46 protein-coding genes and 1 tRNA gene (1 of these 47 running past the window's edge) are annotated in these 57,671 nt (G+C 44.3%); 35 read left to right on the forward strand and 12 right to left on the reverse strand.

Translation table 11 applies throughout. The features are described 5' to 3' along the window. The 8 genes from L4D09_RS13925 to wecA (L4D09_RS13960) form a co-directional block, all read left to right on the forward strand. A partial coding sequence (locus L4D09_RS13925; RefSeq protein WP_428458118.1) for a hypothetical protein occupies positions 1 to 252 on the forward strand: 252 nt, incomplete at its 5' end. Between the two features lie 64 nt (positions 253 to 316). Further along, positions 317 to 1,066, forward strand: a complete 750-nt coding sequence (locus tag L4D09_RS13930) for a glycosyltransferase family 2 protein (RefSeq protein ID WP_428458119.1) — start codon at positions 317 to 319, stop codon at positions 1,064 to 1,066. A gap of 1,200 nt (positions 1,067 to 2,266) precedes the next feature. After that, complete coding sequence (locus tag L4D09_RS13935; protein WP_428458120.1) at positions 2,267 to 3,433, forward strand: nucleotide sugar dehydrogenase; 1,167 nt, start codon at positions 2,267 to 2,269, stop codon at positions 3,431 to 3,433. A gap of 213 nt (positions 3,434 to 3,646) precedes the next feature. Beyond that, positions 3,647 to 4,567, forward strand: coding sequence for a UTP--glucose-1-phosphate uridylyltransferase GalU (galU, locus tag L4D09_RS13940; protein ID WP_428458121.1), 921 nt, complete (start codon positions 3,647 to 3,649; stop codon positions 4,565 to 4,567). An 89-nt stretch (positions 4,568 to 4,656) separates the two neighbouring features. Beyond that, the gene (gene wecA, locus L4D09_RS13945) at positions 4,657 to 5,769 is read left to right on the forward strand and encodes a UDP-N-acetylglucosamine--undecaprenyl-phosphate N-acetylglucosaminephosphotransferase (protein ID WP_428458122.1); all 1,113 of its coding nucleotides are present in this window, start codon (positions 4,657 to 4,659) and stop codon (positions 5,767 to 5,769) included. A 108-nt stretch (positions 5,770 to 5,877) separates the two neighbouring features. Continuing rightward, complete coding sequence (glmU, locus tag L4D09_RS13950; RefSeq protein ID WP_428458123.1) at positions 5,878 to 7,239, forward strand: bifunctional UDP-N-acetylglucosamine diphosphorylase/glucosamine-1-phosphate N-acetyltransferase GlmU; 1,362 nt, start codon at positions 5,878 to 5,880, stop codon at positions 7,237 to 7,239. 43 nt (positions 7,240 to 7,282) lie between these two features. Beyond that, the gene (glmM, locus tag L4D09_RS13955; RefSeq protein ID WP_428458124.1) at positions 7,283 to 8,629 is read left to right on the forward strand and encodes a phosphoglucosamine mutase; all 1,347 of its coding nucleotides are present in this window, start codon (positions 7,283 to 7,285) and stop codon (positions 8,627 to 8,629) included. A 222-nt stretch (positions 8,630 to 8,851) separates the two neighbouring features. Beyond that, positions 8,852 to 9,958, forward strand: a complete 1,107-nt coding sequence (wecA, locus tag L4D09_RS13960; RefSeq protein WP_428458125.1) for a UDP-N-acetylglucosamine--undecaprenyl-phosphate N-acetylglucosaminephosphotransferase — start codon at positions 8,852 to 8,854, stop codon at positions 9,956 to 9,958. 13 nt (positions 9,959 to 9,971) lie between these two features. On the opposite strand, the gene L4D09_RS13965 is transcribed toward wecA (L4D09_RS13960), so the two are convergent. Further along, positions 9,972 to 10,133, reverse strand: coding sequence for a hypothetical protein (locus L4D09_RS13965; protein ID WP_428458126.1), 162 nt, complete (start codon positions 10,131 to 10,133; stop codon positions 9,972 to 9,974). A gap of 269 nt (positions 10,134 to 10,402) precedes the next feature. Then, positions 10,403 to 11,503 carry a UDP-N-acetylglucosamine--undecaprenyl-phosphate N-acetylglucosaminephosphotransferase gene (gene wecA / locus L4D09_RS13970; protein ID WP_428458127.1) on the reverse strand — a complete coding sequence of 367 codons (1,101 nt, stop codon included), beginning with the start codon at positions 11,501 to 11,503 and terminating at the stop codon, positions 10,403 to 10,405. A 387-nt stretch (positions 11,504 to 11,890) separates the two neighbouring features. Between wecA (L4D09_RS13970) and L4D09_RS13975 the strand changes: the two genes are divergently transcribed. The 3 genes from L4D09_RS13975 (at position 11,891) to L4D09_RS13985 (ending at position 15,305) form a co-directional block, all read left to right on the forward strand. Beyond that, positions 11,891 to 13,303, forward strand: a complete 1,413-nt coding sequence (locus tag L4D09_RS13975; RefSeq protein WP_428458128.1) for an MBL fold metallo-hydrolase RNA specificity domain-containing protein — start codon at positions 11,891 to 11,893, stop codon at positions 13,301 to 13,303. 226 nt (positions 13,304 to 13,529) lie between these two features. Beyond that, the gene (locus L4D09_RS13980; protein WP_428458129.1) at positions 13,530 to 14,696 is read left to right on the forward strand and encodes a nucleotide sugar dehydrogenase; all 1,167 of its coding nucleotides are present in this window, start codon (positions 13,530 to 13,532) and stop codon (positions 14,694 to 14,696) included. 282 nt (positions 14,697 to 14,978) lie between these two features. Then, a complete protein-coding gene (locus L4D09_RS13985; RefSeq protein ID WP_428458130.1) occupies positions 14,979 to 15,305 on the forward strand; it encodes a hypothetical protein in 327 nt (108 codons plus the stop codon). A 119-nt stretch (positions 15,306 to 15,424) separates the two neighbouring features. Here the strand turns inward: L4D09_RS13985 and mnmC are convergent, their stop codons facing one another. Continuing rightward, a complete protein-coding gene (gene mnmC / locus L4D09_RS13990; RefSeq protein ID WP_428458131.1) occupies positions 15,425 to 17,530 on the reverse strand; it encodes a bifunctional tRNA (5-methylaminomethyl-2-thiouridine)(34)-methyltransferase MnmC2/FAD-dependent 5-carboxymethylaminomethyl-2-thiouridine(34) oxidoreductase MnmC1 in 2,106 nt (701 codons plus the stop codon). Between the two features lie 192 nt (positions 17,531 to 17,722). Between mnmC and fabB the strand changes: the two genes are divergently transcribed. From fabB to purF, 10 genes are all read left to right on the forward strand, one after another. Beyond that, complete coding sequence (gene fabB / locus L4D09_RS13995; protein WP_428458132.1) at positions 17,723 to 18,937, forward strand: beta-ketoacyl-ACP synthase I; 1,215 nt, start codon at positions 17,723 to 17,725, stop codon at positions 18,935 to 18,937. A gap of 431 nt (positions 18,938 to 19,368) precedes the next feature. Then, positions 19,369 to 20,541 carry a 4-phosphoerythronate dehydrogenase gene (locus tag L4D09_RS14000; protein WP_428458133.1) on the forward strand — a complete coding sequence of 391 codons (1,173 nt, stop codon included), beginning with the start codon at positions 19,369 to 19,371 and terminating at the stop codon, positions 20,539 to 20,541. Then, positions 20,538 to 21,551, forward strand: a complete 1,014-nt coding sequence (locus L4D09_RS14005; protein ID WP_428458134.1) for an aspartate-semialdehyde dehydrogenase — start codon at positions 20,538 to 20,540, stop codon at positions 21,549 to 21,551. Before L4D09_RS14000 ends, L4D09_RS14005 begins: the two co-directional genes overlap by 4 nt. Positions 21,552 to 21,888: 337 nt before the next feature. After that, positions 21,889 to 26,022 carry a FimV/HubP family polar landmark protein gene (locus L4D09_RS14010; protein WP_428458135.1) on the forward strand — a complete coding sequence of 1,378 codons (4,134 nt, stop codon included), beginning with the start codon at positions 21,889 to 21,891 and terminating at the stop codon, positions 26,020 to 26,022. Positions 26,023 to 26,235: 213 nt separating this feature from the next. Further along, the gene (gene truA / locus L4D09_RS14015; protein ID WP_428458136.1) at positions 26,236 to 27,021 is read left to right on the forward strand and encodes a tRNA pseudouridine(38-40) synthase TruA; all 786 of its coding nucleotides are present in this window, start codon (positions 26,236 to 26,238) and stop codon (positions 27,019 to 27,021) included. A 146-nt stretch (positions 27,022 to 27,167) separates the two neighbouring features. After that, positions 27,168 to 28,094: an acetyl-CoA carboxylase, carboxyltransferase subunit beta gene (accD, locus tag L4D09_RS14020; RefSeq protein ID WP_428458137.1), complete on the forward strand. Its 927-nt coding sequence runs from the start codon at positions 27,168 to 27,170 to the stop codon at positions 28,092 to 28,094. A gap of 163 nt (positions 28,095 to 28,257) precedes the next feature. Then, positions 28,258 to 29,526, forward strand: a complete 1,269-nt coding sequence (gene folC, locus L4D09_RS14025; RefSeq protein ID WP_428458138.1) for a bifunctional tetrahydrofolate synthase/dihydrofolate synthase — start codon at positions 28,258 to 28,260, stop codon at positions 29,524 to 29,526. A gap of 8 nt (positions 29,527 to 29,534) precedes the next feature. Then, positions 29,535 to 30,110 carry an SPOR domain-containing protein gene (locus tag L4D09_RS14030; RefSeq protein ID WP_428458139.1) on the forward strand — a complete coding sequence of 192 codons (576 nt, stop codon included), beginning with the start codon at positions 29,535 to 29,537 and terminating at the stop codon, positions 30,108 to 30,110. Between the two features lie 64 nt (positions 30,111 to 30,174). After that, entirely contained in the window at positions 30,175 to 30,669 is a 495-nt protein-coding gene (locus tag L4D09_RS14035; protein ID WP_428458184.1) for a CvpA family protein, read from the forward strand. A 158-nt stretch (positions 30,670 to 30,827) separates the two neighbouring features. After that, on the forward strand, positions 30,828 to 32,345 hold the full coding sequence (gene purF / locus L4D09_RS14040) for an amidophosphoribosyltransferase (RefSeq protein WP_428458140.1): 1,518 nt from the start codon (positions 30,828 to 30,830) through the stop codon (positions 32,343 to 32,345). A 156-nt stretch (positions 32,346 to 32,501) separates the two neighbouring features. Here the strand turns inward: purF and L4D09_RS14045 are convergent, their stop codons facing one another. Then, positions 32,502 to 33,101, reverse strand: coding sequence for a Yip1 family protein (locus L4D09_RS14045; protein WP_428458141.1), 600 nt, complete (start codon positions 33,099 to 33,101; stop codon positions 32,502 to 32,504). Between the two features lie 181 nt (positions 33,102 to 33,282). Continuing rightward, positions 33,283 to 34,158, reverse strand: a complete 876-nt coding sequence (locus L4D09_RS14050; RefSeq protein WP_428458142.1) for a LysR family transcriptional regulator — start codon at positions 34,156 to 34,158, stop codon at positions 33,283 to 33,285. A gap of 421 nt (positions 34,159 to 34,579) precedes the next feature. Between L4D09_RS14050 and L4D09_RS14055 the strand changes: the two genes are divergently transcribed. Beyond that, positions 34,580 to 35,623 (forward strand): response regulator, encoded by a 1,044-nt coding sequence (locus L4D09_RS14055; RefSeq protein WP_428458185.1) that lies wholly within the window; start codon positions 34,580 to 34,582, stop codon positions 35,621 to 35,623. 79 nt (positions 35,624 to 35,702) lie between these two features. Here L4D09_RS14055 and L4D09_RS14060 read toward each other — a convergent pair whose 3' ends face one another. After that, entirely contained in the window at positions 35,703 to 37,091 is a 1,389-nt protein-coding gene (locus L4D09_RS14060; protein ID WP_428458143.1) for a peptide MFS transporter, read from the reverse strand. A 412-nt stretch (positions 37,092 to 37,503) separates the two neighbouring features. Here L4D09_RS14060 and rfaH point away from each other — a divergent pair, with 412 nt between their 5' ends. Together rfaH and galU (L4D09_RS14070) are read left to right on the forward strand one after the other, a co-directional pair. Then, positions 37,504 to 38,001 (forward strand): transcription/translation regulatory transformer protein RfaH, encoded by a 498-nt coding sequence (rfaH, locus tag L4D09_RS14065; RefSeq protein ID WP_428458144.1) that lies wholly within the window; start codon positions 37,504 to 37,506, stop codon positions 37,999 to 38,001. Between the two features lie 105 nt (positions 38,002 to 38,106). Then, the gene (gene galU / locus L4D09_RS14070) at positions 38,107 to 39,021 is read left to right on the forward strand and encodes a UTP--glucose-1-phosphate uridylyltransferase GalU (protein WP_428458145.1); all 915 of its coding nucleotides are present in this window, start codon (positions 38,107 to 38,109) and stop codon (positions 39,019 to 39,021) included. Between the two features lie 82 nt (positions 39,022 to 39,103). On the opposite strand, the gene folD is transcribed toward galU (L4D09_RS14070), so the two are convergent. Continuing rightward, the gene (folD, locus tag L4D09_RS14075; protein WP_428458146.1) at positions 39,104 to 39,961 is read right to left on the reverse strand and encodes a bifunctional methylenetetrahydrofolate dehydrogenase/methenyltetrahydrofolate cyclohydrolase FolD; all 858 of its coding nucleotides are present in this window, start codon (positions 39,959 to 39,961) and stop codon (positions 39,104 to 39,106) included. 402 nt (positions 39,962 to 40,363) lie between these two features. Between folD and L4D09_RS14080 the strand changes: the two genes are divergently transcribed. Continuing rightward, positions 40,364 to 40,440 (forward strand) — tRNA-Arg (locus L4D09_RS14080). A gap of 16 nt (positions 40,441 to 40,456) precedes the next feature. On the opposite strand, the gene L4D09_RS14085 is transcribed toward L4D09_RS14080, so the two are convergent. After that, positions 40,457 to 40,621 (reverse strand): hypothetical protein, encoded by a 165-nt coding sequence (locus L4D09_RS14085; RefSeq protein ID WP_428458147.1) that lies wholly within the window; start codon positions 40,619 to 40,621, stop codon positions 40,457 to 40,459. Positions 40,622 to 41,245: 624 nt separating this feature from the next. On the opposite strand from L4D09_RS14085, the gene tig reads away from it, so the two are divergent. From tig to L4D09_RS14120, 7 genes are all read left to right on the forward strand, one after another. Then, entirely contained in the window at positions 41,246 to 42,553 is a 1,308-nt protein-coding gene (gene tig / locus L4D09_RS14090; RefSeq protein ID WP_428458148.1) for a trigger factor, read from the forward strand. Positions 42,554 to 42,660: 107 nt separating this feature from the next. After that, entirely contained in the window at positions 42,661 to 43,287 is a 627-nt protein-coding gene (clpP, locus tag L4D09_RS14095; RefSeq protein ID WP_428458149.1) for an ATP-dependent Clp endopeptidase proteolytic subunit ClpP, read from the forward strand. 111 nt (positions 43,288 to 43,398) lie between these two features. Then, a complete protein-coding gene (gene clpX, locus L4D09_RS14100; protein ID WP_428458150.1) occupies positions 43,399 to 44,679 on the forward strand; it encodes an ATP-dependent protease ATP-binding subunit ClpX in 1,281 nt (426 codons plus the stop codon). Positions 44,680 to 44,816: 137 nt separating this feature from the next. Further along, positions 44,817 to 47,189, forward strand: coding sequence for an endopeptidase La (gene lon, locus L4D09_RS14105; protein WP_428458151.1), 2,373 nt, complete (start codon positions 44,817 to 44,819; stop codon positions 47,187 to 47,189). A gap of 216 nt (positions 47,190 to 47,405) precedes the next feature. Then, positions 47,406 to 47,678, forward strand: a complete 273-nt coding sequence (hupB, locus tag L4D09_RS14110) for a nucleoid-associated protein HU-beta (RefSeq protein ID WP_036817228.1) — start codon at positions 47,406 to 47,408, stop codon at positions 47,676 to 47,678. A 207-nt stretch (positions 47,679 to 47,885) separates the two neighbouring features. After that, positions 47,886 to 49,775 (forward strand): peptidylprolyl isomerase, encoded by a 1,890-nt coding sequence (gene ppiD / locus L4D09_RS14115; protein WP_428458152.1) that lies wholly within the window; start codon positions 47,886 to 47,888, stop codon positions 49,773 to 49,775. A gap of 199 nt (positions 49,776 to 49,974) precedes the next feature. Then, positions 49,975 to 50,256 carry a ComEA family DNA-binding protein gene (locus L4D09_RS14120; protein WP_428458186.1) on the forward strand — a complete coding sequence of 94 codons (282 nt, stop codon included), beginning with the start codon at positions 49,975 to 49,977 and terminating at the stop codon, positions 50,254 to 50,256. Between the two features lie 74 nt (positions 50,257 to 50,330). Here L4D09_RS14120 and rrtA read toward each other — a convergent pair whose 3' ends face one another. Beyond that, entirely contained in the window at positions 50,331 to 50,891 is a 561-nt protein-coding gene (rrtA, locus tag L4D09_RS14125) for a rhombosortase (RefSeq protein WP_428458153.1), read from the reverse strand. A 10-nt stretch (positions 50,892 to 50,901) separates the two neighbouring features. Here rrtA and L4D09_RS14130 point away from each other — a divergent pair, with 10 nt between their 5' ends. Then, positions 50,902 to 51,516 (forward strand): tRNA-uridine aminocarboxypropyltransferase, encoded by a 615-nt coding sequence (locus tag L4D09_RS14130; RefSeq protein ID WP_428458154.1) that lies wholly within the window; start codon positions 50,902 to 50,904, stop codon positions 51,514 to 51,516. Between the two features lie 17 nt (positions 51,517 to 51,533). On the opposite strand, the gene L4D09_RS14135 is transcribed toward L4D09_RS14130, so the two are convergent. The 3 genes from L4D09_RS14135 to L4D09_RS14145 form a co-directional block, all read right to left on the reverse strand. Continuing rightward, positions 51,534 to 52,913 carry an anti-phage deoxyguanosine triphosphatase gene (locus L4D09_RS14135; RefSeq protein ID WP_428458155.1) on the reverse strand — a complete coding sequence of 460 codons (1,380 nt, stop codon included), beginning with the start codon at positions 52,911 to 52,913 and terminating at the stop codon, positions 51,534 to 51,536. After that, positions 52,913 to 53,497 (reverse strand): 5'-deoxynucleotidase, encoded by a 585-nt coding sequence (gene yfbR, locus L4D09_RS14140; protein WP_428458156.1) that lies wholly within the window; start codon positions 53,495 to 53,497, stop codon positions 52,913 to 52,915. The genes L4D09_RS14135 and yfbR overlap by 1 nt, the downstream gene beginning before the upstream one ends. Positions 53,498 to 53,652: 155 nt before the next feature. Next, on the reverse strand, positions 53,653 to 54,867 hold the full coding sequence (locus L4D09_RS14145; protein WP_428458157.1) for a pyridoxal phosphate-dependent aminotransferase: 1,215 nt from the start codon (positions 54,865 to 54,867) through the stop codon (positions 53,653 to 53,655). Positions 54,868 to 55,482: 615 nt separating this feature from the next. Between L4D09_RS14145 and L4D09_RS14150 the strand changes: the two genes are divergently transcribed. Together L4D09_RS14150 and menD are read left to right on the forward strand one after the other, a co-directional pair. After that, positions 55,483 to 56,802 carry an isochorismate synthase gene (locus L4D09_RS14150; protein ID WP_428458158.1) on the forward strand — a complete coding sequence of 440 codons (1,320 nt, stop codon included), beginning with the start codon at positions 55,483 to 55,485 and terminating at the stop codon, positions 56,800 to 56,802. Then, on the forward strand, positions 56,799 to 57,671 hold the 5' portion of the coding sequence (menD, locus tag L4D09_RS14155; RefSeq protein ID WP_428458159.1) for a 2-succinyl-5-enolpyruvyl-6-hydroxy-3-cyclohexene-1-carboxylic-acid synthase. 867 nt of this gene lie beyond the right edge of the window; the window shows 873 of its 1,740 coding nt (coding positions 1-873); the start codon lies at positions 56,799 to 56,801; the stop codon falls past the right edge of the window. Before L4D09_RS14150 ends, menD begins: the two co-directional genes overlap by 4 nt.

The raw sequence follows: 57,671 nt of genomic DNA on the forward strand, positions 1-57,671 counted from the left end.
AATCCACATAATTCATTTATATTAATGAATTTTAAATTTGGTTTTATGGCTTTGTTTTTTGTGTTATTATCTTGCTTTGCTATTTCTGTTTTTGCTTTTAAAGATCTTTATAGTTTGTTGGTTCTATTTATTTTAATTATTAGATTTCAGCTGGATACTGTTGCATTTTTTGGACATTATACAGATGTTCTTTTTTTCGTTATAATATACCATGCCTTTGTTTTAATGAAAAAAAAATCAGTTTTTAAATGAATTTTCAGCATAGCATTTAATTATTTCAGTGCTAATTTATTACTGTCGTTCTAAGGTAAACCTTATGAAAGTATCGATTATTACACCTAGTTTTAATTGTGAAAAATGGATAGAGAAAACCTACAGAACAATACGCGATCAGTCCCATTCAAATTTTGAATGGATAGTTACCGATGATTGTTCGACCGATGAATCTTATGGTATTTTGAAAAGATTAGCTGAATCAGATGAAAGAATAATTCTTAAGCGAAATACTGTTAATTCTGGTGCTGCTGTTACCAGAAATAACTCTATTTCATATGCTTCAGGAGAGTTTATAGCATTTATCGATAGTGATGATCTTTGGCTACCTAATAAGCTTGCTAAACAGGTGTCTTTCATGACTAACAATTCGATTGACTTTTCTTTTACTTCATATGAACTAATTGATGAGACTGGAGTACGTATTGGAGCAAGTGTTGATACTCATTTGACTGAGCCTGTTTCTTACAAAGATATGCTTCGAAAAAAAGCGACGCTCGGGTGTTCTACAGTAATGTTAAGACGAAGTAAGTTCGATGATTTATCTATGCCTCTAATTAGAACTGGGCAAGATTATGCTCTTTGGTTAAAACTACTAAAGACTGGTACGAGAGCACATGCTTATAGTGACGTATTGACCCAATATAGGATTGTTCCTAATTCAATATCTAGGAATAAATTTAAAAAAGCAAAAAGACAGTGGGAAATATATAGAAAGATTGAAAGGTTATCTTTATTAGAGTCTGTTGAGTGTTTTGTTTTTTACGCATATAGAGCTGTATTTCGAAAATAAATTTATTTAGTGATATTTTGAGGTAGTCAACTACGAAAAATACAGGACATCTTAAGTTTTTCATATCCCCCCAATTCGCAAACTAGACTTACTTTATTTATCTAGTCTGTGTTCATTATTGGTTAGAGTGATTTAAGCACGTTTTTCTCAAAGCTCTCCATTATACGTGTATTATCAAAGAGCATGCACTGTGTTTGGCTTGTAAATGTAATGGATTGCTTAACCAAGTGTTTGCCACCGATGTATCTGCGTATGCCATTATTCGAGACACTGTCACTTGGTATTTTAAGTGGATACGGTTCTGAAAGGGGGGGGTAAAATACTCGATCTCGCTTCGGATCTGAGTAAGCATTTAACGATATTTCTGGTTTGTGCATACCCTCAACTAAGGCATTACACTTGAGGCATAAAAAGGAAACAAAGAGGACGCTTCAGGGAAGGAAGCCCAAACTATTAAAAGGTCCTGCTAAGTTGTATGAGGTATGTTGATCTTAATCTTGTACGTGCGGTTATTGCGTATTCACTCTTACACTTGTTGGCACTATACTCAAAATGGTAGTTCGATACCTTACTCTTATTAACTTTGTTAGGTTTTTGTGCCATAGCAAGGCACTTCACTTAGCTCTGAGATAGAATATTATTACTGGATTATTGGCAGTTAGTGTAGATGTTAAGGCAATAAGTGCAGTCAGATAAATGCGGTTATATCAGATTATGCAAAACACGATTCTTGAAAAGTTGGAGGTGAGTACGGTGAATGGCTCAAACTATCCGAGAGTTTTGTGCTAAGTTCCGTTGTGCAGTAGGAATGCTGACAGGGAAATTGCATGAAAGTTGATGATATATAACGGCTGAGCGAAGATTACTAATTAACTGATTAGGTAATAACACTTCCAGTAGTTTAATGTAGCCTGATGAAATCAAATAACGCTTTGTAGAGCATTGTAATTATTTTAAATTACTCCGATATCACTTCGGAGACTAAAGGTGAGCGAACTAAAGAACCTATCTAAGCTATCAAAGACCTTAGATAAGAAAGCAAAGTAAACATAAATTCTTAGACATTATTTTACTTTCGATGTCTGGTGTTTTGTCGGGTTATGATAGCTGGAATGGCATTTAAGACTTTGGTAATGCACGCTTAAATTTTTTGAAATGTTTGTAGGATTTTTTTGTTGAAATTTATTTGGACTACTTAATATGAAAATTGCCATTGCAGGTACGGGCTATGTTGGCCTGTCAAATGCGATGCTGCTAGCACAGCATCATGAAGTTATTGCTGTCGATATTATTGAAGAAAAAGTTAAGCTATTAAACGATAAGTTATCGCCAATTGTTGATACAGAAATTGAAGATTTTCTGGCGAATAAGCCGTTAAACTTCATTGCCACACTGGATAAAGAGTTAGCGTATAAAAATGCTGACTATGTAGTAATCGCAACGCCGACAGATTACGACGTTGAGAATAACTTCTTTAATACCTCTTCTGTTGAAGCGGTAATTAAAGATGTCATGGCTATTAACCCCAGTGCGGTCATGGTGATCAAATCAACCGTTCCTGTGGGTTATACCGCGCGTCTTAAACAAGAGTTTGGTTGCGAGAACTTATTATTCTCGCCTGAGTTTTTGCGTGAGGGTCGTGCACTGTACGATAATCTTCACCCATCTCGTATTATTGTTGGTGAGCGTAGTGAACGAGCACAAGTTTTTGCCAACTTGTTGATTGAAGGTGCAATTAAAGAAGACATCGAAGTGCTTTTTACCGACTCGACAGAAGCGGAAGCGGTGAAGCTTTTCTCTAATACCTATCTTGCGATGCGTGTAGCCTATTTTAACGAGTTAGATTCGTATGCTGAATCACATGGCTTAGATTCACGTCAAATCATTGAAGGTGTGGGTTTAGACCCACGTATTGGTAGCCATTACAATAATCCATCATTTGGTTACGGTGGTTATTGTTTACCGAAAGATACCAAACAACTTCGTGCTAACTATGCCGATGTACCGAACAGCATTATTGGTGCAATCGTAGAAGCGAATACAACACGTAAAGATTTCGTTGCCGACTCTATTCTGAAGCGTAATCCTAAACGTGTGGGCATTTACCGCTTAATCATGAAGTCGGGCTCAGATAATTTCCGCGCATCCAGCATTCAGGGTATCATGAAGCGCTTGAAAGCCAAAGGCATTGAAGTGGTGGTATACGAACCCGTACTGGAAGAAAAAGAATTCTTCCACTCAGCGGTTATCGAAGACTTTGCCGAGTTCAAAGCCATGTCAGATGTCATTGTGTCTAACCGTATGGCGGTTGAACTTGAAGATGTCGCCGATAAAGTTTATACCCGCGATTTGTTCGGCAGTGACTAATCATTGCAATCTTATTGAGTATTTAGCGGTTTACCCTCTAAGCCTTAAATTTAATTGATGATTAAGGGACATACATTTGTCTCTTCATTGCCATTATGCCTTTATCATTTGTTGGTAGTATCCAGTTTTGAATTTGTTGATTACTTATCAATATACGTAAGACGTTACTTTAATATAGAACGACAGGTACGTTGGCTCTATTAAGGACATTTAATGAATAAAATAACAAAAGCTGTCATTCCAGTGGCAGGGCTAGGCACGCGTATGCTTCCAGCAACTAAAGCCATTCCAAAAGAAATGCTACCCATTGTTGATAAACCGCTGATTCAATATATCGTGAATGAGTGTGTGGCTGCTGGCATTAAAGAAATTGTGCTGGTAACACATTCTTCAAAGAATGCGATTGAAAATCACTTTGACACCTCTTATGAGCTTGAAGCGACGCTCGAAAAGCGTGTTAAGCGCCAATTGCTTGATGAAGTACAATCTATCTGCCCACCTGATGTGACGATTATGCATGTGCGCCAAGGTCATGCAAAAGGCTTAGGCCATGCAGTATTGTGTGCCAAACCACTAGTGGGTGATGCACCATTTACGGTGGTACTGCCCGATGTGATTTTAGATGAATTCACGGCTGACCAAACCAGTGAAAACTTGGCGGCGATGGTGGCACGTTTCGAGGCAACACAGGCAAGTCAAATCATGGTCGAGCCTGTACCTATGCAAGATGTCTCTAAATACGGCGTGGTTGACTGCGGTGGTGCTGAGCTCTCGGGTGGTCAATCACATTCAATGACGGCCATGGTTGAAAAGCCAGCGGTTGAAGAGGCACCATCAAACCTCGCCGTTGTTGGCCGTTATGTATTGTCATCAAAGATTTGGGACAAGCTGGCGATCACACCGCCTGGTGCCGGTGATGAAATTCAACTGACCGATGCCATTGATATGCTAATGGCAGAGGAAACAGTGGAAGCCTTCCACATGACAGGTAAGTCTCACGACTGTGGTGACAAGTTAGGCTACCTTAAAGCGTTCGTTGAATATGGCATGCGTCACGATGCCCTTGGTGATGACTTTACCGCTTATCTTCAGTCTTTAGTTCAAACTAATAGCACGTTGAAGTTGGTTGGTTAAAATTACTATTGTCGGTAATCGGTAATCAGTAATCCTGACGATAAAATACGGTGGCGATCATCGCCACTTTTATATAAAAGAATAATGTTATGACATTTACCGCATTTGTTTTTGTTTTTGTTGTGTCGTTTTGCAGCTTGTTTATTTTCCGTAAGGTTGCTAAACGCATTGGTTTAGTGGATAAGCCTAACGCGAGAAAATTCCATCAGGGCGTCGTGCCTTTAGTGGGTGGGATTTCAATTTTGACAACTATCTTTATTAGTTTCTTATTATTTTTACCCCTTTCTAATAATCTAATCCTGTTCTTAAGCTGTGCCGTGGTCTTAGTGGTGCTAGGTGCGTTAGATGATTTCTATGATCTCAGTTTTAAAATTCGCTTGGTGGTTCAAGCGGCTATCTCGCTAGCTATGATCCATATCGGCGGCCATAGTTTACATAACCTGGGTTACTTAATGGGTAGTGAAACGCTGATGTTTTCGCCGTTATTCAGTGGCATTGTCACGGTGTTTGGTGTAATTGGTGCAATTAATGCGTTTAATATGGTCGATGGTATTGATGGCCTACTGGGTGGTTTGGCATCTGTGACGTTTGGCGCGTTAGGTTGGGTGTTCTATATCTCTGGTAATGAGTACTTAGCCACTGTTTGCTTGTTGATTGTGACCGCTATGATCCCTTATATCATGTTGAACCTTGGTATTCCGTTAGGGCGTCGTTTCAAGGTATTCATGGGTGATGCAGGCAGTATGTTCATTGGTTTCGCAGCGGTGTGGATGTTGATCCGCGGCTCTCAAGAACCAGAAGCCTACGCGTTTCAGCCTGTGACAGCATTATGGTTGATTGCTATCCCACTCATGGACATGGTTACTATCATGATCCGCCGTATTCGTAAGGGCCATTCGCCATTTAAGCCTGATCGTGAACACCTTCATCATATTTGTCAGCGAATTGGATTATCGTCAGGCATGTCATTAGTGTTGATTTGTTCCATGGCAACCATCATGGCCGCAATTGGCATTTGGGCGGATATGAATGATGTCCGTGAGTCGCTGATGTTCTTCAGTTTCCTTGCGGTGTTTGCTGTTTACTTTTTCGTGATTAGTCATATTTGGCGCATTATCACGTTTATTCACAAACTATTTGGCACCAATAAGCCGATTGATTTCAATATGGAAGCGACATCAACCAATGTCGATAATAAATAGAAAGTAATAAAAGAAAGAAAAACTAACATCTTTGCGGTAGTTTTAATTTTTGAATGCTGCACCTATTTAATAGGCGCAGCATTTTTTTATGTTTTTTTGGAGTTTGAAATGAATTTCAGTGCAGTTATTTTAGCCGCGGGAAAAGGTACGCGGATGTATTCCAACCTACCTAAGGTTTTACATACGCTTGCAGGCAAACCCATGGTTACCCATGTGATGGATGCTTGTCATGCGCTTAATGTGAACCAGATACACTTAGTGTATGGTCACGGTGGCGACATGATGCAGACCGTGTTGGCAGAACAGAAGGTTAATTGGGTGCTGCAAGCCGAGCAGCTTGGTACAGGGCATGCGGTTGATCAGGCTTCTTCAGAATTCTCTGACGATGAAAAGGTGTTGGTTTTATATGGTGATGTACCACTGATTAGCCCACAAACATTGCACAACTTGCTTGAGGCCCAGCCTATAGGTGGGATTGCATTGCTGACTGTGGTACTTGATAACCCAATGGGGTATGGGCGTATCATTCGTCGTAATGGCCCTGTGGTTGCTATTGTTGAGCAAAAAGATGCGTCTGAAGAGCAAAAGCTCATTAATGAAGTGAATACCGGTGTGTTAGTTGCAACAGGTAAAGACTTGAAACGTTGGCTCTCACTGCTCAGCAATGACAATGCACAAGGCGAGTATTACTTAACCGACATTATTGGCCTTGCCCATGATGAAGGGCGCGCCATCGAGGCGGTTCATCCGCTTGATGCCATTGAAGTTGAAGGTGTTAATAACCGTATTCAACTTGCAAGGCTAGAGCGTGCTTATCAAGCGAAAGAAGCGGAAAAGCTGCTGGAACAAGGCGTGATGCTTAAAGATCCCAGCCGTTTTGATTTACGTGGTCAGCTGCAGTGCGGTACGGATGTCGATATAGATATCAATGTTATTATTGAAGGCAAGGTAATACTGGGTAATAACGTGATTGTTGGGGCGGGCTCTGTACTCAAAAACTGTACGATTGCTGATGATACGCTGATCCGCCCTTATAGTGTGATTGAAGATACGATTATTGGTGAAGCCTGTACCGTTGGCCCATTCAGCCGATTACGTCCGGGTACTGAGCTTAAAAATGACGCACATGTTGGTAACTTTGTTGAGACCAAGAAAGTCACGTTAGGGCAAGGTTCAAAAGCCAATCACCTGACCTATTTAGGTGATGCAGAGATTGGCGAGCGCGTGAATATCGGTGCCGGAACAATTACTTGTAATTATGATGGTGCAAATAAGTTTAAAACCACCATTGGTGATGATGTGTTTGTTGGCTCTGACAGTCAATTAATCGCCCCTGTTGATATTGCCAATGGTGCGACCATTGGAGCAGGATCGACGATTAATAAAAATGTTGGTGAAAATGAATTGGTGATCACCCGCGTCTCACCAAAAGTGAAGCGTGATTGGCAGCGTCCAGTAAAAATCAAATAATACAAAAACGAATTATTAGAAAACTCTTAAATAGATAAAAATTATGACTAGAAAATATTTTGGCACCGATGGCGTACGCGGCAAGGTGGGTGAATACCCTATTACCCCTGATTTTGCACTTAAGCTAGGTTGGGCGGCTGGGCGCGTTTTATCACGTCTTGGCACCAAGAAAGTGATCATCGGTAAAGATACCCGTATTTCAGGTTATATGCTGGAATCAGCTTTAGAGGCTGGCCTGTCTGCTGCCGGCATTAATGCCATTTTAACCGGTCCTATTCCGACACCAGCAGTGGCTTATTTAACCAAAACATTCCGCGCTGAAGCGGGCATTGTGATTAGTGCGTCACATAACCCGTATTACGATAACGGCATTAAGTTCTTTTCTGCATCGGGTGAGAAATTACCTGATGAGGTCGAGCTGGCGATTGAAGCCGAATTAGATAAAGACATTGAATGTGTCAGCTCTGATTTACTGGGTAAAGCAAAGCGCATGGACGATGCGGCAGGCCGCTACATTGAGTTTTGTAAAGGCACATTCCCATCAGTGCTATCGCTGGCTGGTATAAAGTTAGTTGTTGATAGTGCCAATGGCGCGGCTTACCACATTGCACCGTCGGTGTTTCGTGAGCTAGGGGCTGAGGTCATCTCAATAGGTGACAAGCCCAATGGCCTGAATATTAATGATAACTGCGGTGCAACGTCGATGGCGTTGGTGCAAAAGACCGTTGTCGAGTCACAGGCCGACTTAGGTATTGCCCTTGATGGCGACAGCGACCGTATCATGATGGTCGACAGCCAAGGTAATGTCGCCGATGGTGACCAACTGCTGTATGTATTGGCAAAGCAAGCATTGCTTGATGGTGAGCTAAAAGGGGGCGTCATCGGCACCTTGATGTCGAACATGGGCTTAGAAGTTGCGCTAGGTAAGCTAGGTATTCCGTTTGTTCGCGCCAATGTGGGCGACCGATATGTGATGGAGCAATTGTTAGCACGTAACTGGTGGCTAGGCGGTGAAAACTCTGGCCATGTCATTTGCCGTAACTTGGTGACCACGGGTGATGCGATTGTTGCTGCTCTGCAGGTGCTAGCGGTTGTTAAACGTAGCGGTCAAACACTCGATACCTTGTTGGCTGATATGCCAATGATGCCACAAATATTGGTGAATGTTCGCTTTAGTGGCGAGACTCAGCCTTTAGAGTCTGACTTGGTCAAAGCGGCACTGGTCGAGGCTGAAAAAGCATTAGAAGTGGGCACTGAAACACCTAAAGGTCGGATTTTGTTGCGTAAATCGGGCACGGAGCCACTCATTCGCGTCATGGTTGAGGCCGAATCGGAAGCACTTGCTGTGCAATGGGCTAACCACATAGCAGAAGCGGTCAAACAGGCTTAATTAACCAAGACCTAGCAGCTAAATTAAAGCGGCGTATTCGCGAGAATACGCCGCTTTTTTGTTTTAGCTTACTTCTCATTTTGGTCAGTTTAGATAGCAATTTTAATCAGCTTGGTTAGAATAGCAGCGTCAAAAAATCGACGTAATTTTGTATCATGGCGCGTTTTAGTTAATAGGCACGTCGAGCACTTGTTAATATAAACGTATAAGAATTAATTCCACATGACAGCCACCGCTTTAATTTTTGTTTTCCTGCTATCGTTTTGTAGCTTGTTCACCTTTCGTAAGTTGGCCAAACGCATTGGCTTGGTTGATAAGCCCAATGCCCGTAAGCACCACCAAGGGGTGATCCCATTGGTGGGAGGCGTCTCAATTTTTTCCACTACTGCGATGACTTTTCTGTTGTTCTCAGACCTATCACCAAACAGTGTTCTCTTTTTGGTATGCGCGACCATTCTTGTGATCACCGGTGTGATTGATGACCGTTATGATATCAGCTTCAAAATACGCCTTGTTATACAAGCGGGTGTCTCTTTGGTGATGATGGTCATTGGGGATATGAGCTTGCATAATTTAGGTTATCTAATGGGGAGTGAAGCCATACAGCTGTCTATCGGGATGAGTTATGTCATTACGGTGTTGGGGGTGATTGGTGCAATTAATGCGTTTAATATGGTCGATGGCATCGATGGTTTATTAGGGGGCTTGGCCTCTGTTACCTTCGCTGCGTTGGGCTTTATGTTCTTGATGGACGGGAACAGTGCACTGGCGATGGTGTGTGCTTTGATTGTGGTCGCAATGCTGCCGTATATCATGCTAAATCTCGGGATCCCATTTGGGCGTCGATTTAAAGTCTTTATGGGGGATGCCGGTAGCATTTTTATTGGCTTCACTGTGATTTGGTTGCTCATTGAAGCAACACAAACAACGGGAACAACCTCTATCCGTCCAGTTACGGCGCTATGGCTAATTGCTGTTCCACTCATGGATATGGCGACCATCATGGTGCGTCGTATCCGTAAGGGCCAGTCGCCATTCAAACCGGATCGCGAGCATCTACATCATATCTGTCAGCGCATTGGTTTGTCATCCGGCATGTCTTTAGTGGTGATTTGTTTGATGGCGACCTTGCTGGCGGCAATCGGTATCTGGTCTGATATGAATGAAGTGCGAGAAGCGGTGATGTTTGTGAGCTTCTTAGTGGTGTTTGCGGCGTATTTTTTCGTGATCAGCCATATCTGGCGGATCACTACCTTCATCCATAAGTTGTTTGGTACCAACAAACCGATTGATCTACATATGGACGTACCCAATCGCAACGAGAAATAAAGCGGGGGAGGGGTTACTGCTGTCTATCTTCCCTTCTGAGAGCTTTGGCCTTTTTATCGTATTTTTCAAGTTCATCAAGATAGAGCGAAACTTTTAGCAGGCCAATAAATACTATGTCTATCGCGAAGCCTGGTGTTAAGAGTGGCTGTTTATTGAGTTGTTGATTAAAAATCATCATGTCCTCCTAAGCCGCGATATTGCCCTTAACTTGAGTATATTCTGTAATTGCTTTTTGTATAGTTATCTCCTCTCGAACATGACAAAAATGTGCTCTTTTCTTAATTTTATAACAAGCAATTGCGATAGGCTTGAGGTGCTAAATGGTATTGATATACAGAATGTGGTGTTTGATTGGGCGGTCGATTGAAAACAACCCAATGGGATGCAAAGGAAGCTAACGCACAGTTTGTACTTTTTGTTGGCTTCCTTCGGGGAAAGGCTTATTTACACTTCAGTATTGTTGTTCTTACTCTGGTGGGGGATGGACGATATAGATCGCAGCCATACTTTACGTATGAATGTTGTGATCCGCCAAATATGGCAAATTGTGGTGTAGTAAATGACAAATACCATCATAAACGAGAAGAACATCGTTGTTTCTTCAACCTGGTATTGCTCACCGATGATCCCGATGTAGGCAAGTGTGCTAGCGAAAGTGCATATACTGAGCAGTGTCATTCTTGATGACAAGCCGATACGCTGGCAGATGTGGTGCAAGTGTTCACGGTCGGGCTTGAACGGTGATTGGCCTTTACGGATACGTCGGATCATAATGGTTGCCATGTCCATTAAAGGCAAGGCGATTAACCATAACGCCGTAACGGGTCGAAATGAGGGACTATCAGATTGGGTCCCGCTAATTAAAAGCCAGACGACGGTAAAACCAATGAAGACACTGCCCGCATCGCCCATGAACACTTTATATCGTTGACCTAATGGGAAACCGAGGTTGAGCATGATGTAAGGAACCGCCGCAACAACAATGACTAAGCAAAAGTGATAGATACCTAACTGATCGTTAGTCAAAAATAAAAGACCAAGTGAGGTAAAGGTGACGACAGCCAAGCCACCTAATAAGCCATCTATACCATCCACCATGTTAAAGGCGTTAATGGCACCAATAATAGCGAGTGTTGTTATGGCATAGCTTGCCGTTGTACCCAATGAAATATTACCTAGGCCAACAAGATCACCGAGCTGACTCAGTGACATTGAGCCCGCGACAATCATGCTTAATGAGATAATGGCCTGGATGAGTAATCTGGCTTTTACGCTGATATCATATTTGTCATCCATTATGCCTGTTGCGACTAAGGTCAGTGCACACAATAAATATAATGTGTCGTGAGGAAGCATTACTGGGGAGGTGGCAATGGCTAAACAGACGGAGAGGAAGATAGCGGCGCCACCAATTAATGGAATGCTGCCTTGATGTTGCTTTCTGCCTGTAGGGATATCGACAAGATCTATTTTCTTAGCCAGTTTCCTTAATGTGACTAAGCTAAAAAACGAAAAAAAGAAAATAATGATGAGTCGACTGTCCATGCTGTTTTCCTATGAGGAATATAAAACCTCGAAATATTACACCTGAGGCATATGACAAGAAAGTGACTTTTGTTGTTGCTTTTCTTTTGTTGGTCAAAAAGTGACCTGCGTTACATTTTGTATTAATGCTTAATTGTTTATGATTGTCATTATAGTCAAATTATTGACAATCTGCATAATAGTAAGGTGGGGTTTCTTCGCCTTATTCATTTTTTAATATGCTTGTTCAGTGATTGAATTTTAGTTACGGCTCGGTGTTCTTTTTCTGTTTGAAAGCGTTAGTTCTTGCGCTTTTTTTCGTGATATCCCTCGTGCATTGCTTTTGTACTGCTGCTTCCCCGGTTTGCTTTTGTCATTATCCCTTGATTAACTTTTGAGGGTAACGTCGTGCAGATCATTCATCATGGTGCGAGTTCTGGTGTAACAGGTTCATGTCATGAGCTTCGGTTGGGTCAGTATGGGGTGCTAATTGACTGCGGTCTGTTTCAAGGTGATGAATCTCATCATTCTTTGAACATTGAATTCCCCGTAGATCACATTCAAGCCTTGTTAATCACGCATTGTCATATTGATCATATTGGTCGAATACCTTGGCTATTGGCCGCAGGCTTTCGAGGCCCGATTTACGCGACGGAAGCGACGGCGGCCTTGTTGCCGCTGATGCTTGACGATGGTTTGAAGATTCAGCTTAACCTCAATAGTCAGCAGCGTTCGAGCTTCATCGATTTGGTCAACAGCCTGCTTCGTCCAGTGCCTTATAACGGGCTTGCACCGATCACATTGCCGAATGGAGAGCGGATCATTGCGTGTTTTAAACCTGCGGGTCATATCTTAGGGTCGGCGTATATCGAGCTAGAGTTACCTAATAACGAAACAGTAGTCTTCTCCGGTGATTTAGGGCCTTGTAATACGCCTTTACTGGTTGATCCTATCTCGCCAGAACACGCTGATACTTTAGTGATTGAAAGTACCTATGGTCAAAAACACCACGAGAGTATTTGTGAACGAAGTCATCGTTTAGAGTTGTTGATCAAGCGCTCATTACAAGATGGTGGCGTGATCCTCATTCCCGCATTCAGTGTCGGGAGAACACAAGAGCTCTTATTTGACCTTGAGAATATCATCGCTCAGTTTCCAACTTGTACAAAACCGCTCAATGCACCGTCTGATCCTCTCCTTTCTTCGCTTAACTGGAAGCGTCTTCCTATTATTCTTGATTCCCCATTAGCCGCAGACATTACCGAGCAGTATGAACTGTTTCAGCGCTTATGGACCAAAGAAGCCAAACAACGCGTTCTTAGCGGTCGTCATCCTCTGTCTTTTTCTCAGTGCATTACGGTTAACAGTCATCAAGAACACATGGCGTTAGTGAATCGGCTAAAAGTGTCAGGTGAACCCGCTATTGTGGTTGCAGCCAGTGGGATGTGTACCGGTGGGCGAATAATGAATTATCTTGAAGCATTGTTGCCTGATGAACGTACTGATGTGTTGATGGTGGGTTACCAAGCTCGGGGAACATTGGGTGCGCAATTAGTTCGGGGTAAAGAGCGTGTGAACATTAATAATTACTCCGTTAAGGTTAATGCTAAAATTCACAGTATTTCTGGATACTCTGCCCATGCAGATCAGGCAGATCTAATAAAGTTTGTAGACAATATTGAGCGGGGGCCTTCTCGGATCCATATTGTACATGGTGACTATCAATCTCAAAAGGCACTCGCTAAAGCGTTGAAAAAAATAAAACCTCACTGTGATATTGTACTTGCTGCAGAACAACCATCGTTTACAAAGGCTGTTTAGTTCCATATAGGATTTTAATTTTCACTAATACTATTTCGCAAATACTCATTAAGGTATTATTTTATCCTTATGGTATCGAATTATATTAAATCAAGTTCTTGAGAACTTTCTTGAAGTAAGTGGTATGGATTTTGCTTTGAAATTAAGACAGCATTGATATAAGACTAGCTTGATAGTTCGACTGACTTGTTTCAAGTTAGACTCCTAACAGTTTTGAGGTTGAGTAATGAAAATTACCGTTGCGGGTACAGGGTATGTAGGGCTTTCTAATGCAGTATTGCTCGCACAGCATAATGACGTGATTGCACTAGACATCGTGCCTGAAAAAGTTGAACAGATTAATCAGCGCCTTTCTCCAATTGAAGATAAAGAAATCTCTCAGTATTTGTCTGAAATGCCATTAAATCTTGTTGCAACTACGGATAAGCAAATTGCTTACCAAAACGCAGAATTCGTGATTATTGCAACACCAACCGACTACGATCCGATACATAACTACTTTAATACATCGTCAGTTGAGGCGGTGATTAAAGATGTGATGGCAATAAACCCATCGGCAGTTATGGTGATCAAGTCGACGGTACCAGTCGGCTACACCGAGCGCGTAAAACAAGAACTTGGTTGTGAAAATATTATTTTCTCGCCAGAATTTTTACGTGAAGGCCGAGCATTGTACGATAATCTTCATCCTTCTCGTATTATCGTGGGTGAGAAGTCTGAACGTGCTGAAGTGTTTGCTAATCTGCTTGCCCAAGGTGCAATCAAAGAAGATATTGACGTTTTATATACCGACTCAACTGAAGCGGAAGCCGTTAAGCTGTTCTCTAATACCTATCTAGCCATGCGTGTAGCTTATTTCAATGAATTAGATTCGTATGCTGAAGCACATGGTTTAGATAGTCGTCAGATCATTGAAGGTGTCGGTTTAGATCCGCGAATTGGTAACCACTATAACAACCCGTCGTTTGGTTATGGTGGCTACTGTTTACCGAAAGATACCAAACAGTTACTAGCAAATTACAATAAAGTACCAAACAATATTATTGGTGCGATTGTTGATGCCAACCGTACACGTAAAGATTTTATTGCTGATTCTATTATCGCGAGAAAACCTAAGGTGGTCGGTGTATACCGTCTGATCATGAAAGCGGGTTCCGATAATTTCCGTGCATCGTCAATTCAAGGCATCATGAAGCGGATTAAAGCGAAAGGCATTAAAGTGGTGGTGTTTGAACCAGTACTCAAAGAGTCTGAATTCTTCCAGTCGAAAGTGATAGCTAATATCGAAGAGTTTAAGCAGATGTCGGATGTCATTGTCTCAAATCGTATGGTCGAAGAGCTCGAAGATGTCGCTGACAAAGTGTATACCCGTGATTTATTCGGTGCTGACTAAGACTAAGACTAAGACTAAGACTAAGCTGGTTAAAGTTAGCTCTAATCTACGTTAACTTAGCCTATGATTCTCAAAAAAGCGCAAGGTATATACCTTGCGCTTTTCTTTTTAGCTCAATAGCTTATTAATAAATGCCTGATGATAGGTAGGATAGCGAGCAGTTAGTAGCATTTTTCTGTCATACGATTTAGTCAATCCCAACTATAATTACAAACATATCAATAAGAGAGTGTTGCTCGCGTAGCTAGGTGTAGTTAGGTGAGTGAATAGTGGGGATGCTTTATGAGAACAACAGTGATTGCGCTGGCTGCACTGGGAATGTTGAGCTTGTCGGCCCATGCGGCCGATACGCCGGCAACGACTTCCTCTCCTTCGACAGCTACGCCTCCTACGACAACGGTGACTTCATCAACGGCTTCTAAGGCGACGGCTGACGCGGGTGCGAAAGGCACGGCGGCAGGCGTAGACACCGCATTTGCGGCTTCGGCTGGTGGATTAACCGCAACGGTACTGGCTGTGGGGGTGGCTGCGATTGTGATTGGGGTTGCTGTGTCTGACAGTGGCGGTGGCGATGATCCTGCGCCACCAGTAACAGCGGCTGTTGAGTAATTTCTAGTGCTTTAAGAAAACGAGAGGCTTATGCCTCTCGTTTTAGTTTCGCTTGATAGTAAACGGTCTTCGCTACAGTGTGTTTAAAAGATATGCTGCGTTTAAGAGGTATGCTCTGCTTAAGATAGCTGCTTTCCTCTTACCAAACGTCTTACCCACATGCGCCCTGGGTGTAATGCGTCTAATACGTCATTAGGCAGAGGCAGTGGATCACCACAGAGCTGCGATGCAAGAAGCTCACCCAATAATGGGGCTGAACTTAAACCGCGTGAGCCTAACCCCACCATGGCGTACAAATTAGGGTAAACCGGAACAGGCTGAGCAGAGTCTTGGTTGTCTCTCAAATCAGCATATTGCGCAATGAGATTATCGTATTGGCATACGTCCCCAACAAAAGGCAGGTGATCACGGCTTGCACAACGCACACCAGCTCGAGCTTGGTTCTCTGACATATCAATCTCAGTTGGCCAACTCACGCTCGGCAGGCAGTTTACCAAGCGCTGTTTATTGTCGTTATGCTCATCATCATTGAAGGTTAAATCAGTGCTGCTACGGCGGTAGCTTGCACCAATGCAATGCGTGCCACTAAAGCCACTCTCATTGGTATTGACAGGGGTAAGATAGCCGTCATAACACAGCACTGTTTTTAATTGGGATAATGCGTCATTAGTCGGGACATGGCTGACTTGCCCACGTACTGAGTAAGCAGGGATCGTTTCAGTTTGTTCAAATTCAGCAAAACGGTGGCCGTTGGCCACAATCACACACTGGTGTTGATATTGTTGCTGCTGAGTATCGGTCAGGAGCCAGCTTTGGCTTCCTTCATCAGTATCTTCACTAGCGCCTTCATTCCCTTTGTTTTCACTGGATTCGAGTTTGCAAATGTCTATCTGAGTTTTCAGTGTTAAGTGGCCAGTTTCAATCGCAAGCTCAAGCAAAGCGCGAGTAAGTGCTTGCGGGCATAACCAACCACCAAGCGGATAATTAACGCTGCTATGGCCAGTTTCAACGCCTGTTATAGTTTGGGTCTGCTCAGTATCCAGCTGACGGATAAGTGCTTCAGGGAAGCCGCCTGACAGCATTTTATCAAGCTTATTGGAGGCTGTATCACTCCAAGCCAGCTGAATTACGCCACACCAGCTATGTGCAAATGTTTTCTTGAGTGCTGCTTGCTCGACAAATTGACGGGCATACAAAAACGCGGGGGCAAAAAAACGCGACAGGGCATCGTTAGACCCATTAAGTAATGGGTATACCGCGCCTTGGCGGTTGCCCGATGCACCTTCTGCTGGTAACTCATCGGAACAATATATCGTCACATTTACCCCTCGGCGGGCGAGTGATAGTGCCGTTGTGGCAGAGGCAATACCACCACCGATGATCGCAATATCATCATGACTACTTTGTATTGACGCCGGTTGTCTGGCATACCAAGGTTTGGTATTCGCACCATGTTTTCTTTCTACGATACTCCCTGCCAGCATGTCGCGCTTGGTACCAAAGCCTTTGACTTTGCTCATCTCAAAGCCCGCCTCAATCAGCCCTCGGCGTACAAAGCCTGCAGCGGTGAAGGTCGCTGTGGTACAGCCGACTCGAGCCAGTTTCGCCATGCCATTGAATAGGTCTTGATTCCACATTTCTGGATTTTTGCTTGGTGCAAAACCATCAAGGAACCACGTATCAACAATACCTTGCTCGTTGGTCCATACTTGAGGCATACAGTCTTTGATATCGCCAAACCATAAGTCGAGGGTGATCATGCCATCTTCAAGCACAATACGCTGACAGTCTGCGACGGCAGGCGGGTAGTGGGAATGCAGCTGTTCAGCGAATTCAGCAAGTTCTGGCCACGATTCGTGGGCTTTTATCAAATCCGCTTTAGTGACCGGGAATTTTTCAAAGCTGATAAAGTGCAGCTCTTTGGTCGCAGCTTCAGGGTTTGCCTGGCGAAAAGCCTTAAACCATTGCCAGACGGCAAGAAAGTTCAACCCGGTGCCAAAACCAGTTTCAGCGACAACAAAGCGGCGACGGTCGAAGTCATGCCATCGCTCAGGTAAGCCGTTTTGTTTTAAGAAAACATAGCGGGTTTCTTCCAGCCCATTGGCATTGGAAAAATAAACATCATCAAAGTCATTAGAAACAGGGGTACCTGAATCATTCCAGTCGAGGACGGCATTGGCAATACGGGCTTTTGACGTATCAGGCCGTTTCGGAGTCGTAGACAAGAGAGAAACCTCATAGTTGGTATAACAGTGACATTGCAACAACTTAGGGGCTTTTGAAACCGGGAACGAGCAGTTGAATGCCATATTTAAACGAAATTACGGGCAATTGTACCTGATCAAAAGGAAAGCTGACCACTTTTGCACAATAAACCCGTTATTATCAATCGCGTTAAATGACAGTAGGAATTCATCATGAAACGAGCCGTAATTACAGGCATGGGTATTGTATCCAGCATTGGCAACAACGTAAAAGAAGTGCTGGAGTCTTTGAAAACGGGCAAATCCGGTATTACCTTCTCTGAACAGTTCGCAGAAAATAAACTGCGAAGCAATGTTTGGGGCGATTTAAAAATGACCCCGTCAGAGCATATCGATCGTAAAAAAATGCGTTTCATGGGCGATGCAGCCGCATTTGCGTATTTGTCGATGGAGCAGGCAATTGAAGATTCTGGTTTAACAGAAGATCAAGTTTCAAATGACCGAACTGGCCTTGTGGCGGGTTCAGGTGGCGCATCATCATACAACCAAGTTGCAGCGGTTGATATTTTGCGTGAGAAAGGCGTAAAACGTGTTGGCCCTTACATGGTGCCACGTACAATGGCTTCAACGGTATCTGCTTGTTTGGCAACACCGTTTAAAATTCGCGGTGTGAACTACACCATGAGTTCTGCGTGTGCAACATCGGCACACTGTATTGGCCATGCACTAGAGCTTATTCAGCTTGGAAAGCAAGACGTTGTTTTTGCGGGTGGCGGTGAAGAGCTTGATTGGTCGCTTACCATGATGTTTGATGCCATGGGTGCGTTATCAACCAAATATAACGACGATCCGACTAAAGCGTCACGTACTTATGATGCAGACCGTGATGGTTTTGTTATCTCTGGCGGTGGCGGTATGTTGGTTGTTGAAGAGCTAGAGCATGCATTGGCTCGTGGCGCAAAAATTTACGGTGAAATCGTAGGTTATGGTGCAACGTCAGATGGCTACGACATGGTTGCGCCATCAGGTGAAGGTGCCGTGCGTTGTATGAAGATGGCGATGCAAAATCTTGAACAGCCGATTGATTACATCAATACACACGGTACATCGACACCTGTGGGTGATGTGAAAGAGCTAGGTGCGATTCAAGAGCTGTTTGGTGATAATAGCCCAGCAATTTCTGCGACCAAGGCGATGACTGGCCATGCATTAGGTGCGGCTGGTGTGCACGAAGCAATTTATTCAACCTTGATGCTAGAAAATGGCTTTGTTGCGCCAAGCATTAATGTTGAAACCCTAGACCCAGCTGCTGAAGGTTTAGATATTGTGACTGAAGCACGAGAGCAAGCATTAACGACTGTTATGTCGAACAGCTTTGGCTTCGGTGGTACGAATGCAACGCTCGTGATCAAAAAGTACGAAGCGTAAGAAATAAAGTTGCAAGTACTCGCGAAATGCCAGTACTTGCTGCTGAATATTGCGATTGTAAAAGACTTTTGTCATTTTCCAGGAGGCGCAGGCGTTTGTTTTACCTAAAAGGACTTTTAGCGGAGACTCTTGAAGGTTGAACATAATAGCCATTGCCAATGAAACAGACGCGACATCAGCTGCGTAAATAGTATTTTCTTTTGCGGGATCTGTCTATGATCGCAGTCGGTGTTTTTATTGCCTGGATGTAGCCCGACAGCATTTGTCGGGTTTTTTTATTTTTTCTCGTACCTTTTTACACGTTTCCCTCTAGGCTTGACACGGCCGCTATGTTTATTAATCCTACTCTCATGATTCTTTCCTGTTTCTGATACAGATCCACATTGATTTTATATTCAGGTAACAAGGCTTTACTTTTTTAGGAATACGCCATGAAAATTCTCATTGATGAGAACATGCCTTATGCCGCTGATTTATTTGGTCAGCTAGGCGAAGTAATCAGCAAGTCGGGCCGTAGCTTAACCGCTGATGATTTAGTGGATATTGATGCACTGATGATCCGCTCTGTAACGAAGGTCAATGCGGCATTATTAGCCAAGGCTAACAAGCTGAAATTTGTCGGAACGGCAACGGCAGGGCAAGATCATGTCGATGATAAGCTATTGGCCGAAAAAGGTATCACATTCACGGCTGCACCTGGCTGTAACAAAGTTGGTGTTGCTGAATATGTGCTCAGCAGCCTGATGGTACTAGGCCAGCAGCAAGGCTTTTCCATTTTCGATAAAACCATTGGTATTATTGGGGCTGGCAATGTCGGTAGCTATTTAGCCAAATGCCTTGATGCGCTGGGTATCCGTTATTTGCTCAATGACCCGATAAAGCAAGCTGAAGGCGACACCCGAGAATTTGAGTCTGTTGAATCGATTTTACAACAGTGCGATGTGATCACCTTACATACACCAATTAGCCGTACTGGTGAATATCCCACTCACCATCTTGTGGATGAAGGTTTTCTCTCTGCGATGCTGCCAAACAGTATCTTGATCAATGCTGCTCGTGGGCCGATTGTTGATAACCAAGCATTAAAGCGGACGCTTCAACAAAGCCAACAAGGCGCAGGCAAGTTATTGACAGCGGTACTGGATGTGTTTGAGCAAGAGCCGCTGGTTGATCTCGAACTATTATCTTTGCTCGCTTTTGCCACCCCGCATGTCGCAGGTTATGGCCTTGAAGGTAAAGCGCGGGGCACAACGATGGTATATAACCGCTATTGTGAGTTTTTAGGGTTGGAAAAACAGGTGTCGGCAGCCAGTCTACTACCTATAGCCCCAGTTCCCTATGTCGTTTTGAGCAAACAATGGGATGAGGCTGACCTATTTGGTTTGATTCAGCTAATCTATGATGTACGCCGAGATGATGCCCTATTTCGACGTGAAATAGGGCAAACAGCAGATGCCAGCGAGCAAATGGCCTCGGCATTTGACCAGATGCGAAAAAATTACTGGGATCGACGCGAATATAGTGCGATTACGGTAGCGGGCGAGGCCCATTTTGGGGTAGAGTCGCTGGCTAAATTAGGTTTTACAGTAGAGGAAAGGCCATGAGCCAGGAATTTGATATTGCAGTACTCGGTGCAACCGGCGCTGTTGGCGAAGCCATTGTTGAAGTACTAGAAGCGCGCAATTTTCCTGTTCGTAATCTTTATTTACTTGCTTCAGAGCGCAGTGTAGGTAAAACCGTGCTCTATAAAGGCAAGAATGTACGTGTTACCAACGTAGAAGAGTTTGACTGGGGACAGGTACAGCTTGCTATTTTCTCTGCTGGTGCACAAGCGTCAGATCGCTGGGCGCCTATTGCTGCCGATCAGGGCGTGATCGTCATTGATAACACGTCACGCTTCCGCTATGAATACGATGTGCCGTTGGTTGTGCCAGAAGTGAACCCACACGCATTGGCGGATTATCGTAACCGTAACATCATTGCCAATCCAAATTGTTCAACAATCCAAATGCTGGTGGCTTTGAAGCCTATTCATGAAGCATACGGTATTGAGCGTATTAATGTGGCGACCTACCAGTCTGTATCAGGCTCTGGTAAAAAAGGTGTTGATGAACTAGCCGGCCAAACTGCGAAGTTGTTAAATGGCCTACCAGCGGAAAATAAAGCTTACGATAAGCAAATTGCATTCAACTGTTTGCCACATATCGATGAGTTTATGGATAACGGCTACACCAAAGAAGAAATGAAAATGGTGTGGGAAACCCAGAAAATTTTGGGTGATGAGAATATCCGAGTTAACCCAACTTGTGTGCGCGTACCGGTATTCTATGGCCATGCTGAAGCGGTACACGTTGAAACGTGCCAGCCTGTGCATGTGGAAGAAGCGATCAGCTTGTTAGAAAGTGCTGAAGGCATTGAAGTCTTCCATGGTAATGACTACCCAACTCAAGTGAGTGATGCTACAGGTAAAGACCATGTTATGGTTGCCCGTATTCGTGAAGATATCAGCCACCCATGTGGTTTGAACATGTGGGTTGTTGCAGACAACGTACGTAAAGGCGCTGCAACCAACAGCGTTCAAATTGCAGAGAAGTTAATCGCAGAATATCTATAAGCGATTTCCTTGAAGCAAATTGAAAAATAAACGAGAACCTTTTGGTTCTCGTTTTTGTATCAGTATTGAAATTTATCGTCTAGTTCAATCGCTTATTGAGAGAGGCATTTATAACCACGATTTCTGAACACCCCTCACAAACTCACTCTTAAGTTTATTGCTGATAGGCCGATAACCATTATTCTTGTATCATGCGTATTCAGGGCTCATTCCCCTTAAATCAAACGAGATCAGCACAAATGCAGGTGATTAACCCGCAGGAGCACGCAAAAGCTTATGTCGATTGATATTATTATGAATGATTATTATTTTATCCTGCCAAAGAGGACAACGGGCAGTGTCTGACTTATCGACAATGATTAAACGCCTTATTTTACCGGTATTTCTCACCACCGCTATTCAATTACCGGTACAGGCGAATACGATTCGTATTCTTGGCCCATCCCCTGAACAGCAAACCAATGCTGCTTCTGTGCCTCTATCAAATGATGCAGGGCAAACGACGGCCATCCGCCGCTATGGGCCAACCACCAATAACGAAACATTATGGTCAATCGCGTCACGTAACCGTCCGACAACTCAAGTCTCGGTCTATCAGGTGATTGGGGCGATTTACCGGGCAAACCCGCAGGCATTTGAAAATAATAACATCCATGGTTTAACACCGGGCAGTGTTTTGAACATGCCGTCATTAAGCCAGATCCGTCGCGAAAATACCGATGCCGTCAAGCTGCAACTTGAAGTGGACCAAGGCCGCTCTGTTGTACGTCGAACCTCTTCAAGCCCTGCGCCTAAAGCGGCACCCCAAGCAACTCCGAGGGTTGAACGTGCTGCCGTGGCTCCCGAGCCAACGGTGGTTGCTGAACCGGTGCCTCAGCTAGAAAAAGCGAAAGTAGTGGCAATCAATGAACCAAAGGCTGCCAATGAAGAAGTCAGCCCAGCGAAGCCTGCATTGATCCCAGCTAAACCGACAGCGCTACAAAATCAGCTTGATGCCTCAGATGAACAAATGACAAAGCTGTTAGAAAGTAATCATTTGTTGCGAGTGCGTTTAGCTGAAATGCAGCACGAAATGGCGGCATTAAAAGATCAAATTAGTGACGATGAAGTCTTACGAGAGCAAATTAAAGACTTCATTGTACAGCAGCAAGCCCAAACGCAATCAACTGCTGTGCCACAGCCATCGCTGTTTGATCGAATGATTGATAACCCATGGCTTCTGGCGGCAATGGCACTGATCCCAGGTGCGCTGATTGCGGGTTTACTAGCCTACTTCTTATTCGGTCGCCGAAAAGAAGAAAGTGATGATGTGAAATCATTGGACGCGCCAGAGCCAGTTGTGGACGCTGCCATGGTTGCGCCACCTGCTGCCGCAGCGGATGAGACTATGCCTGATCTGGCACTTAGCGATGATGATGACTTTGGCGATTTGTTTTCGTCTGACAATGATTCACTGTTTGATGATCCTGAATCGAGCTTGTTTTCAAATGATGAAAATGCAGCGTCGAGTGGTGATGAGTTTGAAATCGACAGCGGACTTGGCCCAAGCAGTATATCTGTAAAAGGTGATGATCAAGCGATAGGGCTTCAGGATATGGAGCGCGCGCTGGACGAAATTGAACAGAAATCAGAGCCAAGTTCTGATGAAATGTTGGCGGCGATGTGGGAACAATCGTTGCAAACTGACGATGATGAAGACAGTTTCGACCTGTCTGATGGCAGCGATGATTTTGCCCTTGAGAATGAACTCGATGATCAGGGTATCGAAGATGGATTGCTTGATCAGTCTTTGCTGGATGATTTGCTCTCAGAAGTTGAGCAGGAAGATAAACGTAATGACAACAGCGCGGAACCCGAGGTTAGCCAAGAGGTTGACCCCGAACAGCTGGTTGGTCAATCTGAGTTAGATTCATTGTTTGATAGCGTTAGCTCAGAGACATTGGCACAAGACTCTGCGGTTGATCAAGCTCTGGCAGATGCCGAGATGTTGACGGCTTCAGGTACAGATCTTGATAGCGCTGCAGATTTTGACAATGTTGATTTACAAGATATTGATGAACTTTTAGCGAGCGAAGCTCAGCAGTCCGCTGAAACACCGGCATCTCAAGTTATGTCTCAAGATGATATTGAGTCTATTTTTGATGAAAATAGCACTTCTTTACTCGATGAGATGCTTGAGGATGACGGTGATGACTTAACCGCAGAGATTGAGCTTGAGGAAGACAGCACGGCTTTATTAGATGAGCTGTTAGCTGGTGATGAAGATGAAGGGGATGCGCTTGATACCGATCTTGTCATCGATGAAAACAGCATTGCATTACTTGACGAGCTGGTGGCTGACTTAGATGAACCTTCAACGCCGTCGGTTGAGGAGGCGCAGCCATTAAGTTTCGAGGATGATGAGTTAGAGCCAGTTCTCGATCTCAATGATATTGAAGTGGAGCCGAGCAGTACGGAATTACTGGATGATATCTTAGCTCAACACAGTGGTGAATCGACTCCTATTGAGGCTAGCCTGCCAGAGCCAGAGCCAGAGCCAGAGCCAGAGCCAGAGCCAGAGCCAGAGCCAGAGCCAGAGCCAGAGCTTGAGCTTGAGCAACAAACGGATGCTGATTTCCCACCGAGTGCAGCTTTTGAGGATATTTTTCAAGAGGCGTTAGCGGAAACACCGCCAACGGAAGCCCCTGCGTTAAATGAACAACAAGAGACCGCGGCTAGTGCTGAAACAGATGTCGATGCTGACCTAGATTTTGATGAGCTAATCGCCGATGTTGAAGGCATTTTGTCATCAGACTCTGTAGAGGATGCAGATGAAATTGAGACAATTGGCAAGACAGTCGATGAGTTGCTCGAATCCATTGAGAATACCAGTGCTATCGATGACACAGCTGCAGAGCCTATTGATGAATTAGACACCATGCTTGCCGCTGACGATGTAGCTGAAATGGCCATCTCAGAAGCTCCGCTATCTGAAGTCGCAACAGCAGAAGCGGCAATATCTGAAACTCCAATATCAGAAACAGCTATGCCTGAACCGTCAGTTTCGGAGGCACTAGTATCAGAAGCTGCAACGCCAGTGGTTGATACTACTGAGTCAGGGCAAGTTGATGAGCAGGCGGATATTAACGCGATTTTATCGGGTGACGGTTATCAAGATTTTCCAATATTTGATGAAGAAACAGCGTTAGCAGAAGCTGACATGTTGGAAAATTTATTCCAAGAAGATGCAGAACGTCAAAATCGCTCAGATTTAAAGCCTGACACGCAAAGTGCTACAGAGGATGAGCAACCGTTAACATTGGATGATTTACCTGAATTTGATGAAGACGCGGCATTGCTCGACCCAGAAGCGGATGTGGCAACAGAGGAAGGTCCCGGCCCAGACCTTAGTGAAGATGAAGAGCAAGTTGTACTTGATAACATTGTTAAGCATCTACAGTTAGCAGCAGAAGCTGCGGAAAGCCCTCAGCAGGAACTACAGGACGTTCAGGGCACATCAGCAGTGCCTGAGCAGCCGCAGCAACCAGAACATCATGAAGAAGTGGCTAGCCACTCAATGCACGGTGAACCTGATATTGCGTTTGAGCCGTTAGACCCGTCAATGCTGCCTGAATTCGGTGAAGATGATGCATTGCAAGCATCATTTGATGAACAGCACGAACTGGAGCAATATGAAGTTGAGCAAGGGTTAAAGCCTCAAGCGACAGAAAGGCCTGTGTTTGATGATCAACCGTTACCGATGGAAACGCCTGAACAGACGTTGGTGGACTCGGCTGGTTTGGATATGGATGCGCTGCTTTTTGATCCTCAAGACACGCTAACCAGCGAGGATGAGCGTGAACAGCTGCTAGCAATGCCAGAAACGAATGCGGCTGCGTCATTGGATGTTAGCGATGACATGACAGCTGAAGATTCTGAGATTTGGGCAGCAAGTAATCCTGAACCTGAATTAGCGGTTGAAGATTGGGCGGATCAACCGCAAGTGCAAGATGATGAAATCGATGCGCTTGATACGGATTTACTGCTTAAAGAAACGGCTGATTCGGAGGTGGCAAGCTTTGAAGAAGAGTTTGATGAGGCGGGTAGTGAGCTGATTGCCGAAGAAACTCTTCCGGAAAATGAGCCTCTAGGTGAACAGCAAAACCATTCTTCAATATCGTCTGAATCTTACATCAGTATTGATGAGCTCATGAAAGATTTAGACGCACAAGAGCCGAGTGAAGAGATTGATGAAACCCCGCTGAACTTAGAGGTTGGTTTGGATGAGTTCCCAGATGTTTTATCTGACATTGATCGTTATGATGTTGATAGTCATGGTGAATACGCGAGCAAACTTGATCTAGCTAAAGCGTACCTAGAAATGAATGATCAGGAAGGCGCCATGGGTTTGTTAGAAGAGGTTGCTGCTCGTGGAGATACAAACAGCCAGCATGAAGCGCACGCATTACTCACGAAGCTACAGGGCAAATAGAGCGGTATTTACTGCGTATATTCTCTTGAGCTTTCAGTACTGACGAACGAAAGGCACCTTCATTAATTGAAGGTGCTTTTTTTTTTGAGGTATACTACCCCGCTAGCCAGTATTTAGTCCTTCAGTTTGATAAGTACTAAGTAGAGGCAGTTTGGGGTTATCCCCACTTTTTAGGCTTCATGCTTTAATCCACAGGTAAGAACGAAGTAAATTATGCGAATAGCTTTAGGTATCGAGTACGATGGCGCCAAATACCATGGTTGGCAGCGTCAGAATGATGTAGTCAGTGTGCAGGGGTGTTTGGAAAAATCCCTGTCTAAAATTGCAAACCAGCCGATTGAAGTGATCTGTGCAGGTCGTACTGATGCAGGTGTTCACGGCACGGGTCAGGTAGTTCACTTTGATATTGATGTTGACCGTAAAATGGCGGCATGGACAATGGGCGTGAATACCCATTTACCTAAAGATATTGCAGTACGTTGGGCGAAAGAAGTTGATGATGAATTTCATGCACGCTTTAGTGCCACTGCGCGTCGCTATCGTTACATTATCAATAACAATGCACTACGCCCTGCTATTTTAAGCTCTGGGGTGAGCCACTATCATGGTGAGCTTGATGAAAAAGCCATGCATGAAGCGGGTCAGTATTTATTAGGTGAGAATGACTTCACATCTTTCCGTGCTATGCAATGTCAATCACGTAGCCCATGGCGTAAGCTTATGCATTTGAATGTGTCGCGCCAAGGTGACTTTGTTATCATTGACGTTAAAGCCAGCGCATTTGTTCACCATATGGTGAGAAACATTGCTGGCAGCCTAATTAAGGTTGGGCATGGTGAGCAAAAGCCTGAGTGGATTCAATGGCTGTTAGAGCAGAAGGACCGTCGGCTTGCTGGTACCACGGCCAAAGCGGAAGGTTTGTATTTGGTTGATGTCGATTATCCAGAAAAATATGCGTTACCAAGATCAACTCTTGGGCCTCTTTTTCTCAAGGATTAACTTGTAGTACCAGTTTTTTATCTACAGACTGACGACTTTGTGCTTTAATTCCACCTTGGTAAATTAACGAATTTGTAATTCTCTGCTACGAACGCTTGTAATGAGTCGCTTATAGGGTAGGGAAATAAGAAGATGAAAGGTCATTCATGAGCTGGCTGGAAAAGATCCTTACAAAAAGCAATATTGTTTCTTCTCGCAAAGCGTCTATCCCTGAAGGGGTATGGACCAAATGTACTTCCTGCGAACAAGTGCTTTATCACGCAGATCTAGAACGTAACTTTGAAGTCTGCCCTAAATGTGATCATCACATGCGCATGAAAGCGCGTCGTCGTCTAGAAACCTTTTTAGACGCAGATGGTCAAGTTGAGATTGCTGAAGAGCTTGAGCCGAAAGATAAGCTGAAGTTCCGTGATTCGAAAAAATACAAAGATCGCATTTCAGCGGCACAAAAAAACAGCGGCGAAAAAGATGCCTTGGTCGTAATGAAAGGTACCTTACTTGAGCAGCCGCTTGTCGCTTGTGCTTTTGAGTTCTCTTTCATGGGCGGTTCAATGGGCTCTGTGGTTGGGGCTAAATTTGTTCGTGCTGTGGACGAGGCAATTGCGAATAATTGTGCATTGGTTTGTTTCTCTGCAAGTGGTGGTGCACGAATGCAAGAAGCGCTAATGTCGCTTATGCAGATGGCTAAAACCAGTGCGGCACTTGAACGTTTGTCAGATAAAGGCTTACCGTTTATTTCAGTCTTAACAGATCCAACAATGGGTGGTGTTTCTGCGAGTCTTGCGATGCTTGGCGACATTAACATTGGTGAGCCAAAAGCGTTAATCGGTTTTGCAGGCCAGCGTGTTATTGAGCAGACAGTACGTGAGAAACTACCAGAAGGTTTCCAGCGTAGTGAATTCTTGCTTGAGCACGGCGCGATTGACATGATCGTCGATCGTCGTGAAATGCGTCAACGCATTGGTGGCATCATTGCTAAGTTAATGCAGGTTGACTCTCCTATGGTTGTGCCGGTGGTTGCACCGACTGAAGCCAAGGTTGAGGAAGAAGACGTTAAGAATATCGAAGAGTAATTCTTTACCGCTATTGATAAATCTTAACGTTAAACTAAACGGGGCTGATGCCCCGTTTGTTGTTTTTGCCTTTCATAACAATTGTCTGCTCAGGTCGCTTTGGTATTCCGTCGTTCGATGTTAAATTAGTGGTTATATTGCTATTACTATAAAACGATGAAGAATGTCCGGATTGACAGCACCTCAAGCAACCTCGTCTTTGGCCTCTTGGCTATCTTATCTTGAACAACTCCATACGAGTGCCATCGATCTTGGGCTTGAGCGAGCACAAGACGTCGCTCAAAAAGCCGGTTTAATCAAACCCGCGAAAAAAGTCATTACCGTTGCTGGCACCAATGGTAAAGGTTCAACCTGCGCGATTATTGAAGCGATTTTACTCGAAGCGGGCTATAAGGTGGGCGTATACAGCTCTCCACACCTTGTTCGCTACAATGAGCGTGTTCGTATTAATGGTTTGGAACTTGACGATACAGCGCATAGCGAGGCTTTTGCTGCGATAGAGCAACAGCGCGGTGATATTAGTTTAAGCTTATTTGAATTCGGTACGCTGGCTGCATTACAGTTATTTAAGTCTCAGCAGGTCGACATCGCTATTTTAGAAGTTGGCTTGGGTGGGCGACTTGATGCTACAAATATCGTTGATCATGATGTTTCAGTGATCACGAGCCTAGCTGTCGATCATGTTGATTGGCTGGGTGATGATATTAATGTCATTGGCTATGAAAAAGCCGGTATATTCCGTACTGAAAAGCCAGCTATTTGTGGCCAGCCCAATCCACCTGCGTCAGTGCCCGCTCATGCTGATGATATCGGGGCATTGTTGCATCAAGTCGGTTATCAATTTAACTATGACGTACAAGGTAGCACCTGGCGCTGGCAATGTGGCGCATTTGATCTTGATAATTTGCCGCTCCCATCACTACCGCTGCCTAATGCCGCTACCGCTTTGATGGCATTAGCAACTGCTGAGTTAGAGATTACTGATCAGCATATAGTTGATGGCTTGTCGAAGGCATCGCTGCCAGGGCGGATGGAGCGAGTCTCATCCCAGCCATTGGTTATCATGGATGTGGCACATAACCCGCACTCAGCGAATTATTTTGCACAGCAATTGGCGCTTATAAAGCAACAAGAAAGCAAAGGACGTATCCATGCTGTGGTTGCCATGCTGCATGATAAAGACATTGCAGCAACCATTGCAGAGATGACTGAGATTGTTGATGCATGGTACCCCGCGTCGTTAACAGGGCCACGCGCCGCAAACGCCAGTGAGATCATTGCACATTTAGCAGTAGAGCCCGCTGGTTTCACCTCGCCAGAGTTAGCTTATGACGCAGCCCTGACACAAGCAGAAGCCGATGATATGGTAATTGTATTTGGCTCATTTTACACTGTGGGACTAATATCCAGTCACTTAGCAACAAGCGCATAGGAGTCAGTGTGGCAAGTAAATTTCAAAGTCGATTAGTCGGCACCATCATTCTGGTTGCTATTGGGGTTATTTTTCTCCCCGATCTATTTGATGGAAAAAAGCAGCATTATCAGGAACAGTTTGCGAGTATTCCACTGCAGCCAGAAGTCGTTGCCAATGAGGAATACGAGTCTATTCCTGAGCCAGAGTTTGCGAATGTCGATTTACCACCAGATCCAGTGACGGTAGTGATTGATAGTGAATCGTCAAAACCTGTGGTTGAGACAATACTTGAAGATGCTAAACCCATAAACGTTGAACCACCTGTTGTAACAGCGCCAAAAGCTGGCAATAAAGAGAGCGGCTGGGTTGTGCAACTCGGTGTTTTCCGTAATTTTGACAATGCGAATACATTGGTTGCCAAGTTACGTAAAGAAGGCTATCAAGCGCATGTTTTTCCAAAGCAGCCAAAAGAAGGGGATTTAGCACGTGTGGTTGTTGGCCCTGATGTATCAAAAACGAAGTTGACTGCCGAGCTCAAAGAATTAGAAAAATTAACCGGATTAAAAGGCCGATTGGTTAGATTTAATCCATTAAACCCTTAGGTAAACGTTTGCGTTCTCATTTTTTCTGTTAGAATACGCATCAACAAGATGAATACAACGAATGATGATTTGGATTGATTACGTCATTATAGGCGTAATAGGCTTCTCGGCACTGGTCAGTTTGATCCGTGGTTTTGTTAAAGAAGCACTGTCACTAGTGATTTGGTTTGCAGCATTTTTTGTGGCGAGTAATTTTTACGCCCAACTGGCTGCTCACTTCACTAATATTCAGGATGAAATGCTACGAAATGGTAGCGCGATTGCAGCCCTGTTCATTGCGACACTGATTGTCGGTGCAGTAGTGAATTATGTGATAGGGCAGTTAGTACAGAAAACGGGTTTGTCAGGTACAGATCGGGTTTTAGGTATAGTGTTTGGTGGTGTTCGTGGCGTATTAATTGTTGCCGCGTTGCTATTCTTTGTTGATGCCTTTACAGGATTTTCAAATGCAGACTGGTGGAAAGATTCTCAGCTTATCCCACAGTTTGGCATTATCATTGAGTGGTTCTTCACCTACCTTAAAGACACTTCAAGCTTTTTCACTGGCGATCGATTTTAGCGATTCGGTGATGAAACCCATGAACAGGATAGATGGCTTTAATCAGTATCTGAAATGTTCCTGGGGGTAAGATTCAAACAGTTATCAGCGGGGATCTAGTGAGTTAGGTCCCCGCTGAAATTTAGAAAGCTACTTTAAGCGTGACGAGGATTTAGGACATGTGTGGTATTGTCGGAATCGTGGGTTCTACCCCGGTAAACCAGTCTATCTATGATGCATTGACTGTGCTGCAACATCGCGGCCAAGATGCCGCTGGTATTGTTACCTTAGAAAGCAATCGTTTCCGTCTGCGTAAGGCAAATGGATTAGTACGAGATGTTTTTGAAGCAAAACACATGCAGCGACTACAGGGCAACGTTGGCCTCGGCCACGTACGTTACCCAACAGCTGGTAGCTCTAGTGCTTCAGAAGCTCAGCCTTTTTATGTAAATTCGCCGTACGGTATTTCATTGGCACATAACGGTAATTTGACGAATGCGGCTGATATTCGTGAAACGTTATTTGAAAGTGCTCGTCGCCACGTTAATACAACGTCAGATTCAGAGATCTTGCTTAATGTACTGGCTAATCAGCTAGAAGAAGCCGTGTCTTACCCAATCTCGCCTGCTGAAATCTTTAGCGCAGTCCGTGAAGTTCACCGTGTTGTTGCGGGTGCTTATGCGGTTGTTGCTATGGTTATTGGCCACGGTCTAATTGCTTTCCGTGACCCAAATGGTATTCGTCCATTATGCCTTGGCAAGCGTGAAGTGAATGGTAGCGTTGAATACATGGTTGCATCTGAATCTGTCGCACTTGATGCGGTTGGTTTTGATTTCATGCGTGATGTAGCCCCAGGTGAAGCGGTTTATATCACTTTCGATGGACAGCTGTTTACAGAGCAATGTGCAGATAATCCTGTATTAAACCCATGTATCTTTGAATTTGTTTACTTCGCACGCCCAGATTCATTCATTGATAAGGTGTCGGTATACAGCGCTCGCGTATGCATGGGACAAAAGCTGGGTGAAAAGATCAAACGCGAGTGGGATGATATCGACATTGATGTTGTTATCCCGATCCCAGAAACGTCATGTGATAGTGCGCTGGAAATTGCTCGTACATTGGATAAGCCGTATCGCCAAGGTTTTGTGAAAAACCGCTATGTTGGCCGTACCTTTATTATGCCAGGTCAACAAATGCGCCGTAAGTCAGTACGTCGCAAGCTCAATGCAATTCGTTCTGAATTTAAAGATAAGAGCGTGCTGCTTATTGATGACTCAATTGTCCGCGGTACGACATCAGAGCAGATCATTGAAATGGCACGTGAAGCAGGCGCGCGTAAAGTGTACCTTGCCTCTGCTGCACCTGAAGTACGTTTCCCTAACGTTTATGGTATTGATATGCCCAGCGCTAATGAGCTGATTGCTCATGGTCGCGAAGTGGATGAAATCAGTGCCATGATTGGTGCTGATGGCCTGATTTTCCAAGATCTTGATGATCTTGTGGCGGCTGTTGCGGAAGGTAACCCTGCGATAAATGAATTTGAAACGTCTGTATTTAGCGGTACATATGTAACCGGCGATATTGATCAAGGTTACTTAGATTACCTTGAGTCGCTGCGTAGTGAAGATTCGAAAACTCAGCGTAGTATTCAGCAAGACTTAGCTAACCTCGAGCTGCATAACGAAGGCGCATAGTCTAAGGCGAGCGGCTTCTAACGCGGTTTAAAAGAAGACCATTTAAAAAGCTTCGCTATTTATAGCGAAGCTTTTTTGTTTTAGAACTCAACCGTGTGTTTACAGCGTAAATGCGTTCTTTATACCAATCTGATCAAGTGCTTATGTAGCTTGGTATTAATGGCTAAACTGTGGACCAAGGCCGACATTCCACAGGATCACTGAACCCGTGATAATGGATACTAATAACACAAGCCCACAAGTGACAATCGAGCTAGCATAGATAAATCCACGTTCTTCAGGTATGTGCATTAGAATTGGCACGCCAGTGTACAGAAGGTAAACCGAGTAGGCGATGCCGATCAACCCTGCAATCATTAAGAACCAAATTTGCGGATAAATTGCGGCGATACTTACCATAAAGAGTGGTGTCGCTGTATACGCCGCCAATTCGAGGGCTTGTGTATACGTGGGGGTCGAACCAAAGGTGTGGCTCATCCAGTAGGTTAGATAGGCAAGAGCAAATACGCCTACAATAAGTGCGGCATACATGGCAACAGACATCGCGAGTGCACTGCCTTGGGTTAGGAATATAGGCTCACCCACCCCGACACGCCAGCCGATAAATACACTTGAAATAAATGCAAATAGCGGTGGTAAAAGTGCAATAAGCAACACATGACTTAAGCTGCTCTGAACTCCCTCATGCTCTTTATCGATAGCGCGCCATTCTTGCTTTGGATGCGTATATAGCCCAAATAAGTGTCCCAAAATCATAACGTTTCCCCGTTTTATTGCACAAAAGGTGCAAATTTTTAGCAAAGAACACGTTCCAAAGGCATGCTGTGTTCTTTTCCATGTCATTAATAATGTTTAGTCGGGGTTGGCAGGGTTGGCAAGAAATTGCCTGCAACCGTACTGAGAATTCTTGGGTTACAGGCTTTTGAACGCAGGGGGGTTATAGCTTGAAGTAGTCGCTAGCAAATTCGATAAATAAACGTAATTTTTCTGGTTGGTAATCGCGGTGATTGTACATTAAGTACACTTCACGTGGGTTGGATGACCAATTTTTTAGGATTTGAACTAACTCACCTGAAGCGATGTACTCTTTTAACATTGCATCCGGCATTAAGGTTATGCCTAACCCTGCAATACAAGCATCTCTCACGACATTCAGTTCGTTAGCTTCGTAGCGGCCTCTTTCTCCAACCGTGACAGTTTCACCATTACCATCAGTTAGTCGCCAGCGTAACAACGGCTTTCCTTTTAATAGCGGAAGCTGGTGGAGATCTTGGGCATGTTTGGGTTCAGGGCTCTGTTTTAGATACTCGGGGCTTACCACCAAAATATCTTTGACCGCATTGATCTTTCTTGCAATGAGTGTGGAGTCACGCTGCGGACCAACTCTGAAAATAATATCCCAATCAGTAGGATCAAGCTGCTCTGGGTCATTGCTCATTGATAGTTCAATGTTAATTGCAGGATGCGAGCTCATGAAAGCGTTAAGCATCGGCTGCAGCATGACTTTCGTTAAATTTGACGGAGCGGCAATTTTTAACTTACCCGCCGCACCTTTACATTCTTCACTAATGTGCTCAGTGGTATCAACCAGCTTTTCTAATAAAGGGCTGCATTCGTCATAAAACTTTTGACCAGCCTCAGTCAGCGATAATTTTCTAGCATGACGGTTTAGTAAGCGGATGCTTAAGCACTCTTCAAGTGCTTGAATTCGTCTGGTTAATGTCGCTACGGGTACTTGGGTCTTACGAGAGGCCGCTGTGTAACTTCCATTTTCAACAACCATGCGGAATAAATTCAAATCGTCAAGTTTCATATCTTTACATCACTGAAAACTTATAATTGTGAATTGTATAACAAAAAGGCTACCTAAATATGTTTTTATCCTTTCAAATTTTGTCGTAAATCAATATATCGATATACATATTCTAATGTTTAACCGGCTTTTTACGCGAAAGCGAAGAAAAACGCTATTGCAACTTCATTAGCAGAGAGTGACTGAATACGCTGGTAATTGATCAAATTATAATTAAATTTGTTAATTTTAGAAGGTGTTAACAGAAATCATTAAATTAGAACTAAAGGTCCGATTTACTCCTGACGAATAAGAGAATTCGACCTATGCTTTTGTTAAGTATGCTAGTAGATATTGAGTTTTTATGAACATTAACTCCCAACATCATTCCCGTGACCGCACTGTTGGGGGAAATCGTCGTTATTCTCGGAGGGAGCAGACGTTGCTTGAAGAGAAAGATGTTCTCATTGTAGAGGATGATCCCGTTTTTCGGGTAATGCTAAGTGGTTTTTTGAAAAGCCAAGGTTGTCATGTACGTGAAGCTGAAAATGGACTCGAAGGGTTAAGAGCGTTACGAGAAAACATCCCTGATGTATTGCTGTGTGATTTGGCGATGCCCGTATTAACAGGAATGGAGTTTGTTGAGGAAGTGTCTGTACAGTATCCAATGATCCCGATCATCGTCATTTCTGGCTCGGGTGATATGGCGGATGTTGCTTCAGCGCTACGTCTGGGTGTGAAAGATTTTTTAGTCAAACCGCTCAATAATATCATGGTACTAAAATCAGCCATGTTATCGGTATTGAAGCTACATGATTCGGTGGTTGATGGTGGCGACTTTTCTAGCCAGTGGGTGAGCATCGATGACGAAACAGTCATTGATGAAGAGCTAGAATGGCATATTGAAGAGCTGAAAGCCAATCCACGTGCTGCGCGGGAACTGTTGATGGGGTTGATGCCAGAAACAGAGTCAAGTTTGGGGAATTGGCGGTTGAATTATTGCGTACTTCAATCTGCAGATATTCAGCCTGTGTTATTGGATTATACGTGGTTGATTGATGGAAGGTTGGCTTTTTATTTGGTTGACTCGGCTACGGGTGATGATAATGGTACGGCCACAACGTTGTTAATTCGGGCTTTTTTTAATGATTACTTACGTGACCGTATGAGCAGTGAGACCAATAACCAAGGGCTTATTAAAGTCATTGAAAATGGTATGAAAAGCTCTGGTTATGCTTCTCCTGTTCGTGCCATTTTTGGCGTATTCGACGTCACTGATAACAGTATTTCCCTTTCCTCGGCGGGGCTGGCTGCTCGCTTACAAACTAGTGATGGTACTCATACAATTCAAGGGCAAAATTGGTTGGGCAATAAAGCCAGTAATAATAAAAGTGTCAGGTTGAAGATGGCTAAATCGGGAGGACGGTTGTCATTAAGCGAAATCGGTTCAGCCAGTTTTAGCGTGACTTTCAAGCGAATAGCATAATAACGTTATTTGTACGTTACTTGAGGAAAAGAGCAAGAACCGACGAGGTTCTTGCTTTTTGAACAGCTTAAGGTATTAATCAAGCTTCAACAGGCTGGCTGTCGAGTTCCTCTTCAAGCTTGTTCCCTTCTGCACCATGCATCCAACGAATAAGCTGGTTTGAACAAAGTAAAAGCAGGACACCAGCTATCGTTGCTGCAATGGCAATGCCGCTAAAGATCGCCATTGGTCCCGCTTCACCCACATGTGAGCCAACAATGCCGGCAGCATAGTTAGCCACTGCATTAAAGCCGAACCATGCGCCCATCATTAAAGATGCTAAGCGTAGTGGGGCAAGTTTAGTAACCATTGATAGCCCGATTGGCGATAAGCATAGTTCACCAAGTGTATGGAAGAAGTATGCACCAACTAGCCAAAGCATCGATGTTTTAACTGTAAGGTCTCCACCTTGCTGCATCACAGCGCCCATCATACAAACAAAACCTGCGGCCAAGAAGAATAGTCCCATGGCAAACTTAACCGGAGAATTTGGCTCTTTCGGTCCCATTTTTACCCAGATAGAAGCAATAATAGGTGCTAGAGTAATCACAAAAAATGGATTAAGCGACTGGAACCATGCCGCAGGCACTTCGAAGCTGCCAATCATGCGATCGGTGTATTGTTGCGAGAAAATGTTCATTAGCCCGCCAGCTTGCTCGAAACCAGCCCAGAAAATGACAACAAACATACCCATGATCATGATAACTTTCAGGCGATCGCGCTCTTGGCGTGTTAGAGGCTCTTTTTTACCTGATTTGTTCATTGCCGCTGCACGTTTAGCTGCAGGCACTTTACCAATATCACCGAGTAGTCGCTCAGCAAAATATAATTGGGTGATAAGGCTAATTAACATACCAATACCAGCAGTGAGAAAGCCTGCTTTCCACCCGTAAACCGCAGATGCAGTTCCCGCAATAATCCCGGCTAATAATGAGCCTAGGTTAATGCCCATATAAAAGATGGTAAATGCACCATCTCGACGGTTGTCACCTTCTTGGTATAAGTCGCCAACCATCGTTGAAATGTTAGGTTTAAACAGACCATTACCTAGAATTAGAAAGCCTAAACCAAGATAGAAGGCAGTAACGGCATGCGGGTCGACTAGGCTGTTTGGCAGGGCAAGTGTGAATTGTCCGATAGCCATTAATACACCACCGATTAAAATCGAGCGACGTTGACCAAGGAAGTTATCAGCAATCCAGCCACCAATAAGAGGGGTGATATAAACGAGACCAGTGTAGATGCCGTAAAGGTTTAGCGCATCTTGAGTTGTCCAACCCAGGCCGCCGCTAATGGTTTTATCCGTGAGGTATAAAACGAGAATTGCACGCATTGCGTAGTAAGAAAAGCGTTCCCACAGTTCGGTTCCAAACAGTAAGAACAAGCCTTTCGGGTGGCCAAATAAAGTGCCACTGTTAAGGTTGTTCATGATTATTCTCTATATTTAATTAGTATTGTGTTTGCTAATGCTGTGACTTTTATAAAGGACAAATTATAAAACTGCAAATTATTACAAAATGTAAACAAAGGCAAAACAATTTAACTTGTTGATTTTAAAGTGGTTGTGTTATTAGTGGTCAAATTTGGAATCTTATTAACACCATGGTTTTTAGTGTCACATGCTGCTTATTGATTAAGTGTTGGTGTTATATTTTATTTTTGATACTTTATTTGGGGTTATATGTCGCCATATGCGAATATTCATTATTGTTACAAATTTGGCTGGTGAGGTGAGGAGAGTGTTTAAGGGGGCATAATCCTTTATAGAGCAGGAGCATGCATCTTTACATTAGTTGGGTATAATGGAGTAAGGCGGAAATAGGTAATAGGCAAAGTCATTTATGAAAGATTGGTATCTCTTGTATTGTAAACGAAGTGAGCAAGAGCGAGCAGTAATTAATCTTGATCGTCAAGGTGTTGAGTGCTATTACCCTCAGGTTACTGTGCAAAAAATAGTGCGTGGAAAGCGAGTTGAAACCTATGAACCGCTTTTCCCTAGCTATATGTTTGTTTATTTTGATCCCGAAGCTATTAGTTACACCACGGTGCGTTCTACGCGTGGGGTGGCAGACTTTATTCGCCAGGGAGCGAAACCGCAGACGGTACTGCCAGATTTAATTTATGGGCTGATGGTTAATGAAGACTCTGAAGAGCATCAAGCTAAGCTTTCCAGTTTACCTCGCCCAGGTGAAAGCTTGAAGTTAAGTCAGGGGCAATTTAAAGGTATTGATGCAATATACCAAGAGCCTGATGGTGAAAAACGTTCATTCATGTTGATAAACTTGCTGGGTAAGCGGGTTAAAGTGAGCGTTCAGAATGAAGATCTTGTTAAGAAATAACCGTCATCGAGCGAAGCTTTCATCTGTATAACGTGATGGTTAGAATTGATTTTTCTGGCTAGCTTCGTCGAAAATGACCGAAAAATAATTGAAATGGAATATTACATGTCAAAAGATTCCCCAGTTCGTAAGGCCGTGATCCCTGTTGCTGGCCTTGGTACTCGAATGTTACCTGCGACAAAAGCTATCCCGAAAGAGATGCTACCTATTGTCGATAAGCCTCTTATTCAATATGTAGTCAATGAATGTGTTGCTGCGGGGATCAAAGAAATCGTTCTTGTGACTCACTCATCAAAGAACTCGATTGAAAACCACTTTGATACCTCATTTGAGCTTGAAGCGACACTCGAAAAACGTGTTAAGCGTCAACTGCTGGATGAAGTACAGAAAATTTGTCCTAAAGACGTGACCATCATGCATGTGCGCCAAGGTCAAGCCAAGGGGCTAGGGCATGCTGTTTTGTGTGCTCACCCTTTGATTGGTGATGAACCTTTTGCGGTTGTATTACCTGACGTGATCCTCGATGACGTTGCCAGTGATTTACGCAAAGAAAACATGGCAGCGATGGTTGCATCATTTAATGATACGAACATTAGTCAGGTGATGGTTGAGCCTGTACCTATGTCTGAAGTATCAAACTATGGTGTGGCTGATATTGCAGGTGTTGAACTGAATGCAGGTGAAACCACGGCAATGAGCAAAGTGGTTGAAAAGCCCGATTTAGACGATGCGCCATCAAACTTGGCGATTGTCGGTCGATATATTTTACCGGCAGAGATTTGGGGCTTACTTGCCCGTACACCTGTTGGTGCTGGTGATGAAATCCAGTTAACCGATGCGATTGATATGTTGATGGAATCACAGCAGGTCAATGCTTTCCATATGTCAGGTAAAAGCCATGACTGCGGGAGCAAGTTAGGTTATATGCAGGCATTCGTTGAATACGGCATGCGCCACGAAAGCTTAGGTAAGGATTTTACTGCTTTCTTGAAAGAGATGGTGAATAACACTTCTCGTTAAACCGCATTACCTGATGTTAGAAAGCAAAAGCGAGAGACTTGTCTCTCGCTTTTTATTACCAGTCAGATCACTTCATGTCTAGTTACTCTGAATGATACTGCTCACAGGCATGCAGTGTATTTTCAATCAATGTTGCTACTGTCATTGGACCAACGCCACCAGGAACAGGAGTTATGTGACGCGCATTTTCTCTTGCAACATCATATTCAACATCACCCGCTAACTTGCCATTATCCAAGCGGTTAATACCCACATCAATGATAGTCGCCCCTTTCTTAACCCAGTGGCCCGGAATAAAATTCGGTTTACCGACAGCAACCACCAAAATGTCAGCTTGGCGGACATGGCCTTCAAGATCTTTAGTAAAGCGGTGGCAGGTAGTCGTGGTTGCGCCAGCAAGCAACAACTCTAGTGTCATTGGCCTGCCAACAATATTTGAAGCACCTACAACGACCGCATGCTTACCACGGACTTCTATATTGTATCGCTCAAGTAATGTGATAATCCCTTTTGGTGTACAAGATCGTAGCTTGGGAATGCGTTGGCATAAACGGCCGACATTATAAGGGTGGAAGCCATCAACGTCTTTCTCTGGGCTGATGTGCTCAAGTACCTTGGTACTGTCTATACCGGCAGGTAATGGCAGCTGAACCAAAATACCATCAATGTTCTTGTCTTGATTGAGCTCTTCGATCAAAGCGAGTAGTTCTGTTTCTGTTGCCGATGCTGGAAGATCGAATGATTTAGAAACAAACCCGACTTCATCACATGCTTTTCGTTTACTGCCAACATAGATCTGTGATGCTGGATCTTGACCAACTAATACTACGGCTAACCCCGGAGCACGTAAGCCTGCTTCAACGCGTGCCTTAACGCGTGCCTTAACTTCTTGACGAACTGTTTGAGAGATAAGTTTTCCATCAATAATTTGAGCGGCCATGTTTATCCTTTGGGTTGAATTGGTGAGCAATAACCAGCGTGCTGTTTCTGCTTTGTGTATCTTGTTAAAGATGACTCAGTAACTGGTTTATTAAAGCGCCGTTATTGTCGCAAAAAATGTGAACAAGATCTACAGCGCAAACGTTTGCCTTGGTGTTTTCGTTAAATTTTTGATTGTGGATGTGTGTTGTTTAATCTTTTGTTGTTTGTAGGGGGACGAAACAAAGATCGCTTAACAAGTACTGTGCAACTTTTACTATGCAGAACGTGGTCGTTTTATTTATCAGCGCTTTGCCTTTTGTTTGAACGCTTAGTTGCAAACGTACGAAAAATAGAGGGAAAAGCATTGACGTTAATAATCAGCGACGTATAATCCCGTCCCGTAGCCTAGCGCTACAATGATGCGCCCTTAGCTCAGCTGGATAGAGCACGTCCCTTCTAAGGATGTGGTCGCAGGTTCGAATCCTGCAGGGCGTGCCATTTCCCTCGTTTTAATTTATCGAATCATTCTCCCTGTGTTATTACCCAGTTCACCTGTTCCACCTTGGTGCTGTTTCGTATTTCCAGCAATTTCCTGAACAAGTAGTTCTTTTAATGCTAATAGTTCACGCTCGTTTGTGGGTTGCCATGATGCAATAACCTTGGCTTTATTCCTTTTCATCGCTATATCCTTTTATTTCTGAGGGATCCTGCGATAAATAATACGTTATGCCAATTTTTCTTATGTGCACGGTGTTGCTTATTTAGAATGTTTTGGAATAATTTTGATCCTGGGTATGTATTCTTTATTTCCTTTTTAGATCTTGTATCGGGAAGAGGAGATGTGTTGATGGTTTTTTAGACAGTGTAGTATTCAAACAACCGGCTAGAAGCGATATTTAGATGTGGTTAGTCGCCCTGAGGGTGATTGATTCGCTGGATTAAAAAGCAACAATGAAGACAGAGTTTCTGGAAATAAAAGAGGCTATTGTCAAAAAACAGCAAAAGTGAAGGACTTTTTTGGGCTTTACCCTTGTAAATGGAATTTTTGCCCCTATCTTGTGTGAAAGGTTTGATTGCGGTGCGGCCACTCTGTCTCGACGGCAGGGTCATGGATCGCTATAATACCGCGTTTTTTAATTTCTGCTTCAGTGACTATACCGTCAGCAGAAACAGAAATTATCAGAATTAAGGCGTTATGGTGTTGGCGTGGTTGTCAGCCATAACACGAAAGGATGCCACCGTCAGTATTGCTGATCGGCAACATCACTCAGAGAACACTGAGTAAGTTTTGAGGTTAAATAAAATGCAAGTTACCGTTGAAACCACTGAAGGTCTAGAACGCCATCTAACTATCACAGTTCCTGCTGCTAACATCGAAGATGCAGTTGCTGCTGAACTGAAGAAAATTGCTAAAAATCGTCGTTTTGATGGTTTCCGTCCTGGTAAAGCACCTATGAAAATGGTTGCTCGTATGTTTGGCGCATCTGTTCGCCAAGACATCCTAGGTGAAGTGATGCAGCGTCACTACATCGAAGCAATCGTTAAAGAAAAGATCAACCCAGCAGGCGCACCAACTTTCACTCCAGTTGATATCGCTGAAGGTAAAGATCTTGTATTTAAGGCGTCTTTCGAAATCTTCCCAGAAATCGCGTTAGCGGGTCTAGACAAAATTGCTGTAGAAAAGCCTGCAGTTGAAGTTAAAGACAAAGACGTAGACGGCATGCTAGATACGCTACGTAAGCAGCAAGCTACTTGGTCTGACGTTGACGCTGAAGCAACTGCTGATAGCCGTGTAACTATCGACTTCACTGGTTCTGTAGACGGTGAAGAATTCGAAGGCGGTAAAGCTGAAGGTTTCGCTCTAGCAATGGGCCAAAACCGTATGATCCCTGGCTTTGAAGACGGCATCGTTGGTAAAAAAGCAGGTGATGAGTTTACGCTAGAAGTAACTTTCCCTGAAGATTACCACGCTGAGAACCTAAAAGGTAAAGCTGCCTCTTTCGCTATCAAACTACACAAAGTTGAAGCACAAGAGCTGCCAGAGCTAACTGAAGAATTCGTTTCTAAGTTCGGTGTTGAAGACGGTTCTATTGACGGCCTTAAAGCTGAAGTTCGTAAGAACATGGAGCGCGAGCTTAAGCAAGCGGTTAAAGGTCGCATCAAAGATCAGGTTCTTAACGGCCTAATCGAGCAGAACGATATCAACGTTCCTGCTGCGCTTATCGACCAAGAAATCAATGTTCTACGCCAGCAGGCAACTCAACGCTTCGGCGGTGATGCTGCAAATGCACCTGAACTACCACGTGAGCTATTCGAAGAACAAGCTAAGCGTCGTGTAGTTGTTGGTCTTCTTCTTGGCGAAGTGATCAAGTCTGAAGAGCTAAAAGCTGATGAAGAACGCGTTAAAGCAATCATCGCTGAAATGGCTTCTGCATACGAAGATCCAACAGAAGTAGTTGCATACTACGAGAAGAACGAGCAAATGATGAACAACATGCGCAACGTTGCTCTAGAAGAGCAAGCGATCGATGCGCTACTTGCTAAAGCTCAGGTTTCTGACAAAGAAGTTAGCTTCAACGAGCTAATGAACCAGCAGCAGCCTGCCGCTTAATTTGCTGAAATTGCTGTAGAGATTTGACTTTACTTCGAATCTTCTGCTAACAATGGTCCGTGTGAGAGTAATTTCATTCGGGCCATTTATTTTAGGGAAATAACGTTATGAGCTACCAAGAAAAAAACGCCATGTCGCCGATTTTAGATGCGCTGGTTCCTATGGTGGTCGAGCAGACTTCTCGTGGTGAACGTTCCTACGACATCTATTCCCGACTATTAAAAGAGCGTGTGATCTTCTTGACTGGTCAAGTTGAAGATCACATGGCCAACCTAGTCGTTGCACAGCTTCTGTTCTTAGAATCAGAAAACCCTGATAAGGACATTTTCCTATACATCAACTCACCAGGCGGTTCAGTAACAGCAGGCATGTCTATTTATGACACCATGCAGTTCATCAAGCCAAATGTGAGTACTGTATGTATGGGACAAGCCTGCTCTATGGGTGCCTTCCTGCTTGCTGGTGGTGCTAAAGGTAAGCGTTACTGTCTACCTAGCTCACGAGTGATGATTCATCAGCCGTTAGGTGGTTTCCAAGGACAGGCATCTGATATTCAGATCCATGCGCAAGAAATTCTAACGATCAAACAACGCCTGAACGGTATGCTTGCAGAGCACACTGGTCAACCATTGGAAGTGGTAGAGCGTGATACCGATCGTGATAACTTTATGTCGGCAGAACAAGCAGTAGAATACGGCTTGGTCGATGCTGTTTTGAGTCAGCGAGAGCTGTAAGTTTTTTGATTCAGTGCGATAGCTATGCTGTTGTACGGAGCAAAATAACCTGAATTGTTATACACTCAAAACAAGGCAATGATGGGGTAAAACCCGAAAAGAGGTTAGCGAATGACAGATAAGCGAAAAGAGAGTGGTAGTGGAAAACTGCTGTACTGCTCTTTCTGCGGGAAAAGTCAGCATGAAGTTCGCAAGCTAATTGCAGGCCCTTCTGTGTATATTTGCGATGAGTGTGTTGATTTATGCAACGACATTATCCGCGAAGAAATCAAAGAAGTGATGCCTAAGCGAGATGGCAGTGAACTTCCGACACCACAGGAAATTCGTGAAAACCTGGATGAATATGTTATTGGTCAAAACCATGCCAAAAAGGTACTGGCAGTAGCGGTATACAACCACTACAAGCGTCTACGTAATGGCGATACCAATAGCGATGGTGTTGAGCTGGGTAAGAGTAATATCCTACTGATTGGCCCAACTGGTAGCGGTAAAACGCTATTGGCAGAAACTTTAGCACGTATGCTTGATGTGCCATTCACCATGGCGGACGCCACGACATTAACCGAAGCCGGTTATGTGGGTGAAGACGTCGAGAATATCATCCAGAAGCTACTGCAAAAATGTGACTATGACGTTGCAAAAGCAGAGCGTGGTATTGTTTACATCGATGAAATTGATAAAATTTCACGTAAGTCAGACAATCCATCGATCACACGTGATGTATCTGGTGAAGGTGTTCAGCAAGCATTGTTGAAACTGATCGAAGGTACAGTTGCATCCGTACCACCTCAAGGTGGTCGTAAGCACCCACAACAAGAGTTTTTGCAGGTTGATACCTCGAAGATTCTATTTATTTGTGGTGGCGCATTTGCTGGTCTAGACAAAGTTGTCGATCAACGTGTTGCAACAGGTACGGGTATTGGCTTTGGTGCTGATGTTCGCTCTAAAGATGACTCACGTACGTTGAGTGACTTGTTCGAGCAGGTTGAGCCAGAAGATTTGGTGAAATACGGTCTTATTCCGGAGTTCATTGGTCGTCTGCCTGTTACTGCTATCTTGAGCGAGCTAGACGAAGATGCGTTGGTACAGATCCTTCGTACGCCGAAGAACGCACTGACCAAGCAGTATGCCGCTTTGCTTGAGCTTGAAAATGTTGAGCTTGAGTTCCGCGACGACGCACTTGTGGCGATTGCGCGTAAGGCAATGGAGCGTAAAACAGGCGCCCGTGGTCTACGTTCAATTGTTGAAGCCGTACTACTTGATACCATGTATGAATTGCCTTCTGCGGAAGGGGTAAGCAAGGTTGTAATTGATGAATCAGTGATTAAGGGTGAGTCTGAGCCTTTGATGATTTATGAAAATACAGAAAACCAAGCTGCTGGCGCTGAGTAATTGAACAATTACTGCCCATAATGCAAAAAAAAAGGAGGCTTTGGCCTCCTTTTTTATTTTCTGTTACTTATCCCGTTGAATCTTGCAGCCTTGCCCCCATATACTCAATAAAGAGCCTGAACGGAAGTGAGAAAAATATGAACCTGGAGCGTTCGGAACGCCTTGAGATCCCCGTTCTACCACTACGTGATGTGGTGGTTTACCCTCATATGGTTATTCCATTGTTTGTGGGCCGGGATAAGTCCATTCGCTGCCTTGAAGCGGCGATGGATGACAATAAACAAATTTTGTTAGTGGCCCAGAAAGAAGCGGCGACTGACGAACCTTCAATTGAAGACCTATACGATGTAGGTACAGTTGCCACGATCCTGCAATTGCTAAAGTTGCCAGATGGTACTGTAAAAGTATTGGTTGAGGGGCAGCAACGAGCAAAAGTTGAAAACTTAAAGGATGATGAATTCTTTAGTGCTGATGCTGAGTTTTTGTTGACTGAAGAAATGGACGAACGTGAGCAGGAAGTTCTAGTTCGCACCGCCATTAATCAGTTTGAAGGCTTTATTAAGCTCAACAAAAAGATCCCACCAGAAGTATTAACGTCATTGAATGGCATTGAAGAGGCTGCGCGCCTTGCAGATACCATTGCTGCCCATATGCCACTTAAGCTGGCTGACAAACAAAAAGTCCTTGAAATTGTTGATGTCGTAGAACGTTTAGAGTTCTTGATGGCGATGATGGAATCTGAAATTGATCTGCTACAGGTAGAAAAACGTATCCGTGGTCGTGTCAAAAAGCAGATGGAAAAGAGTCAGCGTGAGTACTATCTCAACGAGCAAATGAAGGCCATCCAAAAAGAATTGGGTGAGCTGGATGACGCGCCGGATGAATTCGAGTCTTTGAAGATCAAAATCGAAGAATCGAAAATGCCTGCCGAAGCTCGTGAGAAAACAGAGCAAGAGTTGCAAAAGCTGAAAATGATGTCACCGATGTCTGCGGAAGCAACTGTTGTCCGTGGCTACATTGACTGGATGCTGAGCGTACCATGGTTCAAGCGCTCTAAAGTGAAGAAGAACCTAGCTAAAGCAGAAGAAGTGCTGAATGCCGACCACTATGGTTTAGAGCGCGTTAAAGAACGTATTCTTGAGTACCTCGCGGTACAAAGCCGAGTGAATAAGCTTAAAGGCCCAATTCTGTGTCTAGTCGGTCCTCCTGGTGTAGGTAAAACATCACTGGGTCAATCGATTGCAGCGGCAACCGGGCGAAAATATACCCGTATGGCGCTGGGTGGCGTGCGTGATGAAGCTGAAATTCGAGGCCATCGCCGTACTTACATTGGTTCAATGCCGGGTAAGTTGATCCAGAAAATGGCGAAAGTGGAAGTGAAAAACCCGCTGTTCTTACTTGATGAGATCGACAAGATGTCATCAGACATGCGCGGTGACCCTTCTTCAGCCCTGCTTGAAGTACTCGATCCTGAGCAGAATAATGCTTTTAACGATCATTACCTTGAAGTTGACTATGACCTATCAGATGTCATGTTCGTCGCAACGTCAAACTCAATGAATATTCCTGGGCCACTACTTGACCGTATGGAAGTGATCCGTCTATCGGGTTATACCGAAGACGAAAAGCTAAACATTGCTAAGAATCACTTACTTGATAAGCAGATCAAACGCAACGGTTTGAAGCCAAGTGAAGTTGAAGTTGAAGATTCTGCCCTGATTGGCATCATTCGTTACTACACGCGTGAAGCGGGTGTACGTAGCCTTGAGCGTGAAGTTTCTAAGCTATGTCGTAAGGCTGTGAAGGCTATCTTACTAAGCCCAGAGACCAAGAAAGTGGTGATTAACCAAGAAAACCTTAAAGAGTTCCTTGGTGTTCAGCGCTTCGACTACGGCAAAGCGGAAGAGAACAACCGTATTGGCCAGGTAACAGGTCTTGCTTGGACGGAAGTCGGTGGCGATTTGCTGACCATTGAAACCGAGTCAATGCCAGGCAAAGGTAAGCTGACTTATACTGGTTCGCTTGGCGATGTGATGCAAGAATCTATCCAGGCGGCGATGACGGTAGTACGTACTCGTGCAGAACGTTTGGGTATTGCGCCTGATTTTTACGAAAAACGTGATATTCACGTTCACGTGCCTGAAGGTGCGACACCGAAAGATGGACCAAGTGCGGGTATCGCTATGTGCACTGCGCTTGTTTCCAGCTTAACGGGTAACCCTGTACGTGGTGATGTTGCTATGACAGGTGAAATCACCTTGCGTGGTGAAGTATTACCGATTGGTGGCTTGAAAGAGAAACTGCTTGCAGCGCACCGTGGTGGCATTAAAACCGTGTTGATCCCGAAAGACAATGAGCGTGATCTGGAAGAAATCCCAGACAACGTCATTGCCGATCTAGAGGTGAGGCCAGTGCGTTGGATTGATGAAGTGCTAACAGTTGCATTGCAGAATAATCCAACAGGCATTGAGTTGGTAAACGCCCAAAACAGTGACCTGCAGCAAAGTTAAGATATGAAAAAACGCTTTCGAGGTTAAAAACCTTGTCAGCGTTTTTTTGTGTAGCTATAAGTTAGGTCTAATTTGCTGTGGCTCAATAATATCAAGGCTTACTCGTATTTTTCGGGCTTTGAACTGATATAATTAGGCTTGATACATTTTTATCCGTGATGCGAAAATTTTGCCAGAGAGGCTGCAAACGGAATAGTTTACTGAGGGGAATAGATTGTGAACAAAACTCAATTAGTTGACAAAATCGCTGAAAACGCAGACATCTCAAAAGCGTCTGCTGGTCGTGCTCTTGATGCATTCATTGATGCGGTTTCAGATAGCCTGAAGTCTGGTGATCAAGTTGCGCTTGTTGGTTTTGGTACGTTCTCAGTACGTGAGCGTGCAGCGCGTACGGGCCGTAACCCACAAACGGGTGAAGAAATCCAAATCGCAGCAGCAAAAGTACCGGGCTTTAAAGCAGGTAAAGCGTTAAAAGATTCTGTAAACTAACGAAGGGTTGCCCTGTTGGTTGGTTTGAACAAACAGAAATTCAAGTTGTCTTAACTAGACAGCTTGGCTGGAATGAAGGGCGCATCGGGTTGATGCGCTTTTTTTACTTTGTACAGTGTGGATTATTCAGCTCCGTTTCTATTTAGGATCGAGAAGCATTCTTCACAATACTATGCCAAATCGAATAAGTAGGAGATACGGCAAATTATGATGGAGCGAATGCGCGAAGGCGCAAGCAGCATTTGGGTTAAGATTATCCTTGGCCTAATTATATTTTCTTTTGTTTTCGCAGGTGTCGGTAGCTACCTTGCTGGTGGTGGCCAACAAGTAGCAGCAACGGTGGACGGTCGTGAGATCAGCCAGCGTGACTTCGATATGGCCTACCAGAACGAACGTAACCGTATGCAATCTCAGCTGGGCGATTATTTCTCTAGCCTGATGGGTGATCCTGCATACGTACAACAGTTCCGCCGTAGCGTGCTTGATCGTATGGTTAATGACGTATTGATCGAGCAGCGTGCGCAAGAGCTTGGCTTACGTATCAGCGATGAACAGATCCGTACTGCGATTGTATCAATGCCTGAGTTCCAGCGTGATGGCCGCTTCGACAACGATACTTACAACTCGTTGTTACGCCGTTCAGGGATGACGCCAGATCAGTTTGCAGAGTCTATGCGTACCGACATGCTTCGTCAGCAATTCCTACTTGCGATTCAAGGTAGTGATTTTGCACTGAGCAGTGAACTAACGGCACTGACTAAGCTAGAGCAGCAGCAACGTGCAATTCGTACCCTGACGCTGAACATTGATTCGTTTACGCAGAAAGCAGAGGTCACTGACGAAGAAGCATTAGCATTCTACGAGCAGAACCCACTTCGTTATACGCGTCCAGACCAAGTTAAAGCCGCTTACATTGAATTATCTGGTAAAGGCCTAACGACATCGTTAGACGTGACTGAAGATGATGCTAAAGCGTACTTTGATGAAAATCAGAATAAGTACGGTACAGCTGAACAACGTCAGGCAAGCCACATCCTTGTTCAAGGTACGGACAGTGATGCTAAGGCCAAAGCGGAAGCGCTACTTGCTGAATTAAATGCAGGTGCTGACTTTGCTGAATTAGCGCAAACATCTTCAGATGATACCTTCAGCGGTAAAGATGGCGGTAAGCTGGGTTGGTTCGAGCGTGGTGTTATGGATCCGGCCTTTGAAGATGCGGCATTCGCATTGAATAAAGGTGATGTTTCTGAGGTTGTACAATCGGACTTTGGTTTCCACATCATTAAGATGGATGACATTAAAGCGCCTAAAGTTAAGCCTTTTGCTGATGTACGAGATGAAATCACGGCTGAGTTGCGTGAGCAGCGTGCTGTGGAAGCTTTCTATGACTTGCAAAACCAACTAGCGGAAACGGCATTTGAAATGCCAGATTCGTTAGATGATGCCGCTGAAGCGATTAATGGCACCGTTCAAACAACGGATTTCTTCTCACAGTCTGATGCACCAGAGTTGTTGGCATCACCAGCAGTGCTTCAAGCGTTATTTAGTGCAGAAGTACGTGAAGATGGCTTGAACTCAGATGTGATCGAAATTGCACCTGAGCATGTTATCGTTGTTCGTGTTGATGATTATCGTGACGAAATGATCCTGCCATTTGATGAAGTGTCTGCGCTTGTTAAAGAGCAACTTGCACAGCAAAAAGGTGAAGAGCAAGCTCAAGCGAAAGCTGACGAAATTCTTGCCTCATTGCGAGATGGCAATGCTGAGATCTTGGAAACTGAGGGCTTAGCGTTTTCTGATGTAGAAACCATTTCGCGTGCTGGCGCAGATCGTATGGTTGCACAAGTTGCTTTCGGCTTAGCGAAGCCTGATGAAGGCCAATCTGTATTTGGTGTGACGCGTGATGCCTCTGGCGACATGCTAATTATTGCGCTGGATAATGTGATTGAAGCTGATGTCGCACCTGTTGCGACAGACAGCCAACTTGCGACTCAGCTAGAGCAGATGAATGCTCAGCAGGATGTGATGGCAACACTTGATGAGTTGCGTAACACTGCTGAAGTAAGCTACCAAGCGGTAGATACAGCTGCAAACTAATTGTAATTAATACGTAAGTCGACGGGCCGCCATTGTGCGGCCCGTCGTTTTTTTGGGGGCTATAAACGTTTGTGCGTTTACATTTTTTATTGCTAGCAGCATGTTAATTCTCGGTGACGTGATTCGTGACGAGCTAAAGGCTTGATCGTGAATCTGTTCGGTAATGGAATAGGGTTAGGAGTAACAGATGAAAAGTGCCATGAAAGCCATGGGTACTGCTGTCGTTTTATTAACGGCCGCCATGGGAATAACACCAGCGATAGCAAATGATTATGAAGGTATTGAGATCACGGTAAACATCAATACCGCTAACGCAGAAGAGCTCGATAAACTCTTAATTGGTGTTGGCCCTGACAAGGCATTGAAGATCATCGAGTATCGTAACGAGTATGGTTTGTTCTCTTCTGCCGAGGAGTTAGCGAAAGTGAAAGGGATAGGGGGAGCAACGGTCGAGAAAAATCGTGAACGGATAAAGCTGTAATAGCGGCAGTTTAAAATCAGAGAGGAGAGAGGTGTGTAGTTCTCCTGTCTTTCCTTCCGCTATATAAAATATATCTACAGGGTGTTAGCTATGCGATTTTTGATTGTTGGAATGATAGCAAAGCATAAACCAGCGATGACACCGATTAGGTGGGCCTCTACAGCGACCCTAGCACCTATTAGCTCAGCCGAGCTAGAAGAGCCGCCAGTAAACTGCTCCCCTATGACTTTAGCGCTAACCCCAGCCAATAGCACCCAGCCGAGTTTATCTTTAGCCTGAATATCTTTGATTGCCCCCCAAGTGAATATGCCGTGTAATACCCCTGAGAGGCCAGCATACCAATGCATTGGTGATAGCATTAAGGTTGACCCAATGACGGCGGCTAAACATACAATGAGCCCCGATAATCGGCGAGTATTGAGGTAGCGCCGAAAAATAAAGGTAATGGTTGCCAAAGCAAGGCTGTTCATTATCATGTGAGGCCAATTGGTATGGGTAATATTACCTGTTACTAGGCGCCATATCTCACCCTCTAAAATAGCGTCGCGGTCCCACGCAAGTGTATGTTGCAGTGATGGCAGTTGGCACAGCGCCATTAGGCCAGTGGCGAGAACAATAAAGTAACGAATAGACAAGGCAACCTCGATGAGTCGATATTGTGAAAAATGTGGCAAAGCCCAAAAAGCATGTATCTGTCACTGGATTCAAGTTATTGATGCTAAAACTGAACTGTGGATTTTACAACACCCTTCAGAGGTTAAACGTGCAATCGGTACTGCGCGTATACTGACACTTTCATTACCAAATGCTCGGTTGTGGGTTGGCGAAAACTTTTCCCAGCACGATGAGATTAATCAACTGTTGGCCGATCCTGATCGTGAAGCATGGATTATTTACCCAGGAGAGCGAGCGGCTTCAATTGGTTCATTGACGGACAATAACGGTGTTACAACAAAAAAACGCACGTTGATCTTGTTAGATGGCACTTGGAAAAAAGCCTATAAAATATGGCAGCTCTCGGAGAATTTGCAGTGTCTGCCAACCGTGAACTTAGACAATGCTGATAATGGGAATTACCGAATTCGTAAATCCCCTAAAGCGCAAGGTGTATCGACGGTAGAGGCCGGTTACCTTGCGCTGAGTGCTCTTGAGGGGCGCGATGTTGATTTCAGCCCGCTTCTAACGACTTTCGAGCATATGATTGAATTCCAAATTCAACAGATGCCTGCTGGTGTATTTGAGAAAAACTACCGCTCTTAACGGTTGCTAATCAAAGCTTAGAAACCATGGCCTTCACTGCCAACCCCAATAACGGATGTTGGCTGGAATAATGTACTATACAGGCGTTGGGCAAAGCCGTCAGTCATGCCTGAGATATAATCAGCAATGATCCTGTGTGCATTCTCACCGTTGTTTGTTGCATGGCGCCAGCGTTCTCGAGTGCTCTCTGGCAGGAGGCGTTCAGGATCTGAGGCAAACGCTTCAAACAGCTCCATCACCAGTTGCTGGCCTTTGTACTCTAGTAGCTGGATCTCAGGCTTATGTACTACGTACTGGCTCACAAACTGTTTCAACACATCGAGTACCCACTCCATTGGCTCCGCTAGAAAAGCGTTCCATTGTAAAAGTGGCTCTTCAAAGCTATCGAGACCATTTTGGATCGCAGGGGCAATGTGAATGGAGGTCAATAGCGCATTGACCATAGCGCCGATGGCGTCTTTACGTTGATGATGATTGGCAAACAGCTGATCACTGAGCTTACCAATGCGTTCTTCTAGCCAAGGTTCACCACAGTCTGCAAGCTTGCTGGCAACAGCTTCTTGCCATTGCTCCCGAGTAACAATCCCCATGACAATGGCATCTTCCAAATCATGAACACCATAAGCAATGTCATCAGCCAGTTCCATTATCGAGCAATCGAGTGATTTGAACCGGGTTTTTAAATGTTCGGTTGGTGAATGACGAGCTTGGCGCATCTGACTAAATTGCTCACGGTCGTGTTTAGAAAACGATGCTATAACCCAGTTAAAGTTATCGCTATCGTCATCATAAACGCCTTTGGCTGGATGCCAATCTTTGGCTTTTAAATGCCGGAATTGATGCACATCGGTTGGTAACTCTAATGCGCGAGTCGTGCTGATTAACGCGGGGTATTTGAGTAACCCCAATAAAGTACGGCGTGATAGGTTCATACCGAAATGTTCTGTGTAGGGCTCTAAGACAGTGACAATGCGGAAGGTTTGGGCATTGCCCTCAAAACCACCATGATGACGCATCATATAGTTTAAGGCGACTTCACCACCATGCCCGAAAGGTGGATGACCGATATCATGCGCAAGGCATATGCTTTCCATTAAGCTGGTTGATGCCAGCAGGTCTCGAAACTCTGGTTGTTTGATTTTGAGCTGGGCGACAATCCCGGTCCCAATCTGGGATGCTTCTAATGAATGGGTTAGCCGTGTTCGATAAAAATCATGATGGCCAGCACCGTGTACTTGCGTTTTGGCTTGTAAGCGTCGAAAGGCTGCAGAATGCAGAATACGAGCTCGGTCTCGTTGGTAGGCTGAGCGGTGGTCATTACGCCGTACTTTTTGTTCATTGCTACGGCGTACTTCCCATTGTTGATTAAAATTATCGGAAAGCGAAAAGGGTTTCATTAGCTAATATCGTCCAGAGTGAGGTTGAAGCTTTCAACAAATGTTGCAAGGAAGTATTCCATTTCAGGGGTTGAGCGGTCATTGAGAGTTTTCTCAAGGTTCTTCTTCGCCGTTGTAAACTCATGATTACCCGCACTAAGCTCTTCTAGGCATTTAAGATATGCACACAAGGTGTCAGCTTGCTTAACGATGGCATAGTCATCTTTGTTTATTTTGTGGCTATCGAGTAATGGTGCGTAATCATCTTGAAACTCTTCAGGGAGCATAGACAATAATTTTTGCTCGGCAGCCAGCTCAATCTTTTTATACTCTTCAGCAATTGCAGGGTTGTAGTACTTGATGGGGGTTGGCATATCGCCAGTTAAGACCTCGCTGCAATCGTGAAACATGCCCAGCAAAGCAATACGCTCAGGGTTAGTGTTACCCTTGAACTTTTTGTTTTTTATTAAGGCGAGGGCGTGAGCGACAAATGCGACCTGTAAGCTATGTTCAGAAATGTTCTCGCTTTCAACGCTACGCATAAGAGGCCAGCGTTGGATCAGCTTCATTCGAGCTAAATGGGCAAAAAAATGGCTTTGCTTCATAACAATACTGCACTGCGTTAACTTAAGTATATCTATAAAGGTAACAGATATTAGGCGAGGGCAAATAGTATTATTAAGGCAGCCTATTAACAAAAAAAGCCCCAGATAATCTGGGGCTTAAAAGGTGAGTAGCGATGTTACTATTGACGATGCGGCTATTGACGGTAGCTATGTAAGAATCGCTCGAGACGGCCAATGGCCATTTCAAGATCGTCGACACGAGGTAAGGTAACAATCCGGAAGTGATCAGGCTTTTTCCAGTTAAAGCCAGTACCATGTACGATTAACACTTTCTCTTGCTGAAGAAAATCAAGCGCCATGCGCTGATCATCGACAATGTTAAATTTTTTCTGATCGAGTTTCGGGAATAGATACAGTGCGCCTTTAGGCTTAACACAAGAAACGCCGGGAATAGACGTAATCATGTCGTAGGCTTTGTTACGTTGCTCTAATAAACGTCCACCCGGTAATATCAGTTCATTAATACTTTGATAGCCACCTAATGCTGTTTGAATGGCGTGTTGCATGGGCACATTGGCACATAAGCGCATTGAAGAAAGCATCTCCAATCCTTCAATATACCCTTTTGCTGCTTGTTTGGGGCCTGATAGCACCATCCAGCCTGCACGAAAACCACAAACACGGTATGACTTTGATAATCCGTTGAAGGTTACGCAGAAAACGTCTTCAGCCAGCGGGGCTATCGAAGTGTGCTGTGCGCCTTCATATAAAATTTTGTCGTAGATTTCATCAGCAAAAATAATCAGTTTATGCTGGCGTGCGATCTCAATGACTTCAAGTAAAAAGTCTCGGCTGTAAACGGCACCCGTTGGGTTGTTCGGATTGATCAACACAATACCGCGAGTATTCGGGGTGATTTTACGGCGGATATCATCAAGATCAGGATACCAATCAGATTCTTCATCACAGGTATAATGAACAGGGTTTCCCCCAGATAATGAAACGGCTGCGGTCCAAAGCGGATAGTCGGGAGAAGGAACTAATATTTCATCATTGTTATCAAGCAGTGCCTGCATTGCCATTACAATCAGTTCTGATACACCGTTGCCGATGTAGACATCCTCAACATCGAGATCAAGTAAACCACGTTTTTGATAATGCTGAACAACTGCCTTGCGTGCAGAATAAATACCTTTTGAATCACAGTAACCTTGTGATGTCGGCAAGTTACGAATCACGTCAACTAAGATTTCATCTGGGGCATCGAAGCCAAACGGGGCAGGGTTGCCAATATTTAGCTTGAGGATTTTGTGCCCTTCCTCTTCCATGCGTTTGGCATGTTTAAGGACGGGACCCCGTATGTCGTAACAGACATTATTGAGTTTTGATGACATCCCGATGTTGTGCATTCGTGCGACCTTGTCTTTATTCGTTTAATCACAATAAATTACACTATCAAACAGTCAAAAATAAACAATAAATATAAAATATTTACATTGAATAGTGTTTTATTTTGCCGTTATTGGTGTCTGTTAGTGTTATAAACTGCTACTAGGTCAAAGTTAGGTTGGTTTGGCTTAATTGCTAGAATAAAATGTTGCAAAATGGCTGTTGCTTGAAATCTAAACACGTTTTTTCCCGAATTTCAGTATCAGCAGGGGTGCGATTAAGGCCATGAGTCTATTTGAAGCCAGAGCCAGTAGCGAAAGTGCTCCTTTGTAGTGATAAAAACTACCCTTAATAAAAAATATGAGGGGAAATGAAGATTCATGATGAGAGATTACTTTATTAGTCAGAATGCGATAACTAAGGTAGAATGCCCTATTCATTATATGGTTGATTGATGCTTTATTCCCATCAGGGTCAAGTCAATACCATATAAAGGTATACTCATATTACCTCTAGCGGCTTTACGTCTTGCCCTCTGAGGTGATTGGGTTTAGAACATATGCTAATTGATTAGCAAGTTAACAATCAGCCAGGGATGAGCCTTAATAGGTGCTTGAAAGCTGAGTGAGGTTACCTTGACCGCGTTACAAAAAGCCGTTGAGTTATTAATTGAAAGAATTCAACAACAATCCAGCGAAAAAACTCAACGATTCTCAGTGAAGTTGGATCTTCCTGCCAACACTGATTTGATTGACTGGATGGAATCCCAACCATTATTTCCCAAATTCTATTGGCAGTCTCGTGATAGCCGAGAAGAAGTCGTTGCGCTTGGTCAGATCAAAACATTTACCGACCCCAAGGCTGCGGAAAAAATTCTTGCCGATGATCAGCGGGTGTGGGGTGGACGTTCGTTTGATGGCCGCTCTGTTCGCAACCAACGGTGTTTATCTTCCTTTTTTTTCTTGCCTGTGGTTGAAATTATCCGCCTTGATGGCGGATGGCAACTGGCTGCGAATACTTCCCCAGAAAATACCGATAAAGTTGTAAAGTCGTTATCAGAGTTATCGGCAAACGCGACTGAAGTACCTGAAATCAAAAGTAAGATTATAGGCCGTACCTATTTGCCTGATTTTGCTGGCTGGTCAAAGATGATTGCTAATGCGCTGGGGGCGATTTCTCGGCAAGAGTTTGAAAAGGTGGTGTTGGCGCGTAAAACGACGCTAAAGCTTGATACACCAGTTTCTCCTGCGCAATTACTTAAAGCAAGCCGTAGCAGCAACCATAATAGTTTTCACTTTATGATGGCGTTAGATACAAAGCATTGTTTTGTTGGGTCTACCCCAGAGCGCTTATTCTTACGCCAAGAGCGTGATTTGCATACCGAAGCGCTAGCAGGAACGATTGGTCGCGGCATTAATGAAACAGAAGATAACCGTTTGGCGCAATGGTTACTCGATGACAACAAGAACCGTTATGAAAACCGTTTGGTCGTTGACGATATCGTTAACCGCCTAGTGCCTTGTTGTGAGTCGATGACGGTTGCCGAAGATCCAGTCTTAGTGCGGTTACGCAAAGTGCAGCACCTTAAACGTGGTATTGGCGCACAGTTAACCGATTCTGTTTACAGCTCTGATTTACTCGATAACCTTCAGCCTACAGCGGCAATTGCTGGATTACCCCGTGATCCTGCATTGAATTTTATTACAGAACATGAACCCTTTGCCCGTGGTTGGTATAGCGGTGCGGTAGGCTTTTTGAGTAATCACCGCAGTGAGTTTTGTGTCGCTATTCGTAGTGCTCTTATTATGGGTGAAGATCTGCATTTATTTGCTGGAGCCGGTATTGTGCCAGGCTCAACGGCCGATAGTGAATGGAAAGAGTTGGATCGCAAAACGTCAACATTGTGTAGCCTTCTTGGAAATGATGAACCAGAGCTGGAGCGTCAATCTGCATGATTTTGCCTAAAAGCCACCGTGCCGCGTTAAATCAGCTTTGGGCTGGATTAATGCTTGAGGAGCTAGCTCGGTTGGGTGTGAAACATATTTGTATTGCGCCCGGCTCTCGTTCAACACCGTTAACACTGGCTGCCGACGACAATAGTAAACTCACTATTCATACTCATTTTGATGAGCGAGGTTTGGGCTTTCTAGCGCTAGGCTTGGCTAAATCAACCCAAGAACCAGTCGCGGTTGTGGTGACGTCAGGTACCGCTGTTGCCAACCTATTACCAGCAGTGGCAGAAAGCGGTTTAACGAGCGAAAAGCTTGTTTTACTGACAGCAGATAGGCCGTCTGAATTAATTCAATGTGGCGCAAATCAAGCCATTCGTCAGCATGGTATTTTCTCTAGCCACGTGACAGAGTTTCTCGATATTCCTTCACCAACCACTGACATATCACCAAGCTGGTTGTTGGCCAGTATTGATGCGGCGATGTACCAGCAACATATGCGTGGTGGGGCGGTGCATTTTAATTGTCATTATCCGGAACCACTTTATGGTGACGGAGGCGATTTTTCATCATATCTAACGCCAGTTTCACGCTGGCAGAATAGCTCGCAGGCTTATACCGAATACCGTGATGCAAGAACACAAGCGCTACAGGTGAATGAAGCGCAATGCCTCTCGTTTCTTAACGCTAAAGGTATGATTGTTGTTGGTCGTCTTGCGCCTGCAGAGCTCGCGGATGTACAGGCATTAGCCACACTATTGGGTTGGCCAGTTTTTGTTGATCCGCAAGCGGGCGGAAGCAGTGAGTGGGCAGGTTATGATGTCTGGCTTCAAAATAACGCTTGTCGAGAACAACTAGAGCAAGCAGACGTCTTA

This window comes from Photobacterium makurazakiensis, from assembly GCF_050336715.1.
Lineage (GTDB): Bacteria > Pseudomonadota > Gammaproteobacteria > Enterobacterales > Vibrionaceae > Photobacterium > Photobacterium makurazakiensis.

What these genes read in the sequence shown, in the direction of transcription:
- L4D09_RS14130 (WP_428458154.1), top strand. Translation starts at nt 50,902, where the DNA reads ATGAGTCGATATTGTGAAAAATGTGGCAAAGCCCAAAAAGCATGTATC.
- L4D09_RS14085 (WP_428458147.1), bottom strand. Translation starts at nt 40,621, where the DNA reads ATGAAAAGGAATAAAGCCAAGGTTATTGCATCATGGCAACCCACAAAC.
- L4D09_RS14045 (WP_428458141.1), bottom strand. Translation starts at nt 33,101, where the DNA reads ATGATTTTGGGACACTTATTTGGGCTATATACGCATCCAAAGCAAGAA.
- L4D09_RS14145 (WP_428458157.1), bottom strand. Translation starts at nt 54,867, where the DNA reads ATGCACAACATCGGGATGTCATCAAAACTCAATAATGTCTGTTACGAC.
- glmM (WP_428458124.1), top strand. Translation starts at nt 7,283, where the DNA reads ATGACTAGAAAATATTTTGGCACCGATGGCGTACGCGGCAAGGTGGGT.
- L4D09_RS13985 (WP_428458130.1), top strand. Translation starts at nt 14,979, where the DNA reads ATGAGAACAACAGTGATTGCGCTGGCTGCACTGGGAATGTTGAGCTTG.
- ppiD (WP_428458152.1), top strand. Translation starts at nt 47,886, where the DNA reads ATGATGGAGCGAATGCGCGAAGGCGCAAGCAGCATTTGGGTTAAGATT.
- galU (WP_428458145.1), top strand. Translation starts at nt 38,107, where the DNA reads ATGTCAAAAGATTCCCCAGTTCGTAAGGCCGTGATCCCTGTTGCTGGC.
- galU (WP_428458121.1), top strand. Translation starts at nt 3,647, where the DNA reads ATGAATAAAATAACAAAAGCTGTCATTCCAGTGGCAGGGCTAGGCACG.
- purF (WP_428458140.1), top strand. Translation starts at nt 30,828, where the DNA reads ATGTGTGGTATTGTCGGAATCGTGGGTTCTACCCCGGTAAACCAGTCT.
- wecA (WP_428458125.1), top strand. Translation starts at nt 8,852, where the DNA reads ATGACAGCCACCGCTTTAATTTTTGTTTTCCTGCTATCGTTTTGTAGC.
- L4D09_RS14005 (WP_428458134.1), top strand. Translation starts at nt 20,538, where the DNA reads ATGAGCCAGGAATTTGATATTGCAGTACTCGGTGCAACCGGCGCTGTT.
- clpX (WP_428458150.1), top strand. Translation starts at nt 43,399, where the DNA reads ATGACAGATAAGCGAAAAGAGAGTGGTAGTGGAAAACTGCTGTACTGC.
- fabB (WP_428458132.1), top strand. Translation starts at nt 17,723, where the DNA reads ATGAAACGAGCCGTAATTACAGGCATGGGTATTGTATCCAGCATTGGC.
- truA (WP_428458136.1), top strand. Translation starts at nt 26,236, where the DNA reads ATGCGAATAGCTTTAGGTATCGAGTACGATGGCGCCAAATACCATGGT.
- tig (WP_428458148.1), top strand. Translation starts at nt 41,246, where the DNA reads ATGCAAGTTACCGTTGAAACCACTGAAGGTCTAGAACGCCATCTAACT.
- wecA (WP_428458127.1), bottom strand. Translation starts at nt 11,503, where the DNA reads ATGGACAGTCGACTCATCATTATTTTCTTTTTTTCGTTTTTTAGCTTA.
- L4D09_RS13965 (WP_428458126.1), bottom strand. Translation starts at nt 10,133, where the DNA reads ATGATTTTTAATCAACAACTCAATAAACAGCCACTCTTAACACCAGGC.
- folD (WP_428458146.1), bottom strand. Translation starts at nt 39,961, where the DNA reads ATGGCCGCTCAAATTATTGATGGAAAACTTATCTCTCAAACAGTTCGT.
- yfbR (WP_428458156.1), bottom strand. Translation starts at nt 53,497, where the DNA reads ATGAAGCAAAGCCATTTTTTTGCCCATTTAGCTCGAATGAAGCTGATC.
- L4D09_RS14035 (WP_428458184.1), top strand. Translation starts at nt 30,175, where the DNA reads ATGATTTGGATTGATTACGTCATTATAGGCGTAATAGGCTTCTCGGCA.
- accD (WP_428458137.1), top strand. Translation starts at nt 27,168, where the DNA reads ATGAGCTGGCTGGAAAAGATCCTTACAAAAAGCAATATTGTTTCTTCT.
- L4D09_RS13980 (WP_428458129.1), top strand. Translation starts at nt 13,530, where the DNA reads ATGAAAATTACCGTTGCGGGTACAGGGTATGTAGGGCTTTCTAATGCA.
- clpP (WP_428458149.1), top strand. Translation starts at nt 42,661, where the DNA reads ATGAGCTACCAAGAAAAAAACGCCATGTCGCCGATTTTAGATGCGCTG.
- rfaH (WP_428458144.1), top strand. Translation starts at nt 37,504, where the DNA reads ATGAAAGATTGGTATCTCTTGTATTGTAAACGAAGTGAGCAAGAGCGA.
- glmU (WP_428458123.1), top strand. Translation starts at nt 5,878, where the DNA reads ATGAATTTCAGTGCAGTTATTTTAGCCGCGGGAAAAGGTACGCGGATG.
- L4D09_RS14060 (WP_428458143.1), bottom strand. Translation starts at nt 37,091, where the DNA reads ATGAACAACCTTAACAGTGGCACTTTATTTGGCCACCCGAAAGGCTTG.
- L4D09_RS14050 (WP_428458142.1), bottom strand. Translation starts at nt 34,158, where the DNA reads ATGAAACTTGACGATTTGAATTTATTCCGCATGGTTGTTGAAAATGGA.
- L4D09_RS14135 (WP_428458155.1), bottom strand. Translation starts at nt 52,913, where the DNA reads ATGAAACCCTTTTCGCTTTCCGATAATTTTAATCAACAATGGGAAGTA.
- L4D09_RS13935 (WP_428458120.1), top strand. Translation starts at nt 2,267, where the DNA reads ATGAAAATTGCCATTGCAGGTACGGGCTATGTTGGCCTGTCAAATGCG.
- folC (WP_428458138.1), top strand. Translation starts at nt 28,258, where the DNA reads ATGTCCGGATTGACAGCACCTCAAGCAACCTCGTCTTTGGCCTCTTGG.
- L4D09_RS13930 (WP_428458119.1), top strand. Translation starts at nt 317, where the DNA reads ATGAAAGTATCGATTATTACACCTAGTTTTAATTGTGAAAAATGGATA.
- wecA (WP_428458122.1), top strand. Translation starts at nt 4,657, where the DNA reads ATGACATTTACCGCATTTGTTTTTGTTTTTGTTGTGTCGTTTTGCAGC.
- L4D09_RS14000 (WP_428458133.1), top strand. Translation starts at nt 19,369, where the DNA reads ATGAAAATTCTCATTGATGAGAACATGCCTTATGCCGCTGATTTATTT.
- L4D09_RS14120 (WP_428458186.1), top strand. Translation starts at nt 49,975, where the DNA reads ATGAAAGCCATGGGTACTGCTGTCGTTTTATTAACGGCCGCCATGGGA.
- lon (WP_428458151.1), top strand. Translation starts at nt 44,817, where the DNA reads ATGAACCTGGAGCGTTCGGAACGCCTTGAGATCCCCGTTCTACCACTA.